The sequence below is a fragment of the Janthinobacterium sp. LM6 genome (assembly GCF_002002885.1).
Classification (GTDB): Bacteria; Pseudomonadota; Gammaproteobacteria; order Burkholderiales; family Burkholderiaceae_D; genus Janthinobacterium; species Janthinobacterium kumbetense.
Genome location: NZ_CP019510.1, coordinates 2,231,660 through 2,289,330, shown reverse-complemented (window position 1 = coordinate 2,289,330; position 57,671 = coordinate 2,231,660). Strand labels below are relative to the sequence as shown.

Annotated in this window: 49 protein-coding genes and 2 tRNA genes (2 of these 51 running past the window's edge); 10 read left to right on the top strand and 41 right to left on the bottom strand. The window is 62.7% G+C overall.

What is annotated here, in order from left to right:
- From BZG29_RS10210 to BZG29_RS10195, 4 genes are all read right to left on the bottom strand, one after another.
- Positions 1-52: the 5' end (the start) of a methyl-accepting chemotaxis protein gene (locus BZG29_RS10210; protein ID WP_077401928.1), read on the bottom strand. Its footprint begins 1,592 nt before the window's first position; only the first 52 of its 1,644 coding nucleotides appear in the window; its start codon is at positions 50-52; its stop codon lies off the left edge, out of view.
- 145 nt (positions 53-197) lie between these two features.
- A complete protein-coding gene (locus tag BZG29_RS10205) occupies positions 198-1,424 on the bottom strand; it encodes an HD-GYP domain-containing protein (RefSeq protein ID WP_077401924.1) in 1,227 nt (408 codons plus the stop codon).
- Positions 1,425-1,804: 380 nt separating this feature from the next.
- On the bottom strand, positions 1,805-2,401 hold the full coding sequence (locus BZG29_RS10200) for a hypothetical protein (RefSeq protein ID WP_077401921.1): 597 nt from the start codon (positions 2,399-2,401) through the stop codon (positions 1,805-1,807).
- Between the two features lie 61 nt (positions 2,402-2,462).
- Positions 2,463-2,828 carry a helix-turn-helix domain-containing protein gene (locus tag BZG29_RS10195; RefSeq protein WP_077401918.1) on the bottom strand — a complete coding sequence of 122 codons (366 nt, stop codon included), beginning with the start codon at positions 2,826-2,828 and terminating at the stop codon, positions 2,463-2,465.
- A gap of 114 nt (positions 2,829-2,942) precedes the next feature.
- Between BZG29_RS10195 and BZG29_RS10190 the strand changes: the two genes are divergently transcribed.
- On the top strand, positions 2,943-3,650 hold the full coding sequence (locus BZG29_RS10190; protein ID WP_077401914.1) for a glutathione S-transferase family protein: 708 nt from the start codon (positions 2,943-2,945) through the stop codon (positions 3,648-3,650).
- A gap of 117 nt (positions 3,651-3,767) precedes the next feature.
- Positions 3,768-5,858, top strand: a complete 2,091-nt coding sequence (locus BZG29_RS10185; RefSeq protein WP_077401911.1) for a S9 family peptidase — start codon at positions 3,768-3,770, stop codon at positions 5,856-5,858.
- Positions 5,859-5,961: 103 nt separating this feature from the next.
- Here the strand turns inward: BZG29_RS10185 and BZG29_RS10180 are convergent, their stop codons facing one another.
- From BZG29_RS10180 to BZG29_RS10145, 8 genes are all read right to left on the bottom strand, one after another.
- Entirely contained in the window at positions 5,962-8,016 is a 2,055-nt protein-coding gene (locus BZG29_RS10180; protein WP_077401908.1) for an esterase-like activity of phytase family protein, read from the bottom strand.
- Between the two features lie 71 nt (positions 8,017-8,087).
- Entirely contained in the window at positions 8,088-9,014 is a 927-nt protein-coding gene (locus BZG29_RS10175) for an AraC family transcriptional regulator (protein WP_077401905.1), read from the bottom strand.
- A gap of 55 nt (positions 9,015-9,069) precedes the next feature.
- Positions 9,070-9,987 carry an AraC family transcriptional regulator gene (locus BZG29_RS10170; RefSeq protein WP_077401902.1) on the bottom strand — a complete coding sequence of 306 codons (918 nt, stop codon included), beginning with the start codon at positions 9,985-9,987 and terminating at the stop codon, positions 9,070-9,072.
- Between the two features lie 16 nt (positions 9,988-10,003).
- Positions 10,004-11,479, bottom strand: a complete 1,476-nt coding sequence (locus BZG29_RS10165) for a mannitol dehydrogenase family protein (RefSeq protein ID WP_077401899.1) — start codon at positions 11,477-11,479, stop codon at positions 10,004-10,006.
- Positions 11,479-12,528: an ABC transporter ATP-binding protein gene (locus BZG29_RS10160; protein WP_077409046.1), complete on the bottom strand. Its 1,050-nt coding sequence runs from the start codon at positions 12,526-12,528 to the stop codon at positions 11,479-11,481. Before BZG29_RS10160 ends, BZG29_RS10165 begins: the two co-directional genes overlap by 1 nt.
- An 18-nt stretch (positions 12,529-12,546) precedes the next feature.
- The gene (locus BZG29_RS10155) at positions 12,547-13,365 is read right to left on the bottom strand and encodes a carbohydrate ABC transporter permease (RefSeq protein ID WP_070219870.1); all 819 of its coding nucleotides are present in this window, start codon (positions 13,363-13,365) and stop codon (positions 12,547-12,549) included.
- Positions 13,366-13,375: 10 nt separating this feature from the next.
- A complete protein-coding gene (locus BZG29_RS10150; RefSeq protein ID WP_077401895.1) occupies positions 13,376-14,236 on the bottom strand; it encodes a carbohydrate ABC transporter permease in 861 nt (286 codons plus the stop codon).
- 195 nt (positions 14,237-14,431) lie between these two features.
- Positions 14,432-15,742, bottom strand: a complete 1,311-nt coding sequence (locus BZG29_RS10145; protein ID WP_077401892.1) for a sugar ABC transporter substrate-binding protein — start codon at positions 15,740-15,742, stop codon at positions 14,432-14,434.
- 310 nt (positions 15,743-16,052) lie between these two features.
- Between BZG29_RS10145 and BZG29_RS10140 the strand changes: the two genes are divergently transcribed.
- On the top strand, positions 16,053-17,321 hold the full coding sequence (locus BZG29_RS10140) for a carbohydrate porin (protein WP_077401889.1): 1,269 nt from the start codon (positions 16,053-16,055) through the stop codon (positions 17,319-17,321).
- 72 nt (positions 17,322-17,393) lie between these two features.
- On the opposite strand, the gene BZG29_RS10135 is transcribed toward BZG29_RS10140, so the two are convergent.
- From BZG29_RS10135 to xsc (BZG29_RS10085), 11 genes are all read right to left on the bottom strand, one after another.
- Positions 17,394-19,796, bottom strand: a complete 2,403-nt coding sequence (locus tag BZG29_RS10135; RefSeq protein WP_077401885.1) for a glycosyl hydrolase family 18 protein — start codon at positions 19,794-19,796, stop codon at positions 17,394-17,396.
- Between the two features lie 112 nt (positions 19,797-19,908).
- The gene (locus tag BZG29_RS10130; RefSeq protein WP_253192847.1) at positions 19,909-21,366 is read right to left on the bottom strand and encodes a glycoside hydrolase family 19 protein; all 1,458 of its coding nucleotides are present in this window, start codon (positions 21,364-21,366) and stop codon (positions 19,909-19,911) included.
- 299 nt (positions 21,367-21,665) lie between these two features.
- On the bottom strand, positions 21,666-22,280 hold the full coding sequence (locus tag BZG29_RS10125; protein WP_253192846.1) for a c-type cytochrome: 615 nt from the start codon (positions 22,278-22,280) through the stop codon (positions 21,666-21,668).
- A gap of 10 nt (positions 22,281-22,290) precedes the next feature.
- Positions 22,291-23,514, bottom strand: a complete 1,224-nt coding sequence (locus BZG29_RS10120) for a molybdopterin-dependent oxidoreductase (protein ID WP_077401876.1) — start codon at positions 23,512-23,514, stop codon at positions 22,291-22,293.
- Positions 23,507-24,940, bottom strand: coding sequence for an amino acid permease (locus BZG29_RS10115; protein WP_077401873.1), 1,434 nt, complete (start codon positions 24,938-24,940; stop codon positions 23,507-23,509). Before BZG29_RS10115 ends, BZG29_RS10120 begins: the two co-directional genes overlap by 8 nt.
- Before the next feature lie 280 nt (positions 24,941-25,220).
- Positions 25,221-26,015 carry an ABC transporter permease subunit gene (locus BZG29_RS10110; RefSeq protein ID WP_058049276.1) on the bottom strand — a complete coding sequence of 265 codons (795 nt, stop codon included), beginning with the start codon at positions 26,013-26,015 and terminating at the stop codon, positions 25,221-25,223.
- A 79-nt stretch (positions 26,016-26,094) separates the two neighbouring features.
- A complete protein-coding gene (locus BZG29_RS10105) occupies positions 26,095-26,910 on the bottom strand; it encodes a taurine ABC transporter ATP-binding protein (RefSeq protein WP_070219220.1) in 816 nt (271 codons plus the stop codon).
- 71 nt (positions 26,911-26,981) lie between these two features.
- The gene (gene tauA, locus BZG29_RS10100; RefSeq protein ID WP_150131103.1) at positions 26,982-27,995 is read right to left on the bottom strand and encodes a taurine ABC transporter substrate-binding protein; all 1,014 of its coding nucleotides are present in this window, start codon (positions 27,993-27,995) and stop codon (positions 26,982-26,984) included.
- A gap of 160 nt (positions 27,996-28,155) precedes the next feature.
- Complete coding sequence (locus tag BZG29_RS10095) at positions 28,156-29,595, bottom strand: FAD-dependent oxidoreductase (protein ID WP_077409045.1); 1,440 nt, start codon at positions 29,593-29,595, stop codon at positions 28,156-28,158.
- 25 nt (positions 29,596-29,620) lie between these two features.
- Complete coding sequence (locus tag BZG29_RS10090; protein WP_070290384.1) at positions 29,621-30,028, bottom strand: nuclear transport factor 2 family protein; 408 nt, start codon at positions 30,026-30,028, stop codon at positions 29,621-29,623.
- A gap of 280 nt (positions 30,029-30,308) precedes the next feature.
- Positions 30,309-32,117, bottom strand: coding sequence for a sulfoacetaldehyde acetyltransferase (gene xsc / locus BZG29_RS10085; RefSeq protein WP_077409044.1), 1,809 nt, complete (start codon positions 32,115-32,117; stop codon positions 30,309-30,311).
- A gap of 216 nt (positions 32,118-32,333) precedes the next feature.
- Between xsc (BZG29_RS10085) and BZG29_RS10080 the strand changes: the two genes are divergently transcribed.
- From BZG29_RS10080 to BZG29_RS10070, 3 genes are read left to right on the top strand one after another with little or no spacing between them, the layout of a single operon-like run.
- A complete protein-coding gene (locus BZG29_RS10080) occupies positions 32,334-33,188 on the top strand; it encodes an IclR family transcriptional regulator (protein WP_077401863.1) in 855 nt (284 codons plus the stop codon).
- Between the two features lie 40 nt (positions 33,189-33,228).
- The gene (locus tag BZG29_RS10075; RefSeq protein ID WP_077401861.1) at positions 33,229-34,203 is read left to right on the top strand and encodes an AAA family ATPase; all 975 of its coding nucleotides are present in this window, start codon (positions 33,229-33,231) and stop codon (positions 34,201-34,203) included.
- Positions 34,200-35,930 carry a cobalt chelatase gene (locus BZG29_RS10070; protein ID WP_077401858.1) on the top strand — a complete coding sequence of 577 codons (1,731 nt, stop codon included), beginning with the start codon at positions 34,200-34,202 and terminating at the stop codon, positions 35,928-35,930. Before BZG29_RS10075 ends, BZG29_RS10070 begins: the two co-directional genes overlap by 4 nt.
- Positions 35,931-35,934: 4 nt before the next feature.
- Here BZG29_RS10070 and BZG29_RS10065 read toward each other — a convergent pair whose 3' ends face one another.
- Positions 35,935-37,074: an AAA family ATPase gene (locus BZG29_RS10065; protein WP_077401855.1), complete on the bottom strand. Its 1,140-nt coding sequence runs from the start codon at positions 37,072-37,074 to the stop codon at positions 35,935-35,937.
- Positions 37,071-37,958 carry an RNA ligase family protein gene (locus tag BZG29_RS10060; protein WP_077401852.1) on the bottom strand — a complete coding sequence of 296 codons (888 nt, stop codon included), beginning with the start codon at positions 37,956-37,958 and terminating at the stop codon, positions 37,071-37,073. The genes BZG29_RS10065 and BZG29_RS10060 overlap by 4 nt, the downstream gene beginning before the upstream one ends.
- A 419-nt stretch (positions 37,959-38,377) precedes the next feature.
- Here BZG29_RS10060 and BZG29_RS10055 point away from each other — a divergent pair, with 419 nt between their 5' ends.
- On the top strand, positions 38,378-39,775 hold the full coding sequence (locus tag BZG29_RS10055; protein WP_171984970.1) for an RtcB family protein: 1,398 nt from the start codon (positions 38,378-38,380) through the stop codon (positions 39,773-39,775).
- Here BZG29_RS10055 and BZG29_RS10050 read toward each other — a convergent pair.
- The 10 genes from BZG29_RS10050 to hisC all read right to left on the bottom strand — a co-directional run bounded on the left by BZG29_RS10050 (position 39,772) and on the right by hisC (position 50,769).
- A complete protein-coding gene (locus BZG29_RS10050) occupies positions 39,772-40,533 on the bottom strand; it encodes a sulfite exporter TauE/SafE family protein (protein WP_253192845.1) in 762 nt (253 codons plus the stop codon). The two genes, BZG29_RS10055 and BZG29_RS10050, sit on opposite strands and share 4 nt — an antisense overlap.
- Before the next feature lies 1 nt (position 40,534).
- Positions 40,535-41,536, bottom strand: a complete 1,002-nt coding sequence (pta, locus tag BZG29_RS10045; RefSeq protein ID WP_077401843.1) for a phosphate acetyltransferase — start codon at positions 41,534-41,536, stop codon at positions 40,535-40,537.
- Between the two features lie 191 nt (positions 41,537-41,727).
- Positions 41,728-43,542 carry a sulfoacetaldehyde acetyltransferase gene (gene xsc / locus BZG29_RS10040; protein ID WP_171984969.1) on the bottom strand — a complete coding sequence of 605 codons (1,815 nt, stop codon included), beginning with the start codon at positions 43,540-43,542 and terminating at the stop codon, positions 41,728-41,730.
- 225 nt (positions 43,543-43,767) lie between these two features.
- Positions 43,768-44,778, bottom strand: coding sequence for a porin (locus BZG29_RS10035; protein WP_077401840.1), 1,011 nt, complete (start codon positions 44,776-44,778; stop codon positions 43,768-43,770).
- 82 nt (positions 44,779-44,860) lie between these two features.
- Complete coding sequence (locus BZG29_RS10030; RefSeq protein ID WP_077401837.1) at positions 44,861-45,676, bottom strand: thiazole synthase; 816 nt, start codon at positions 45,674-45,676, stop codon at positions 44,861-44,863.
- Between the two features lie 29 nt (positions 45,677-45,705).
- Positions 45,706-47,055: a D-amino acid dehydrogenase gene (locus BZG29_RS10025; protein ID WP_077401833.1), complete on the bottom strand. Its 1,350-nt coding sequence runs from the start codon at positions 47,053-47,055 to the stop codon at positions 45,706-45,708.
- A 16-nt stretch (positions 47,056-47,071) separates the two neighbouring features.
- Positions 47,072-48,136, bottom strand: a complete 1,065-nt coding sequence (locus BZG29_RS10020; protein ID WP_077401830.1) for a YeiH family protein — start codon at positions 48,134-48,136, stop codon at positions 47,072-47,074.
- Positions 48,137-48,338: 202 nt separating this feature from the next.
- On the bottom strand, positions 48,339-49,208 hold the full coding sequence (locus tag BZG29_RS10015; RefSeq protein ID WP_077401827.1) for an NAD(P)-dependent oxidoreductase: 870 nt from the start codon (positions 49,206-49,208) through the stop codon (positions 48,339-48,341).
- 63 nt (positions 49,209-49,271) lie between these two features.
- The gene (locus tag BZG29_RS10010; protein WP_077401824.1) at positions 49,272-49,709 is read right to left on the bottom strand and encodes a GNAT family N-acetyltransferase; all 438 of its coding nucleotides are present in this window, start codon (positions 49,707-49,709) and stop codon (positions 49,272-49,274) included.
- Between the two features lie 4 nt (positions 49,710-49,713).
- A complete protein-coding gene (hisC, locus tag BZG29_RS10005) occupies positions 49,714-50,769 on the bottom strand; it encodes a histidinol-phosphate transaminase (protein WP_077401821.1) in 1,056 nt (351 codons plus the stop codon).
- A 130-nt stretch (positions 50,770-50,899) separates the two neighbouring features.
- On the opposite strand from hisC, the gene BZG29_RS10000 reads away from it, so the two are divergent.
- Positions 50,900-51,625: a hypothetical protein gene (locus tag BZG29_RS10000; protein WP_150130848.1), complete on the top strand. Its 726-nt coding sequence runs from the start codon at positions 50,900-50,902 to the stop codon at positions 51,623-51,625.
- 164 nt (positions 51,626-51,789) lie between these two features.
- Here BZG29_RS10000 and BZG29_RS09995 read toward each other — a convergent pair.
- The 5 genes from BZG29_RS09995 to BZG29_RS09975 form a co-directional block, all read right to left on the bottom strand.
- Positions 51,790-51,879, bottom strand: a tRNA-Ser gene (locus tag BZG29_RS09995).
- Positions 51,880-52,231: 352 nt separating this feature from the next.
- Positions 52,232-52,321, bottom strand: a tRNA-Ser gene (locus BZG29_RS09990).
- A 110-nt stretch (positions 52,322-52,431) separates the two neighbouring features.
- Positions 52,432-53,721: a serine--tRNA ligase gene (gene serS, locus BZG29_RS09985; RefSeq protein WP_077401815.1), complete on the bottom strand. Its 1,290-nt coding sequence runs from the start codon at positions 53,719-53,721 to the stop codon at positions 52,432-52,434.
- 146 nt (positions 53,722-53,867) lie between these two features.
- Positions 53,868-54,071 (bottom strand): hypothetical protein, encoded by a 204-nt coding sequence (locus BZG29_RS09980; RefSeq protein ID WP_077401812.1) that lies wholly within the window; start codon positions 54,069-54,071, stop codon positions 53,868-53,870.
- Between the two features lie 149 nt (positions 54,072-54,220).
- Positions 54,221-55,642, bottom strand: coding sequence for a PLP-dependent aminotransferase family protein (locus BZG29_RS09975; RefSeq protein WP_077409042.1), 1,422 nt, complete (start codon positions 55,640-55,642; stop codon positions 54,221-54,223).
- A 180-nt stretch (positions 55,643-55,822) separates the two neighbouring features.
- Between BZG29_RS09975 and BZG29_RS28090 the strand changes: the two genes are divergently transcribed.
- Entirely contained in the window at positions 55,823-56,113 is a 291-nt protein-coding gene (locus BZG29_RS28090) for a DUF2917 domain-containing protein (RefSeq protein ID WP_077401809.1), read from the top strand.
- Positions 56,110-56,850 (top strand): NAD(P)-dependent oxidoreductase, encoded by a 741-nt coding sequence (locus BZG29_RS09965; protein ID WP_077401806.1) that lies wholly within the window; start codon positions 56,110-56,112, stop codon positions 56,848-56,850. The genes BZG29_RS28090 and BZG29_RS09965 overlap by 4 nt, the downstream gene beginning before the upstream one ends.
- 2 nt (positions 56,851-56,852) lie before the next feature.
- Here BZG29_RS09965 and BZG29_RS09960 read toward each other — a convergent pair whose 3' ends face one another.
- A protein-coding gene (locus BZG29_RS09960) for a replication-associated recombination protein A (protein WP_034758659.1) crosses the window boundary here: on the bottom strand, positions 56,853-57,671 show its 3' portion. The gene runs 501 nt beyond the window's last position; the window shows 819 of its 1,320 coding nt (coding positions 502-1,320); its start codon lies beyond the right edge, outside the window; its stop codon occupies positions 56,853-56,855.

Genomic DNA, 57,671 nt, shown 5'->3' with positions numbered 1-57,671 from the left:
CGGTATCGCTCAGGTTGATTTCGGTATCGCTGACGGGAAGGTTGAGTCGCATGGTCACATCCTCAGAGGTAGCCCGTACGGTGACGGGTATGCGGACAAGGAACGGGCGCCAGCCAGGAAAGCGGACACGGCACTGGCACCCTTATTTTAATATTTTATTATTAACAAAATGCACTTTATTACAGCCGTGCCAGCCGTCATGCCATGGCGGCTTCGCCGGCCCAGTAACGGTCGACGTCCTGCAAACGCCACTGGCTAGCGCTTTCCGTGGAAACAATCCGCTCCTGGCAACCCGGCGCGGCCAGGTCGATGACGGCCGGGGCGATGCAGGTGCCGGCGCGGATGGAAAAGAAGACGCGCACGGTGGGCGCGGTCAGCGGCTTGCCCGGCGTCTGTCCCACCACCACGGCCAGGCGTTCCGATTGCAGCCGCACCAGGGTGCCCAGCGGATAGATGCCCAGGCATTTGACGAAGGCGGCGAACAGCTGCGCGTCCAGGTGTCCGCCGCGCCAGCCGGCCATGCGGCGCAGCGAATCGGCCGGGCACCAGCCCTGCTTGTATGGCCGGTTCGAAGTGATCGCGTCGTACACGTCGCAAATGGCGCCCATGCGCGCAAACAGGCTGATTTCCTCGCCACACAAACCATTGGGGTAACCGCTGCCATCGAGTTTTTCATGGTGGTGCAGGCACACGTCGAGCGCCACCGGATCGATCTCGCCCACCTCCTGCAGCATGCGGTGGCCGGCGGCCGGGTGGGCGCGCACGGAGGAAAATTCCGCCTCGCTCAGGCTGCCCGGCTTGTTGAGGATGGCGGACGGCACGGCCATCTTGCCGATATCGTGCAGCAAGCCCGCCAGGCCGGCCGAGCGCACCTGCTCGGGCACCAGGCCCAGCTCCCTGGCCAGCGCCGTCATCAGCGCGCACACGGCCACCGAATGCATATACGTGTAGTTGTCGGCGGTTTTCAGGCGCGCCAGGCCCAGCAGCACATTGCCGCCGCGCAGGACCGAAGCGGCAATATCGTCGACCAGCTCATAGGCTTGCGCCGCAGACAAGGCCTTGCCCATGCGCACCTCGTCGAACATCGTCTGCACGGCCTGGCGCGAACGTTCGATCAGGCGCCGGGCGTGCGCCAGTTCGTCGTCGCGCGACATGGGCGGCGCCGCACTCCGGACGAGGCCGCCATCGGCTGCCGGCGCGGCTACGACAGGCGGCACGGTAACGGGAACGGCCACTGCCGGCGCCCGCCCGCGCGCCACGTCGATCCACACTTCGCTCAAGCGCGCCGCGCGGATACGCTCCAGGTCGGCCGGCGACTCGAGCAGGAAGGAGCGCGTCCAGAAAGGGGTATCGAGCCAGGAACGGCCCAGGCGCTCGACATACATTCCCAGCACCAGTTCACTACTCGTTATTTTTTTCAGCACGACGGTTCTCCAGACATTCGGATCGCGGCACATTTACTTGCGCATTATCAATATCATACGCCAAAAAAATAACGATTAAACCGAATATTTACTTAATATGCCAAAATCGCAATAAATACAACAATAATCACCAATTCTATCTCATTCATTATTAAGTAATGATTAATAAACAAATATATCGATTAAACCATATCAAATTTGAGGAATGGCATGCATCCTGCCGAGGATGGCGGCGCAGGCCTGCCAGCGGCGTCATGCGCTGCCATACGGCAATGGGGTACGGGAGGGAAGTGTGCCGGCGCCAGGCATCCCGAAGAGATGCTGGCGCCATGGCAGGAGAAATATCAGGCGGATGCGCGAACAGCGTGCCGGCCGGCGGCTTAGCGCGGTACGTAGCGCCAGTTGGCGTTTTCCAGCATGAAGGTCAGTTCCGTCTTGATGCCTTCCGGACGGCTCGGCACGCTCAATTCCGTATCGCAGACCAGATAGCCCGTCTTGCGCTTGACGTCGCACTCGTTGACGGCCTTGACCTGCATGGTGCTCTGCGCTTCCTGCATCTGCACATCCTTGGCCGCTTCCGGATTGCGCGCCACTTCTTCCTTGGCCCAGGCGCGTATCATCGCTTGCGCCTCGGCCGGCGACGGTCCCGCGAACTTGGCGTCCTTGCGCTCGACGCCCACCCAGGTACCGTTCTCGTTACGCAGCGGCAGCACCATGAAAGCATCGCGCATGCCCGCGCTCATGGCGACCAGGCACACCACTTCGCCCGGCACTTCCTGCGAATCCTGGCAGCCGGTCAAGCTGGTGACCTTGACGGCGATCGGTACCGTCACAGTCGATTGCATTTTGGCCCGGGTCTTGGCCACGCCCACCTGCACGGCGGCGTGGATTTGTTCGAGCGTCGGCATGGTGGCAGCCTGGGCCGGCAAGGCGGCAAACAGGGCGACGGCGGTCAGGGCGAGGGAAGTCAGGCGCATGGGTGTCGAGAGTAGTGATGAAAGGCCCGCAGTCTAGCACTTTGCATAAAGACAGTTGTTTCTATTGAGAATGATCGTCGGCATCGGGCGCGAGAAAGGCGCCGCCCGCGTCCGCCTGTCCGCGCAGGCGCAAGCCGATGGCGCGCAGCATCTCGACCAGCTCGCGCAAGCGCAAGCCCTCGTCCGTCAGCCGGTATTCCACTTTGACGGGCACTTCCGCATAGACCGTACGCGTCAGCAAGCCCGCCTCTTCCAGCGCGCGCAAGTCCAGGGTCAGCATGCGCTGCGAGATATTCGGCACGGCGCGGCGGATTTCGCTGAAGCGCTTCGGCCCTGCCATCAGATAGCTGAGCAGCACGATGCGCCAGCGCCCGCCCAGCAATCGCATGGCCTCTTCCACGGCGCAGCCGGAGACATTGTCTTTCATGGTTGGCTTCCCACTTAGTATAAAAAATGTACCTATACCACATTATTCTGCCTTCTTCCAAATAGTAACCATCACGATTAGACTGCCCTTCTTTCCTCTTACCGGAGCTCCAGCATGGAAACCACCCTGATCTACAGCGTGCCGTTCGGCTGCTCGTTCGCCGCCATCGCCGCCCTCGAATGGAGCGGCCTGCCGTACCAACTTGCCCGAGTGGAAGCGCGCGACCCGGCCAGCAAGCAGCATCCCGCCTTTCTCGCCATCAATCCGCTAAGCCAGACGCCGGCCCTGCTCACGCACGCGGGTACGCCGCTGCTGGAAAGCATGGCGATCCTGCTGCATATCGCAGCGCGCGCGCCCAATAGCGGCCTGGGCTTTGCGCAGGGCACGCCGCAGTACGACCGCCTGAACAGCGTGCTCTCGTTTTTGCACACGACCTTCCACGCGGCCTTCATGCCCGCCTTCCAGGCATCGCGCGCGCCGGAAACCGACGCGCGCGCGGCCGTCTGGCGCGAGATGGCCGTCGAGAAGGTGAATAAAAGCCTGGCGCACCTGGAACGCCTGCTCGCCGGCCGCGCCTGGCTGGCTTCCGATGCCGCCCCCACCACCGCCGACGCTTACCTGGCCGCCACGGCGCGCTGGGCCGAACCGCTGCAGCTGGCGCGCCTGGCAGACTATCCGGACACGGCGCGCGTGCTGGCCGCGCTGGAACAGGACCCCGGCATCCGCTTTGCCCATGCCATCGAGGACGGCTTGCCGGCCACCAGCCACGGCGGCTTCCTGGGCCACGTGGCGCTCGACCAACTGGCACTGCCGGCCGGCTAACCGGCGGTCAACTCCCGCAGCAGGCGCGTCTTTATTGCTATGATGTCGGGCGCCGGCGGTACAGCCGGCCACATCAATACCATATCGATAACGTCGTCATAAGAATCGGGAGTTTGAATGAGTTTACGTCTGCTGCTCTTGGGAGCATTCAGTGCCGCCATGGCCACCACCGCCGTTGCTGCAGAACCGGCGCTGGCCGCGCCGCGCGGTTTCACCGTGGAAGACATGGTTGCCATGGAGCGCGTGGGTAGCCCCGTGCTGTCGCCGGATGCCACGCGCGTCGTCTACACGGTGCGCACCACCAACCTGGACAAGAACCGCGGCAACACGCAGCTGTGGCTGATCGACCTGCGCGCGCCGAACGCGGCGCCGCGCCAGCTCACGCGCGGCGAAGCGAGCGCCAGTGACCCGCAATGGTCGCCGAACGGCGACGCCATCTACTTCCTCTCAAGCCGTTCCGGCTCCTCGCAAGTGTGGCAGCTGCCCCTGAACGGCGGCGAAGCGGCCAAGGTCACCGACCTGCCGCTGGACGTCGACACCTACCGTTTGTCGCCGCAGGGCGACCGCCTGGCCTTCAGCATGGGCGTCTTCCTCGATTGCGCGGACCTCGCCTGCACGAAAAAACGCCTCGATGAAAAAGCGAAAAACAAGGCCAGCGGCATGGTCTACGACCAGATGTTCGTGCGCCACTGGGATACCTGGGCCGACGGCCGCCGCAACGCGCTGTACTCGGCGCCGATCGACGCCACGGGCAAGGTCAGCGCCGCGCCCGTGAGCCTGAGCGGCACCCTCGATGGCGACGCGCCCTCGAAACCGTTCGGCGACAATGGCGAATACCACTTCAGCCCGGACGGCAAGACGGTGGCCTTCTCCGTGCGCGTGGCCGGCCGCACGGAATCGTGGTCGACCAACTTCGATGTCTACACGATTCCTGCCGCCGGCGGCCAGGCGCCGCGCAACCTCACAGCCGACAATCCGGCCTGGGATGCGAAAGCCACCTGGTCGCCCGATGGCCGCACCCTGGCCTACGTCGCCATGACCAAGCCTGGCTTCGAAGCGGACCGTTTTCATCTGGTGCTGATGGATGTCGCCACCGGCAAGAAACGCACCCTGGCCGACGACTGGGACCGTTCCGTGGCCGACTTCCGCTGGACGCCGGACAGCAAGGCTTTCCTCGTCGCCGCCGATGACGTGGGCCAGCACCGCTTGTTCCACATCGACGCGGCCAGCGGCAAGGTCAACGCACTGACGGGCAAGGGCGCCGTGGGCGACTTCGACGTGCGCGGCAATACCATCGTGCTGGCGCAGGCCAACCTGGCTTCGGGCGCGCAGCTGTACACGCGCAAGCTCGATGCGAAGTCGGAAAACGCGCCGATGGTGCAGCTGACGAAGCAGAATGCGGCGGCACTGGCCGACGTGCGTTTCGGCGAATACGAACAGTTCTCGTTCGCGGGCGCGGATGGCGAAACCGTCTACGGCCACGTCATGAAGCCGTGGAATGCCAAGGCCGGCGAAAAGTATCCCATCGCCTTTTTGGTGCACGGCGGCCCGCAAGGCAGCTTCGGCAACAGCTGGAGCTACCGCTGGAACCCGCAAGTGTATGCGGGCGCCGGCTACGCCACCGTCTTCATCGACTTCCACGGCTCCACCGGCTATGGCCAGAAATTCACGGATTCCATCAGCGGCGACTGGGGCGGCAAGCCGCTGATCGACCTGCAGAAGGGCCTGGAAGCGGCCACCAAGAAGTTCCCGTGGCTGGACCGCGAGCGCAGCTGCGCGCTGGGCGCGTCGTACGGCGGCTACATGATGAACTGGATCGCCGGTAACTGGCCGGACGGCTTCAAGTGCCTGGTCAACCACGACGGCGTGTTCGACAACCGCGGCATGGCTTACGCGACGGAAGAACTGTGGTTCACCGAGTGGGAAAACGGCGGCCCGTACTACGACGCGCCGGCCAGGCACGAGCAGTTCAACCCCGTCAACTTCGTGAAGAACTGGAAGACGCCGATGCTGGTGGTCCAGGGCGACCTGGACTTCCGCATCCCCACGGCGCAAGGGCTGGGCACCTTCACGGCGCTGCAGCGCCGCGGCATCCCGAGCAAGCTGCTGGTCTTCCCGGATGAAAACCACTGGGTGCTGAAGCCGGCCAATTCGCTGCTATGGCATCACACGGTGCTGGACTGGTTGAATACGTATACAAAAGAGTAAACCAAAAAAGCAAAATCTGGGGTCAGACCCGTCGGGTCTGACCCCAGCTCCACGCTAGCCGCACAGCTCACGCCTGCGGCTTTTTTACGTCTGTCAAACTACATCAATACGTATTGAGCGCCTTGGCGAACTTCACGATCCACAAGCGGCTAGGACGCTCGCGGTCGTCGCCGCGCGCCACGCGGATGGTGTTGGCCGCGTTGCAGCCGGCCGCGCTGCTTGTGACGATGGTGCCGTTGGCGTCGACCGTGCACTTCGTGACGTCGGCGCCATCGACTTCCACGCCGTTCGCGTCAAAGATCTTCGTCTTCAGGCCGAAGTCATTGTCGTTGGCCAGCGCGATGGTGGAGTCGTCGATCAGGGTCAGGCCTTCGGCCTTTTCCGCCGCCCAGCCGATGGCGTTCAAGTCCAGCAGCAGGGTTTTCTTCAGCGGCGTGACGGCCGCCCAGTCGGCGCCATTGACGGGGGCGCCGCCCATGCTGCTTTTCTCCAGGTCGGACGTCGTCGCGTTGAAGGCGGCGGCCGCAATGTCCGTGGCGCCTTTCAGTTCGACCAGCATCAGTTTATTGAATACCTTGCCCGACGGCGCGGCGCCCTGCTCGATGACGAGGAACTTGCCGCCGCCCAGCGCCACCATGTCGCCCAGCTTGGCGTTGCCCGTGCGGCCATCCTGGTAGTCGGCGGCATTGAGCGGATACGCATACATCTTGCCGTTGGTGCCCGTCACCGGGTCGAATTCGATCCAGCGCGTGAAGCGGGCGAAGCGCTCCACCTGCTCCGCCTTCTTCGTCACCGAATACATGGCCGTGCCATCGCTCAAGGGGCTTTGCAGGAAGGCGTACAGCTTGTCGTTGCTCGCATCGAGGGTCATGCCTTCCATGCCGCGGTTCGCGCGGCGCTTGGCAAACAGCGCCGGCAAGCCCTTGCCCGGCTCGTACTTGGCCTGGATCACGCCCGTGGCGGCATCGATCTTGACGATGAAGGGGCCGTATTCGTCCGATACCCACAGCGCGTTGCGCTTGGCATCGACGACGATGGCTTCCGAATCGAGACCGCCCGCGTTGAAGACAGCCTTGCTGGCGGCATCGAACTTCATCGCATCCATGACGGGAATCTCGGCCGAATTGCCGACCGCGCCCACGGGCACGGGCAAGCCCGAGCTGTTGACGGTGGCCGACACCTTGATCGGCGTGCTCGATGCCAGCACGGCGCCGTTCTTGCCCACCGTGATCACGCCAAACGACGGGGTAAAACTGGGCGACGGGAAGATCTTGCTGCCGATGGTGCCCTTGCCCGACGGGTCGGGCACCAGCGGGCCGTCGCCGTTCGGGCCGCGGTCCGTCAAGCCATAGAATTCCAGGTCGCCGGCCGCATTCTTGCCCTTGTAGGCCAGGCCCGAGCCGTACGACGGCAGGAAGCCGTTCGGGAATTCGCCCTTGATCTTGGCGTTTGCGCCCTCGTACGGCACGTAGAATTTATCGGCCGCCTGGATCTGGTAGCGCGTCACCGTCACTTTCACCTCACCGACCGGATTGGCCTGCGTCAGCGCCTCGTTGACGGGCGCGCCCGCTTTCGAAGCCAGGGTGTCTTCGAAATGCTCGCGCACGAGGGCGCGGCGCTCCGCATCGACCGTGCGGCCGGCGAATTTTGCGCCCACCGTTGCCAGATGCGCGGCCAGGGCCGTGTTGAAGGCTGCCGGGGCGGCGGCGAAGTCCAGGGTCTTGCCGGCCAGCGCCGCCTTCACTTCGGCCGTCAGCCTGATGCCGTTCGACGGATCGCTGTCGTCGTCGAGCAGTTGCAGCGCCAGCAGGCGGTTGACGACCTTGTCGTCCGCCACATTCGTGCTGGCCGCCAGCGCCAGCGGCGTGACGACGGCGCCGCACGGCGCCGAACCGAGGGCCAGGCCGCCCACGCTGAAGGCCACCGTCTCGCCCGGATTACACATGAATTCGCCCTTGGCATTGGTGCTGGCCTTGGCCGCGCTGCCGGCCACGTAATCGAGCCCTTCCACCGCGCCGTCGAGGAACACGCCCGTCTGCGCCACGGGCTTGGAAGGTTCCGCCGGCGGATTGTCGCTGCCGCCGCACGCGGCCAGGGTCAGGCCGGCGGCGATGGCCAGCAGGGTCAGTTTCGGGATCGACGTTACAGCAGTGTTCATGCATTCCTCGGCTAGGGTGGGATTGAAGCCGTGGAGAGTAACTGTTCAAAGTGACAAGGCAATGACAGCGGCTAGGCCTGTGGCATATCCGCCACGGGCCCGCCGATGCCGCCGAAGCGGCCATCGGCCTGGCGCCGGAACTCCTTCGGCGTGACGCCCTTCACCTGCAGGAAGCGGCGGTTGAAGTTGGCCACGTTCTGGAAGCCCACGTCGTAGCAGACGTTCGACACGTATTGGTCGGTATCCATCAGCAGCTGGCACGCCTTGTTGATGCGCAAACGGCTGATGAAATCCGTAAAACTGTTGCCCGTCGCCTTGCGGAAGAAGCGCGAGAATTTACTCAGCGACATGCCCACCTGCTCGGCCAGCATTTCCGCCGAAATCGGCTCGCGGTAATTCTCCGTGATGTAATTGAGGACGGAATTGACCTTGGCCAGGGTGGCATCGTCGTCGTACGAGCGCAGGGAGGCGCTCGACAGCAAGCGGTAGTTGGCCGTGCGCGCCAGTTTGCTCATCAGTTGCACGAATTCGGCGAAACGCTCGGCGCCATGCGTGGCGCGGATGCGCGCCAGGTGCCGCTCCGCTTCCGCGCCCATGTCGAAAAACTCCACGCCATAGCTGGAGCGTTCGAGCAGCGGCAACAGTTCGCGCAGTTCGGGGATGACGCGCGCGGCACCGGCCAGCGGCGCGTGGGCGAATTGCACGATCATGTCGCGCAAGGCCACGCCGCCTTCCGGCATCACGTTGGAAATCCAGTTGTGCGGCAGGCGCGGACCCGTCAGCACCAGGTGGCCGGGCGAGAACTCGCCGATATAGTCGCCCACGAACAAGCGCCCGCTGGTGGCAACGATCAGGTGCAGTTCATATTCCTCGTGACAGTGCCAGCGCACGCGCGAGCTGGGATAGCCATGTTCCAGGTAATTGATAATGCCGTCGTAGCTTTCGCGTTCCAGCTCGGGCGCCTTGCGCTCGCTGTCCTTGTGCCACAGGTGTTCCATGCTCGTCTCTCTCAGGCTGTCCCCGCCCGTGCCATCGAATGTACATCAAAAAGCTTCACTCGCCAAAACGGCCCAGCGCCTGCTGGCGAAACTCCTTCGGCGTCATGCCCTTCAATTCCAGGAAGCGCCGGTTGAAGTTGGCCACATTATTAAAACCCGCCTCGTAGCAGATGTTGCTGACGTAGCGCTCCGTCTCCATCAGCAGCTGGCACGCCTTGTTGATGCGCAGGCGGTTGACGAAGTCCGTGAAGCTGTTGCCCGTGGCGTGGCGAAAGAAGCGCGAAAACGTCCGCTCGGGCATGTCCACCTGCTCGGCCAGCTGTTTCAGCGAGAACTGGCTGCTGTAATTGTGCACGATGAAGTTGATGGCCGAACTGATGCGCGCCAAGGCCACGTCATCGTCGCTCGATTGCATGGGCACCGTCGACAGCAGCTGGTAGTCGCTGGTCTGCGCCAGTTCGCCCAGCAGGCTCAAAAATTCGATCAGGCGCGGCAAGCCGCTGCTGTCGCGGATGCGCCGGAAGCGCCGCAGCGACTGTTCGCTGACGCCAAAGAATTCCACGCCGTGCAGGGCGCGCTGCAGCAGCGGGAAAATATCCTTCAGTTCGGGCATGGCGGCCGCCATCGACGCCAGCGGCGCATGCGAAAACTGGATCACCATGTCGCGCAGGGCCACGCCTTCGGGCGGCGTGCCGAGCGAGACCCAGTTATGCGGCACGCGCGGCCCCGTCAGCACCAGGTGGCCGGGCGCGAACTGGCCGATATAGTCGCCGACAAAGACCTTGCCGCTCGTCGCCACGATCAGGTGCAGCTCGTACTCGTCGTGGTAATGCCAGCGCACCAGCGCATTCGGAAAGCCGTGCTCCAGGTAGCGGATGAAGCCGAAACTGCCTTTCGGCTCGAAGCCGGGCGTGGCGTCGCGCTGCTGTTCCACCTCCATCTGCGGTTGCGGATACTCGGCCTTGCGTTGCATGGCGCGCCCTCCCCCGTCAGGCGACGATCTGTTCCAGCGCCGCGCGCGCGCCCAGCCCATACAGGCTGGCCAGCGACTGCCCCACCGCCTGCGTGAAGGCGGGTGTGTCGGAAAGGTCGCCGAACAACTCGCGCAAGGACAGCAGCGCCGCGGCGTCCGCCCCGCCCTGCAGCGCCAGCGCGCGCAGGCGCGCCGCATACGGATCGCTCAAAGGCATTTCGCGCCCCTGCTCGTCGTGGCCTTCCAGGTAGCGGAACCAGCACGCCACGGTAAACGCCAGTAACTTGATGGCGCCGCCCCGGGCCAGCGCTTCGCGCACGGACGGCAGCACGAATTTCGGGATGCGCGCCGAACCTTCCGTGCCGATGCGCGCCAGCTGGTCGCGCACGGCCGGATTCGAGAAGCGCTCGATCAGGGTGTCTTTGTAGCTGTCCAGGTGTATGCCTTCCACTTCGTCCAGCAAGGGCGTGACCTCGTCATCCATCATGCGGCGCACGAGCGCGCGGATGCCAGGATCACCCATCGCTTCATGCGCAAACGTGTAACCGAGCTGCATGCCAATGTAGCACAGGGCCTGGTGGCTGGCATTGAGCAAGCGCAGCTTCATCTTTTCATACGGCAGCACGTCGTGCGTCATCTGCGCGCCCACCTGTTCCCAGGCCGGCCGGCCCTGCGGGAATTCGTCTTCGATGACCCACTGGCGGAACGGCTCGCACACGACGGGCCAGGCGTCGACGATGCCGAATGTCTCGCGCACGAGCGCCCGGTGTTCATCCGTGGTGGCCGGCGTGATGCGGTCGACCATGCTGTTGGGGAAGCTGCCATGCGTGGCCAGCCAGCGCGCCAGATCCACGTCGCGCAGGGCGACAAAGGCCAGCAGCATCTTGCGCGTCACGTCGCCATTGTTTTGCAGGTTATCGCAGGACATGATGGTAAACGGCGCCAGGCCCCGCTGGCGGCGCAGGGCCAGCGCCGCGGCCAGGTAGCCGAACGAGCAGCGCGGCGCCCCGGGGTGCGCCAGTTCGTACGCAATGTCGGCATGAGCGGCGTCAAACTCGCCCGTGCCCTGGTTCACGTAATAGCCGCCTTCCGTGATGGTCAGCGCGACGATGCGCGTGCCGGGGTCGGCCAGCTTATCCAGCACGGCTTGCGGCTCGTCGGGCGCATACAGGTATTCGCCGATGCAGCCGATGATGCGCGCGGCATCGCCGGCCGCGCTGCGTTCGACCACCGTGTACAGCCCGTCCTGCGCCCGCATGGCGTCGCGCATGGCCGCATCAGACGCCAGCAAGCCCACGCCGCAATATCCCCATTCTGCGTTGCCGGGCAAGGCCAGCAAGTCATCGAGGTACACGGCCTGGTGAGCGCGAAAAAAACCGCCCACGCCGATGTGCACGATGCCGGGCACCAGCGTCTCGCGCGCATACGCGGGCACGGCGACGTTCGCCGGCAGCTTGGCCAGGTTCGATTGCTTCAATGCGATGGCGTCCATTACAGCGCTCCTTTCGCCGCCGCGTAGGTCTTGCCGGCGCGGTCGAAATAGTGGACGAAGCCCGGCTCGAACGTCAAATGCGTCTGCTGGCCCGGCTGCAGGCTGCTGCGCTCCGCGCCGCGCGAGACCAGCTGCACATTGTTCGGCAGGCGCACATAGGTCAGGGTTTCCACGCCCAGGGACTCCACCAGGTCGACGGTGACGGGCACGCTGCCCGGCTGCGCCGCGCCCAGGTGCACGTGTTCGGGGCGGATGCCGACAAAACCGTCCGCCTGCGCCGCGCTGCCCGCCTGCGCCAGCAGCTGCGGCGCCGCATCGGCGGGCACCACGTTCATGCTGGGCGTGCCGATGAATTGCGCCACAAAACGGTTGGCGGGGCGGTCATACAATTCCAGTGGCGAGCCATGCTGCTCGATCTGCCCGTCGCGCAGCACCACCACGCGGTCGGCCAGGGTCATCGCCTCGACCTGGTCGTGCGTGACGTAGATGGTGGTGGCGCCCAGCTCGCGGTGCAGCTTGGCGATCTCGATGCGCGTCTGCACGCGCAGGGCCGCATCGAGGTTCGACAGCGGTTCGTCGAACAGGAACACTTTCGGGTCGCGCACGATGGCGCGGCCGATGGCCACGCGCTGGCGCTGCCCGCCCGACAATTCTTTGGGCGTGCGTTCCAGGTACTTCCCCAGGTCGAGGATGGCGGCCGCCTTGTCGACCTTTTCGCGGATGACGGCCGGATCGACGCCGGCCAGCTTCAGCGCGAACGACATGTTCTGGAACACTGTCATGTGCGGGTACAGCGCATACGACTGGAACACCATCGCCAGGTCGCGCTTCGATGACGGCAGATTCGTGATGTCGCGCCCGTCGAGCGACAGCTTGCCGCCGTCGATCGGTTCCAGGCCCGCGATCAGGCGCAGCAGGGTTGATTTACCGCAACCTGACGGACCCACGAAGACGACGAACTCGCCCTGCCGGATCTCCAGGTCGATGCCCTTGATGGCGCGGTGTTCGCCAAAGAATTTTTCAATATTGCTCAGTTGAAGATAAGCCATGATGTCATCCAATAGTGTTTACTTAACAGCGCCGAAGGTCATACCCTGGACCAGTTGTTTTTGGCAGAACCAGCCCAGCGCCATGATGGGCGCGATGGCCATCAGGGAAGCGGCCGACAATTTGGCCCAGAACAAGCCTTCCGGGCTCGAATACGAGGCGATGAGCCAGGCCAGAGTGCCCGCGTTGGACGCGCCCAGGTTCAGCGACCAGAACGATTCATTCCACGACCACACCATGCACACGAGGGCCGTGGAAGCGATGCCGCCCACGGACAGGGGCAGCACGACGTGGCGGAATTCGTCCCACACGGTGGCGCCATCCATGCGCGACGCTTCCAGGATTTCGCGCGGCAGCTCCTTCATGCTCGTGTACAGCAGCCAGATCATGATGGGCAGGTTCATCAGCATGAACATGATGGTCAGGCCGATGCGCGTGTCGAGCAGGCCGAAGTACTGGTAGCAGATATAGATCGGCATCAGGGCGCCCACGCCGGGCATGTAGCGCGAGCTGAGCATGAATTTCAGCAAGCCGATGGTGCCGCCCGTGGGAAAGAAAGCCATGGAATACGCGGCCGGGATGGCGATCAACAGGCCGATGGCCGTCGACACCACGCTGGTAAACAGCGAGTTCCACGCGTAGCCGAAGTAATTGTCGCGCGCCAGCACTTCGCGGAAGCTGTCCAGGGTCGGCGTGAAAAACAGCAGCGGCGGCGTGGAAATGGCTTGCCCTTCCGTCTTGAAGGCCATCAGGCCCAGCCAGAAGATGGGAAAGAACAGCAGCAGCGCGCACAGCCAGGCGGCGGCCGTGCGGCCATACAGATTGAGTTTGCTATGCATCAAGGTCTCCTTATTTCGACAGATTCTTGCCGATGACGCGCATCAGGAAGAAGGCGGCGATGTTGGCGATGAGCACGGCGAACAGGGCGCCGGCCGAGGCCGCTCCCACGTCATACGACAGCAGTGCCTGCTGATAGATCATGAAGGTGATGGTGGTCGTGTCGAAGCCGGGACCGCCGCCCGTGGTGGTAAAGATTTCCGCAAAGATCGACAGCAAGAAGATCATTTCGATCATCAGCACCACCGAGACGGCGCGTCCCAGGTGGGGAATGTAGAGGTAGCGCAACTGCTGCAGATACGTGGCGCCATCCATGCGCGCCGCTTCCAGCTGTTCCCGGTCCATCGATTGCAGCGCCGTCATGAAGATCAGGCAGGCAAACGGCAGCCATTGCCACGAAACCATCATGATGATGGAAAACAAGGGGTGGGCCGACAGCCAGTCGACGGGCGTGGCGCCAAAGAACAGGCTGATCTGCGCGAACAGGCCGTAGATCGGGTTGAGCAGCATGTTCTTCCACATCAGGGCATTGACGGCCGGCATGACGAGAAACGGCGAAATCAAGAGCACGCGCACGACGGCGCGCCCAGGGAATGCTTCATTGATCAGCAGCCCCAGTGCCGTGCCCAGCACCACGGTGATCAGCATGACGGAAAACAGCAGGGTAAACGTGTTCTGCAGGGCCGGCAGGAACGAGGCATCCGTAAAGAAAAAGTGGAAATTGGCCAGGCCATGGAAAGGATGGCCGCTGGGATCGAGCATCGAATAACGCACGAACGCGTAATACAGGGTGATCAATAAGGGGATCACGGAAATGACGGAGACGGCAAGCACGGCCGGCGTCAGCAAAGTCCGGGGAATAATGCGTTTCATAGGGTTCTCTTGAGACGTGAGGTATCTTTTAAACCCGCAAGGCCAAGATACCGGGGTCGGCCCCTGAGGGGGAATGCGGCCCAATGGGACGCATTCCGATCCGAGGGTCCGACCCCAGCTTTCGCCTTTCGGGTTACAACAGCATCACCTGTTTGCATACTACAAACCGCGCAGCAGGTTTGGCAGGCTATCCTCTTACTTGTAATAGCCGCCCTTGCGCATCTCACGTTCCGCCGTCTGCTGCGACAATTCCAGCGCCTGGTCCACCGTCACCTTGCCCAGCAACGCCGCCGCCATCTGCTGGCCGGCCGCCACGCCGATCACCTGGAATTCGGGAATCGACGCAAATTGCACGCCCACGTACGGCGATGGCGGCAAGGTGCTTTGCACGGCGCGCGTGGTGGCCAGAGCCTTGCCTTCGGCGGCGGCAAATTTCGCCGCTTTCTGGAACTCGGGGCTCGCATACGTCGACTTGCGCGTGCCGGTCGGCACGTTGGCCCAGCTCGTTTCCTTGGCAACCAGTTTCACGTAGTCAGGCGAGGTGGCCCAGTTGATGAAGCGCTGCGCCTCGTTCGGGTGCTTGGAACTCGATGGAATGGCCAGCGACCAGATCCACAGCCAGTTGGCGCCCCGCTCCGTCACGCCCACGGGCGACTGGGCGAACGCCACCTTGTCGGCCACCTTGCTTTGCTTGGGGTCGGTGATGAAGGAAGCGGCGATCGTCGCATCGATCCAGATGCCGCACTTGCCCTGGTTGAACAGCGCCAGGTTTTCATTGAAGCTGTTGGCAGCAGCGCCCGGCGGGCCATATTTCTTCATCAGGTCGACATACATGTTGACCGCGTCTTTCCACGGCTTGCTGGTAAATTGCGGCTTCCATTTCATGTCGAACAACTGGCCGCCATAGGAATTGGCCATGGTGGTGATCAGGGCCATGTTGTCGCCCCAGCCCGGCTTGCCGCGCAGGCAGATGCCGTACACGCCGTTGGCCGGATCGTGCAGCTTGGCCGCCACGTCGCGCAACTGGTTCCAGGAAGGACGGTCTTCGATCGCCACGCCGGCTTTTTTCACCAGGTCGCTGCGGTACATGATCATCGAGCTTTCGCCATAGAACGGCGACGCGTACAGCTTGCCGTCGCCGGAGAGGCCTTCGCGGATGGCCGGCAGCAAGTCGTCGATATCGTATTTGGCGTCCGGCTTGATGGGGATCAGCCAGTTTTTCTTGCCCCAGATGGGCGTTTCATACAGGCCGATGGTCATCACGTCGAACTGGCCGCCCTTGGTGGCGATATCCGTGGTCATGCGCTGGCGCAAGACCCCCTCTTCCAGGGTCACCCATTTGAGCTTGATGTCGGGATTGGCTTGCTCGAAGAACTTGCTGAGCTTTTGCATTTCGATCATGTGGCCGTTGTTGACGGTGGCGATGACGAGGTCGGTTGCGGCCGAGGCGGACGAGCTGAGGCAGAGCGCGCCGGCGAACAGCGCGGCAATGGCGGAACGTTTCATTGTGTGTCTCCAGTGTTTTTTGTCGTTGGCAATGCTCAGGTACTTAGCACCACGACCACAATGTAGCACCAGACTTTGATACTTTCTGATACTCCAAAACCGCAATTCGATACTCCTTTGCATGCCCACTATGCGCAAGAGTATCGACATTGGATAAAAACAACACTTTGAAAGAAAGTATCGTCACTTGTTCGTTTTGTATCAGGGTGGTTAAAAAAGCGCTGCTAGACTTGGTTTTCGGCATTAGACCGTGTGCGGTGAGAGCCTTCCGGGGCACCACCGCTACCACCTACATTTTTCTGGAGACCGCATGAACCGCACTGCATTGAAAACCTTGCCTGCCCTGCTCCTCGCCATCGCCAGCGCTTCCGCCATGGCCGACCCCATGTACCCATCCGACTCCGAAGGCTTCCACGGCTACCTGCGCGCCGGCGCCGGCAGCAATACGTCGGGCGACGGCGGCTCGCAAGGCTGCTTCGGCCTGGGCGGCAACACCATGAAATACCGTCTGGGCAATGAGTGCGACGCCTACACGGAATTCGGCTACACCAAGTCCGTCGCCAAGTCCGGCGGCGTGAACTACCTGGCCACGATCTGGGTCAACGCTTACGCGCCAAACTCGGATTTCGGCGACAACAAGCTGGGCATCGTCAAGGCCTACGTCGAAGCGCAGGGACTCGATTTCCTGAACGGCGGCACGGCCTGGATCGGTAAACGCTTCTACTACCGTCCTGACATCCACATGCTGGACTTGCAATATATCAACATGAACGGCACGGGCGCGGGCCTGGACCGCATTCCCGCTGGCCCCGGTAAATTCTCGTATGCCTTCTTCAAGGACAACGACGTCAAGGTCGCGTTGCCGAACGGCGGCGTCAACACCAAATCGGCCGTGCGCCAGAACTTCATCTTTGGCGAGATTCCCGTGAATGAAAACGGCACGCTGGACCTGGCCGCGACCTACATCATCGGCGAAGGCAAGGATGACGTCGACACTGGCAAGCGCAATAATGGCTGGCAGCTGTCGGCATTCCACCGTCAAGGTAAAGTGTTTGGCGGCGGCAATACCTTCGGCGTGCAGTACGGCGTCGGTCCCGGCACCGGCAAGGGCGCGCAGTTCGGCGCTTCGGGCGACACCAATTTCGGTTCGGACGTGAAACGCACGCGCATCTTCAATGACATGGCGATCCAGCCGATGGCCAACTTCGGCATGGAATTCGTCGCCCTGTGGCAAAAAGACGAGTCGAACGCCAACGGTTCCTCGACCTGGACCTCGGTCGGCGTGCGCCCTGTGTACGCATTCACCGACAACTTCAAGCTGGTGGGCGAACTGGGCACGGACCGCGTGACGCAAGCGGGCGGCCTGCCGGCCAAGCGGCTGACCAAGCTGACCATCGCGCCGACGATCTCGGCCGGTCCTGGCCTGTGGTCGCGTCCTGAACTGCGCGCTTTCGTGACCTACGGCAAATGGAACGATGCGGCCACCGCCTCGGTCAATGCGTCGAACAACGGCGGCCCGATCTACAACAACAATACCAGCGGCACCTCGTATGGTTTCCAGGTGGAAACCTGGTTCTAATACCTGGCTGCGGTAGAAACTAAAAAGGGCGGAACCGAGGTTCCGCCTTTTTACTTTACGGCATCAACAACTTTACGGCAGCGCCACCGGCAATTCCGGATACTCCTGCGTCAACGCATACTTGGTGCCGCCCACGGTGACCGTGTAGTTGGCCGGTCCCGAGATCGGCAAGCGGTAATTCAAGGTCAGCGCCACGGAGCCGCCCGGCGCCAGCGATTGCCAGGCGGGAATCGCAAAGCGGGCCCGGTTGTAGTTCTTCGTGAAGCCGCCGATATTGTTCGGCCCCGTGTAGCCGGCATTGATCACCGTCAAGCCGAAGCCGGACTGGTCGCTCATGTCCGAGGGCGCCGAGACGGGATAGTCAAACTCCACCACGGTGCCGCCCGGCAAGGTCGATGCCGTGTTGTTCTTCACCGTCATCACCGGATTGATGGGGAAGTTGTTGTCGCCCAGCTTCCAGCCGCCCAAGGTGATGCTGACATTGGCCGCCGTGCCCGGCATGGCGATTTCGGCGCGCTTGTTGCCATACACGCCAGCCGTGCGGAAAGCCTGGTACAGCACGTCCGTCAGGGTGGTGCCCATGAAATACTCGCCCTTGCCGCCGTTGCGCGTGGCATCCCATGCATAGTCGCCCGCCATTTCCCAGATCATTACGCCGCCGATATTGTTGTTGACGATGTACTGGGCCTTGGCCGCGATCGACTGCGTGGTTTCCGTGGAAATGAACACTTTCTTGGTCGCATTCCACAGCCACGGCGCCACCATGGTGCTGCTGTAATACGGCACATACGTGCCCACCAGCGCCTTGTCCGTAACTTTATAGGCGTCGAGGTAGCTTGGAACGATACCGTTCTGCAAGTTCAACGCATGCCAGATGGGGTTACCGCCGCCCGGCGTCGGTTTGCCCTGCGAATCGAGGTCGTACCACACGTTGTCGATGCCGGTGGCGCCCGTGCCGCACGTCTTGGTGCCGGCGCAGGTGACCGTGGAACTGATCAACGGCGTCGTGCCCCATAAGCCATTCGTGCCGCCCGTCACATCCTTCCAGCCCCGCGTGTAGAACGGCACGCCGATATTGATGCGCCCCGCCTGCATGGCACCCCGGTAGTAGCGATAGGCCCAGTCCGTGTTCAGGTAGCCGATGTTCTGGTACTGGTAGGCATTGCCGGCACGCAATTCGCCATCGTTGCCGTCGTCAAACAGCGCCGCGTTCGGTCCCACATACTGGTTCCACGCGCCGTGCAAGTCATACGACATCAGGCTGGCGTAATCGAGATATTTCAATCCCGACATGTTTTCCTCGCCCCGCAAGACCCAGCCCGAGGCGGAGCCGGCGATGGTCAGCAGATAGTATTTATTGTCCTGCACGGCCGCTTCATCGAGCTTCTGGCGCAGCACCTTCAGCAGCACGTTGTAGCTCGTCATCAGGCCCGCCAGGCGCGGTTTCGAGACGGCGAAGTCGTTCGGATTGCCCGCTTCATTGTTGGTGGTCGGATGTTCGTAATCGACATCGACGCCATCGAAGAAGTTGTACTGGCGCACGAAGGCCACCATGGAATCGGCCAGGGTATTGATGCCGGCCGTGTTCACGCTGCCGTCCGCGTTCGTCGTGGCCGTATAGAAGCCGCCGCTGCCGGCCCAGCCGCCCACGGAAATCATCAGTTTGACGCCCGGATACTTCTTCTTGTATTGCGCCAGCAAGTTGAAATGGCCCTTGTACGGCAAGGACGGGTCCATGGCGGCGGCAGGCACATTCGGCCACGTGAGGCCCGTATCGGGATTGGCCGCGCCGCTGCCGATGGCGATTTTTGAGGTCGCCGGATCGACGGAGGCAAACGCATAGTTCAAGTGGGTGATCTTGTCCCACGGCAAATTGTTCACCAGGTAAGTCGGGCTGCCATCGGCGCCCGTGCGCCAGCTGGCGAAATAGCCGACGATGCGCCGGTTCAAGCCATTGCCCAGCACTTCGCGGCCATTTGCGTCGTACACCTTGCAATAAGGCACATTCGGCACGGCCGAGATCAAGCCGTCCGGACGGCATGCCGTGGGGGTGGGGGTGGGCGTGGGCGTGGGCGTTGGCGTCGGCGTTGGCGTTGGCGTTGGCGTCGGCGTTGGCGTTGGCGTCGGCGTCGGGGTCGGGGTCGGGGTCGGGGTCGGGGTCGGGGTCGGGGTCGGGGTCGGGGTCGGCGTCGGCGTCGGAGTTGGCGTCGGTGTCGGCGTGTCCGTCACGGCCCATGGGCCCCAGGTGTCGGTGGCGCTGGGGACATTGCCCTGCGTCCACCACTTGGCCTTGTAGGTGACGCCCTGGTACAGCACGCACTGGCCGCCCGTGTAGACGGTGGCGGCATCCCAGACGGCGCACGCTTCCGCGGCGGCCAGCAAGGTGTTGGGCGTGGCGGTCGTGCCTTCCTGGCCGCCGCCGCAAGCGACGAGCACGCCGCTGAGCAGGGCCATCAATAATGCATTCGATTTCATGTTGTATTGGTCTCCGTTATGGTTGTACAGGTTGTACGTTGTGAGCTGTTGCAGGCCCCTGAAGGGGCTCTTGTCAACTGTTATCCCTGGCCGGCTATTCCTGCATTTACTGCTACTGCAACTTCACATTCCAGTTGGCTTCCACGCATTTCACGTAGTTTCCGGCCAGCAAGGCGCTGTACGGGGTTTGGTAACTGACCAGCTGGCATTGGTTCTCGCCACCCGCGCTCCAGTTCTTTTCCCAATAGATGTTGTAGGCAGCGGAACTGGCCGGGGTGAAGCGCTGCATGTTGGCGCAAGACAATTGTTCGCCGGAATAATCCCAGCCCATGTCGGCGGCAAATTGCTTGTAGTAATCGATACGGTTTTGCGCGGCCTGCTTTTCCGTGCCCTGCCCGCATTCGGCATTGATGATCATGATGGTGGTGGCAAAGTTATTGCCCGCGCCAGCCGTCGTATCGGCCGCGTTCGGCACCCACGTACCGTCGAGCACGTGCAGCATCGACGGTTTCGGCGGTTGCGGATAGACAAAGAAGAACGTGGCCGACGCCAGGTTCAGCCACGTCGAGGCCACCAGGTCCGGATTTTTCAGCAGCACGGATTGATCGCCGTCATGCATGGCTTGCGAAAACGGCCCATAGTTGTAGTTGTACGACAGCTGCTTGGCGCCGCGTCCAAAGTACTTCTTGAAGCTGCCGTCGGCATTCTTGCCGCAGGTCCACACCTTGTTGAAGACGGGATCGGCGCACTCGATGTTGTAGCCGCAGCCGGCGCCCGTTTCGTCGCAGCCCAGCTCGCGCAAATATTTCAAGCCCTGGCGCCATTGCGGCAGCGGGCTGCTGGCGTTGTGGTCGCCCGTTTCCTGCCCGAAGTGGGCAAACATGGTCGCCAGGCTGTGGCGGCAGATGGCGTCCGCATTGCGCCCGTCGCTGTAGTCGTCGCACACGGCGGGGAACTTGGCCACGGCTTGCAGGAAACGTTGATACGTGTAGCTGGCGTCGCGCGCGGCAAAATAGTAATCCCACTTCGCCGCCGGCAGCAGGCGCTCGACGCGCTTGACGTTGAGCGGATTGCCGGCCAGGCCAGGCTGCACGGCTTCGACGGCCGCATTGCCCAGGGTACGGATCGAGGCCTTGACCTTGCGGAAGAAATCGTTGTTCGTCAGCGCCGCCTCGTTCGCTTCGGCCTGGGCCTTGGTGGGAATGCCGGGCGTAGGTGTCGGTGTCGGTGTTGGCGTCGGGGTCGGGGTCGGTGTCGGGGTTGGCGTCGGGGTCGGTGTCGGGGTTGGCGTGGTGCTATCGAGGCTCCACGGTCCCCACTGGTCGTTGTTCGGCGCCGTGCCCTGCACCCACCATTTGGCCCGGTACACCTTGCCGTCGTAGACGGCGCACTGGCCCGCCGTGTAGACGGCAGCGGCGCTCCAGGCCGCGCAACTGTCGCTGGCGGCCGTGGCGGCCAGCAGGGTCGATGGGGGTTCGGTGGTGGAATTGCCGCCGCAAGCGAGCAGCGCGCTGCCCAGCAGGCCAGCCATCAAAGGCGAGGCCAGCCGGCTAATTTGCCGTGTCTTCACAATGTCTCCTGAACGTTATACGAAAACTATCGAAGTAGCTTTTTATGTTGTACGTAAAGAAAGCACAGCGAAGCGTCGGCTTTCTGCACAGAGAATGCGACGCTAAAAATTGGTAGTCAAGTGGTTTTATATAACGGTGTTTTTTACAATACCAGTGATGGCGATCGCTGCGCTGGCAAGCGATGCAATGGCGAATGGCGGAAGTAAAAAAAAGCCCGCTGCATGATGGCAGCGGGCAATACCGCGCAGGACGGGTGGCGGCAAGTGGTATTAAGGGTTGCCGCGCGTCTCGGACGAACTTATCTGTTCAGCACGTACTTCGCCAGGGTCGCCGCATCGGCTGCACTGAGCTGGCTGAACGGCGGCATGGGCACGGGGCCCCATTTGCCGGCGCCGCCACTGCGAATGTTGGCAGCCACGGCGGCGATGCCGTCCTTGCCCTTGTACCTGGCCGCCACTTCCGCAAAGCCGGGGCCGACCACTTTCTGGTCGAGGGCGTGGCAAGCCATGCAGCCGTTCGCCGCCAGCAAGCTTTTGACATCCTTGCCGCCGGCGGCCGGGACGGCGGCTGCCACGGGTTTGGCGATGGCCGCGCCCGCAGCTGCGGCGCCCCGCTCCGCTCCATAGGTTTTCACCAGGTAATCGACCATGGCCGGCATGTCCGCATCGTCAAACTGGGCGCCGAACGGCTTTTTCATCTTCTTGACGGTCGCTTCCCAGTAGGCGCGCGGCGAGGCGGGCGGCTGGGTCGATGCGTACTGGGCCGCATGGCACGTCATGCAATTGCGCTGCACCAACTGGTAGCCAGGCAACTCACTGGGTTTATAGGTCGCCGTTTCCGGCGGCAAGTGAATGTCCAGCGCGCACGCGCCGCCCGCCGCCGACAGTGCCAGCGCGGCAAGTAATATCTTCATATGGTTCTCCTCAGACTGCCTGGATGCGCGTGGTTTCCACCACATTGCGCATGTAACCCATGGGATTCCACAGGGCTTTCATGGGCTGGCTCTGGCCGATGCGGTTGACGGCGCGCACCATCAGCACATGCTTTCCCTTGCGCGGCGCCTTCATGACCATCGTCCACTCGCGGAAGGAAAAGCGTCCCAGGTCCTTGCCCAGCCTGGCTTCCTGCCAGGTCTGGCCGCCGTCCACCGACACGGTCACCTCGCTGATGCCCTGGCCGCCATCGAAGGCGATGCCGCGCAGGGCCAGGTCGCGTCCCGCCTTCACTTGCACGCCATCTTGCACGCTGGTAATGAAGGAGCGCACGTTGAGGCGGCTGATCGGCGTCGTCTTGCCCACGGGCGTGCCCGGCTCGATGAAGCCGGAACCATTGTCGGGAATGCGGTAGCCCGTGCTCATCCAGAAGCCGTCGAACGGTTTGTCCAGCACGGTGATGTCGCTCAAGTGCTTGACCCAGTAGGTGCCGTAATAGCCGGGTACGATCAGGCGCAGCGGATAGCCGTTCAGGAAAGGAATGTCCTCGCCATTCATGGCCCAGGCCAGCAGCACGTCGCCGGCCATGATGTGCTCGACGGACAAGGCTTTCTGGAAGTCGGGGCCGTCGCCCACGGGCGGCGTTTCCAGGCCATTGAAGGCCACTTGCACGGCATTGGCCGCGATGCCGGCCTTTTCCAGCACGGTTTTCAGGGGGACGCCCGTCCAGCGGGCATTGCCCATGGCGCCATTGCCCAGCTGTCCGCCATTCGCACGCGGAGCAAAGAAGCCGCGGCTGTTGCCCGAACATTGCGTCACGGCCACCACGTCGACGGGCTCGGCCAGCTGTTTCAGTTCCGCCAGCGACAGTTCCAAGGGCGTCTTGACGAGGCCGGCGATGCGCAGCCGGTAGCTGCCGCCGTCTATGCTGGTGGGCAAGCCGCTCCAGTGGTAGCGCACGAAGAACGCGTCGTTGGGCGTGATGGCCCCCTCGTTGAACACGCCGAACGGCGTTTCCAGCTGGGGCGGGCGGCTGGTCAGCAGGATCAGCGGGCGCTTTTGCGGAAAGGCCACCAGTTCGCGCTCGCCGTTTTCAAACGGCAAGGTGACAGAGGCAGCCAGGGCTGCCCCAGGCCCCGCCACGGCGGCGCCCAGGGCGGCCGTCGTGCGCAGGAAGCGGCGCCGGCTGGCGGGCAACAAGATCGTGTCAGACATGTTTGAGCTCCACTTTGGTGTCGGCCGCTTCGCCGCCGTTGCGGTCGTCGTTGACGAGCTTCTTGATGTAGTACATGACGCTCAGGATGACCACGCTCAACAGGCCGAACCAGAACGACACGCGCTGCTCCGTATCGGACGACACGCTCATGGCCCCCAGGATCACCAGCATGGCGATGATGGTGAAATACGTAAGATAGGGGAAAAGCCACATGCGCACCTTGATGCGTTCCGGGCATTCGCGTTCCAGGCGGCGGCGCAGGCGCAATTGAGATATCGCAATGAGCAGGTACACGAACAGGATCAGAATGCCGTAGGAGTTGACGATGAAGGGGAACACGAGGTCGGCCGACACATACGAGACGGCAATGGCGAAGTAGGCGAACAAGGTGCTGAACAAAATGGCGCGGATCGGCACGCCGTTCTTGCTCAGCTTGACCAGGCCCGTGGGGGCATCGCCGCGGCGCGTCAGCGCAAAGATCATGCGCGACGAGGCGTACAGGCTGGAATTGAGGGCCGACAGCACGGCCGTCAAAATGATGGCGTTCATGATGTGGGCCGCGTACGGGATGTTCATGACGGTCAGTGCGCTGACGAAAGGCGTGGCGATGGCCGGCGAATCCCAGGGCACGATGCAGACGACGACAAACATGGAGCCCACATAAAACATCAGCACGCGCGTGATGACGGAATTGGTGGCGCGGGCGATGGCCTTGGCCGGATCCGACGTTTCGGCGGCGGCGATGGTGACGATTTCGGCGCCCGAATAAAAGGCCGTGGCGGCGACGGCGCCGCTCAGTACGGGGCCCCAGCCATGCGGCATGAAGCCGCCGTTGCTGGTCAAAAAGCCCAGGCTTGGGATGCTGTTAGGCAAGCTGCCCGTGAGGAACAAGGCGCCGACGAACAGGAAGACGATGATGGCGACCACCTTGATCGAAGCGAACCAGAACTCGAATTCGCCGAACGCCTTCACGGAGAACAGGTTCAGGATGGTCATCGACACGAGCAGCACCAGGCTGATCGACCACGACGGCACGTCGGGCAGCCAGAAGTTGACCAATTTCGCACCGGCGATGGCTTCCAGGGCCACGACGACGACCCAGAAATACCAATACATCCAGCCGCTCATGAAGCCGAGGAATTTCGACACTTTCGGCTTGTCGTCGAAGGCCAGGCGCGCATATTCGTAAAAGGAGCCGACCACGGGCAGGGATGAGGCCAGCTCGCCCAGCATGCGCATGATCAGGACGACGAGGCCGCCCGTGAGCAGGAAGGAAAGGATGGCGGCCGGGCCGGCGGCCTTGGCGATGACGCCGCTGCCGACAAAGAGGCCGGCGCCGATCACGCCGCCGATGGCGATCATGCTCATGTGGCGTTGCTTGAGCGAGTGCTGCAAGCCGGTACTGTTATGCGATTCGCTAATCATGTTTTGTCTCCTGAAAATCTCTGAAGCTCGGTGCGCCCTGCCTGCTGCGGCTTGCTCTTGCCGCGCGGCTTTGTTTTATTTAGGCAACACCGTCAAGCAGCATCGATACATCGTGTGAATCAGTCTGGTTGGCCGCATTCCATAAGTCAATCTGGAAATGCAGCGGCCCGGCGCGGCGCCCAAGGGGCAAGCGCGCTGGAGGGTAAGTACGGCTTATTGCGGATTAAAAAAAGGGAGCGGCGGCAACACTTGTGGCGTGCGCGCCACTCCCGGGAACGTCTTACACCTTGCCCTTCCATGGCACGAGGGTACGTTCGAGGTAGCGCATCATCAAATCAAACAGGAAAGCGAAGAAGCCGATCACGATAATGCCCATGATCACCACGTCGCTGGCCAGGAACTCGGAAGCGCTGAGCACCATGTAGCCGAGGCCGCGCGTGGCCGCCACCATCTCGCCCGCCACCAGGGTGGTCCAGCCCACGCCGATGCCGATGCGCATGCCGGTGAGGATTTCCGGAATCGCTGCGCGCAAAATCACGTGCACGATGACCTGGAAACGGGTAGCGCCCATCGAGTAGGCCGCGTGGATTTGCTCCAATGAAACAGAGCTGACGCCGGCGCGGGCCGCGATGGCCATCGGCGCGAAGATGGCCAGGAAGATCAGGTAGACCTTCGAGAATTCGCCGATGCCGAACCAGATGATGACCAGTGGCAAGTACGCGAGGGGCGGCAGCGGACGGTAGAACTCGATCAAGGGGTCGAAGATGCCCCGTGCCACGCGGTTGACGCCCATCATCACGCCGACGGGAATGGCAAACAGGCAAGCCAGGCCGAAGGCGCCGAACACGCGCACCAGGCTGGCGACCGTGTGTTCCCACAGGGTGGCGCCGCCGAAGCCGGTCGTGGCCGCCATGATGAATTTTTCATACACGGCTTGCGGCGAAGGTAAAAACAAGGGTTTTACCATGCCGCTGGCCGTCACGCCAAACCACAGCAAGAGCACGGCGATGACGGTGACGGTGGCGATGCGGCTGGAATTGCCCTGCCCCGGCGCGCCGAACGCTTCGCCGGGCATGGCGCAACGGGGAGCGAACAGGCGGCCAAAGAAGCCGGCGCGCTTGGCGTTGGTGGGAGGAAATCCCACGGCGGATGGGCTATGCATGGGACACCTCCAGCTCTTTGTTGACTGCGCGCTCGTCGCCATAAATGATGTTAAGCACTGTTTCGCGCATCTTGATGAAGTCCGGGCTCGATTTCACGGCGCGCGCATCGCGGCATTCTAGGAAGCGCTTGTTGAAATCGAGTTCATACGTGTGCGTGATGCGGCCCGGACGGGGCGACATGACGATCAGCCGGTTCGCCAGGAACAGCGCCTCGTCGACGCTGTGGGTAATGAAGAAGAACATGGTGCTGGACTTGGCCCAGATATCGAGCAGCAATTCCTGGATGGTTTCGCGCGTCAGCGCGTCGAGCGCCGCCATCGGTTCATCCATCAGCAGCATGGCGGGATTGCTGGTCAGGGCGCGGGCGATGCCCACCCTTTGCTGCATGCCGCCCGACAACTGGTAGATCATATTGTCGTGAAAGTCCTTCAAGCCGACGAGCGCCAGGTTTTTCGCCGCCTGTTCGCGCCGCACGGCTTTCGGCACGCCTTGCAGCTTGAGGCCGAATTCCACGTTTTCCATCACGTTCAGCCATGGCAGCAAGGCATGTTTCTGGAACACGACGCCACGGTCGGCACCCGGCCCTTCCACTTTATTGTCCCCGAGCATGATTTCACCCTTGGACGGGGCGATAAAGCCTGCCATCAGGCTCAGCAAGGTAGTCTTGCCGCAGCCCGAGGCGCCCAGCGCGACGACAAAGTCGCCGCTATTGATGGTGAGATTGATATTATTTAAGGCATGTACGCGTTCACCGGCCGTCTTGCCCGGATAAATCACGCTGACATCCTTGACGTACAGATTTTCCATCGTGTCCCCACAGTTCTGTTCAACGCATTCTGTTCAGTCGACGCGCCCACAGGCGCGCCATCGCACAACGTTTACTTCAGCAGGCCGGCGGCCTGTGCATACCTGGGTGTCACATATTTGGCGTAGTCGCTTGCCAGGGTGTCGATCTTGCCTTCGCCCTTCAAAAATTGCGCCGTAGCCAGCAAGGCTTGCGCCACGCCACCCTTCGCGCCGCCACCGAGCCAGGCCGGCGACGCCTGTTCCTGCAAGGATGGATAGGCGTACAGGGCCACGGAAGCGGCCACGTCCTTGGCAGCCGCGCCCGAATGCTTGACGTTGGCTTTCACTTGCGGCGAATCAATGGTCCACGCCTTCGGATTGGCGCGGTAGTCGGCGTCGGCAGCGGCCATCACCTTGACGAACTTGGCCATGAAGTCCGCATTCGCCTCGCCCCAGGCGCGTTCGACGGCCATGCCGTCAAACGTGGCCTTGCCCTTCTTGCTCAGTTCTCCGGAAGTGACGAGCACCTTGCCGTTTTGCTTGAGTTTGCTCAAGGCCGGGTCCCACACGAAGGCCGCGTCGATGTCGCCCCGCTCCCAGGCGGCGGCGATCTGGTTCGGCTGCATGTTCAGCAATTTCACTTCCGTGGGCTTGATGCCCCACGTTTCCAGCGCAAACATGGTGTGGAAGTGCGTGGTGGAAACGAATGGCACGGCAATCTTCTTGCCGCGCAAGTCCGTGGGCTTGGTGATGCCGGCGCCATTGCGGGCCACCATCGCTTCGGCTTCGTTGATGTCGTCGATGATCCAGAACAGCTGCAGGTCGACGCCGCGGCTGACGGCCGCCGTCAGGGGGCTCGAACCGATGACGCCGATCTGCACGTCGCCGGACGCCATGCCGGTAGCCACCTTGGCGCCCGAATCGAATTTGCGCCAGTTGATTTTATAGCCGGTGGTCTTTTCCACTTCGCCGCTGGCAATCGCCACCAGGAAGGGACCGTTGATTTCCTGGTAGGCAATCGTCACTTCCTTGCCTTGCGCGAAGGCCGTGCCGCTGGAAGCGGCTACGACACCCAGCACCAGGGTGCCGAGGACGGCGCGGCGCATCGTTGAAAATACCGTGTTTTTGCTCGTGTATGTGTTCATGTCTCACTCCAAGTTATTGTTATGTGTGAACGTGCGGGCAATCTCATCCCTTGCGGGAGGCGCCGCTGGTTGCTCTATGTCAACTCATGCGGCGGCTTAGTACGGCTACTGCGATTACTATTTAAAAAACTTCATCCTTCAAGTGATACCAGCGGTACAGGAAGCGCTGGCCCAGGCGGCGGAATGGGGCAAACGCTTGCGATTCGACCAGTTCCATCATGTTGGGATACGGCAATTTCGAATTGAAGATCGGCAAGCCCGTGTCGCTGGCCTTGCCGGCGATGCGTTCGGCCATGCGCCGGCCCGCCTGCGCCGAATACATGACGCCGTTGCCGCCGTAACCGAGCGAATAGAAAATCGATTGCTTGGGGTCCGGTTGCACGATGCGCGGCATCATGTCGTGGCTGACGTCGACCCAGCCCCACCACGAGTAATCGATGGGAATACCGGTCAGCGCGGGGAACTTGCGGTGCAGGTCATTGATCAAAAACTGTTTGTACTTGTCGTCCGGCGCGTCGGCGCCCGTGATGGCGCTGCGGCTGCCGATCTGCACGCGGTTGTCCGGCATCAAACGGTAATAATGGCGCAGGATGCGCGTATCCGTGATCACCTGGTGGGTGCGGAAGTTGCACGCCGCGATTTCCGCCGGGGTCAACGGGCGCGTGACGAGCGAGTTCGACAGAATCGGCAGCAAGCGGTTCTTCACTTGCGGATGCAGGTGCGGCGAGGTGTAGCCGCCCGTGGCCACGGCCACGGAACGGGCACGCACCACGCCGCCCGGCGTTTGCAGATAATGCACGCCATTGCGCGTTTCCCAGCCCATCACGGGGCTGGACGGATGCACCCTGGCGCCCAGCGCGCGCGCCTTGCGCAGGTAGCCGAAGGCCAGCTTGCCCGCGTGAATGCCGATGCCTTCCGGCTCGTGCAGGGCGCCCGCCGCTTCCTTGTCGTCGACGAATTCGCGCTTGACGGTGTCGGCGTCGAGGATGCGCGCGTCGTACTTGAAGATCTCGCGCATGACCTTGGCTTCTTTTTCCAGCGCGGGCATGGCTTTCGCCTTGTGGGCGATATACAGGTGGCCGCCCGGCTGCGGGTCGCAATCGATGTCGGCCGTAATCTTCTTGAACGTTTCCATCGCGTCGCACACTTCCGCGTGCAGTTTCAGGGCCGTGTCCATGCCGTAACGGGCGATCCACTGCGAGCGCTTCAGGCGGCCCGTCGTGCATTGCGCCTGGCCGCCGTTGCGCGTGCTGCAGCCCCAGCTGACCCGGTTCGCTTCCAGCACGGTGGCCTTGATGCCGTGTTCCTGGGCAAGAAAGATGGCGCAGGAGAGACCGGTAAAACCCGAGCCGATGATGGCCACGTCGACGTCGATGTCATGCGTGATGGGGCCGTCGTCGGCGGGCGGTTCGCCGGCCGTGCCGATCCAGTAGGTGGGCGCGTAGGCATTGCCGTGGCCGGGGCGCTGGGCCACCAGCGGATCGAAGGCGGGATCGTAGGGCGTGCGGGCGGCGGTGCTGTTGCCCAGTACGTCAGATGGGGTGTCGACAGGTTTGTTCATGATCATTCCCGGTGAACGTACTGGCTCAAGCTTTGACGACGGGTGGGCGATCCTTACGGAAGGCGTTCTTCACGGCAATCTTGCCGTCGCGGAAGGTGAAGATATCGACCATGCGCGCTTCGATGCGCGTGCCGTCCGCCTTGGTGCCGGCAAAGGTCGACTCCGTCACGCCGCGCTGGCCGCTGACGAAATGTTCCGGGTTGAGCCAGGCGGCATCGGGAAAGGTTTGCCAGGCCAGCTCGAAACCGGCGCGCACGGCGTCGCGGCCGACAAAACTCTTGCCCAGCAAGTCAGGGCCGGCGACGGCGTGGAATTCGCAGTCGTCGGCCATGGCGGCCATCAGGGCCTCGATATCGTGGCGGTTCCAGGCATCGCCGAACGCTTGCAGGAAGTCGATGGTGACGGCGTCGGTGTGCGGTACAGGGTGGTTCATGGTGGTCTCCGTAAATCGTTTTTGATACGCTACGTTCCGTTTTTTGTCTTTTATTGAATTTAAGCCTTAAGCATGGCCTTGTCAAATCAAATAATCCAAAAAACGGGACGCCTTGTATTCTTTAATGAAATTATGATGTTTCCGTGACAATCTGTGAGAATTTGGTCACAACACCAAAGTCGCAAATTCCGGGGTCAGTCCCTTCGGGATCGGCATATGCCCCACTGAGGCATATGCCCCCGGCGGGTCTGACCCCAGCTTTTTGCCGCTGGCTCAGCAATCAGACGTAGTCTTTATACTTATCCAGATGACGGATCGGTTTGCTCAGCGCATCGCGGCGGAACGGGTCGCCCAGCTCGCGCGTGCACATGATCTCGATGATGGTCGTCTTGCCTTCATTCATTTGCATGTCGATCGCCTTTTTCAAGGCCGGACCCACGTCTTCCAGCTTGTCGACCGTGATGCCTTCGGCGCCCATGGCCCGCGCAATCTCGGCAAAGCTCTGGTTGTCGAGCTCGCCGGCGACGAAGCGGCGGTTGTAGAAATCCACCTGGTTTTTCTTTTCCGCGCCCCACTGGCGGTTGTGGAACACCACGGCCGTCACGGGAATGTTATGGCGCACGCAAGTCATCGTTTCCATCAGGCTCATGCCCCAGGCGCCGTCGCCCGCGTACGACACGGCCGGACGGTGCGGCGCGGCAACTTTCGCGCCGATAATCGTCGGAAACGCGTAGCCGCAGTTGCCAAAGCTCATTGCCGCAAAGAAGCTGCGCGGCTTCTCGAAGCGCAAATAACTGTTCGCCACCGAGTTGATGTTGCCGATGTCGGTCGACACCATCACGTCTTCCGGCATGGCTTTTTCCAGCTCGCGCAGCACCTGGCGCGGGTGCAGGTAGTTGCCCGGCTCTTTCTTTTGCTCTTCGATCATGTCCAGGCTGTACGCATCTTTTTCATGGGTCCAGTTCGTCAACTCCTCTTCCCACGCGGCCTTCTCGGCCTGCACGGTGGCATAGCGTGCGTCGCGCGTGGCGTCGCAATCGAGCTTCTTGCCGTCCAGGCGGGACAGGATGGCTTTGGCGGCCGCCTTGGCGTCGCCGCAGATGCCGACTGAAATCTTTTTCACCAGCCCCAGCATCTTGTTGTCCGCGTCGATCTGGATGATCTTCGCGTTCTTCGGCCAGTAATCCATGCCGTGCTGCGGCAGGGTGCCGAACGGGCCCAGGCGCGAGCCGAGGGCCACGACGACGTCGGCCTGGGCGATCAGTTTCATCGCCGCTTTCGAGCCTTGATAGCCGAGCGGGCCGCACCACAGCGGGTGGCTGGCAGGGAACGAGTCGTTATGCAGGTAGCTGTTCACCACCGGCGCGCCCAGGCGCTCGGCCAGGGCCTTGCACTCGTCAATCGCTTCGCCCATGACGACGCCGCCTCCCGAGATAATCACGGGGAACTTGGCCTTGGCCAGCAATTCGGCCGCATCGTTGAGGCTTTGTTCGCCGCCCGCGCCACGGTCCAGGCGGTTCGGTTTCGGGATTTCCGCCTTGATTTCGCCATAGAAATAGTCGCGCGGGATGTTCAATTGCGTCGGCCCCATTTCCGACATGGCGCGGTCAAAACAACGGCCCGTGAATTCCGCCATGCGGGCCGGATTCGTCACATGGCCTTGATATTTCGTAAATTCCTCGAACATCGGCAACTGGTTCGCTTCCTGGAAGCCGCCCAGGCCCATGCTCATCGTGCCCGTTTCCGGCGTGATGATGACGACCGGGGTATGCGCCCAGTAGGCGGCGGCAATGGCCGTGACGCAATTGCTGATGCCGGGGCCGTTCTGGCCGATGACCACGCCATGGCGGCCCGAGACGCGGGCATAGCCGTCGGCCATGTGGCCGGCGCCCTGCTCGTGCACGACGGGAATCAAACGGATGCCGGCGGGGGCGAAGATATCCATCGGGTCCATGAAGGCCGAGCCCATGATGCCGAACATGTCGGTCACGCCGTTGGCGGCCAGGGTTTCCACGAACGCTTCGGAAGGCGTCATCTTTTGCGGGCCGGTGGGGATGGCCGCTGCGGCGGCGGCTTTTTGCTCGGTCATGTCATTCATGGGTGTCTCCTGGTCTGTGGTGATGAAGTGCAGTAAATTATCAATTAATTTATCAAAAATCGGTATATTTTGTTCCGAAATTTGATATACAATTCAATTTAAGCGCTCGGCAATCAAAAGTCAAACAGAATTTCAAGGAAACGGTACAATTTGAGTTCGAAAATGAAATAAGCTGATGTAACACTCAGATACCCAACCGAGGCCACCATGGACATGATTTCATCCCCAAAACTTGAGCCGGAAAAACTGGAAGGCGACACGCCCACAATGCGTTTGTTTGCCTTGCTGGAAGTGATTGCCGAAAAAGACCAGTTGCTGTCGCTGCAAGCGCTGGTGGAAGAAACGGGCTTGCCGAAGCCCACCCTGCACCGCATGCTGCAACAGCTGGAAAGCGTGGGCGTGCTGCAGCGCGAAAGCGATGGCCGCCACTACAGCACGGGCGTGCGCCTGCGCCGGCTGGCGTCTAACCTATTGATTAACAACACTTTCCATGGCGCCCGCCGCATGGTCTTGCGCCAGCTGGTCGAGGAAGTGGGCGAAAGCTGCAACCTGACGGCTTTCAGCGGCAGCGAAGTGGTGTACCTGGACCGGGTGGAAACGGCGGCGCCGCTGCGCTTCTACCTGCATCCCGGTTCGCGGGTGCCGGCCCACTGCTCGTCCAGCGGCAAGCTGTTCCTGGCGCAAATGACGCCCGTGCAACGGCGCCGCCTGCTGGGCCACATGGAATTGACGCGCTTTACGGACAAGACGGAAACGGACCCCGCCAAGCTCGAGCGCGAACTGGAACTGGTGCGCCGCAACGGCTACGCGCTGGACGACGAGGAATTCCTGCCCGGCCTGCTGTGCGTGGCCGTGCTGGTGCCAAACCCGAACGGCCGCTCGAACCTGGCCGTGGCGATCCAGGCGCCCATCATCCGTTTGACGCACGACAAGGCTTTACATTTCTTGCCAGCATTGCAACGCGCCGCGCAAGCCCTGGCCGCCATCGAATCGGAAACCATGCCGACGACGGGCGGGGACGACGACGCATTGCAAACCGGTAATTCCGCAACTCACACATAACTGCCGTAGCACCCCCGCTGCGGCTTCACAGGAGAACAAGGTGCCAGATTCACGCCAACATCCCCCCGCCGCCGCAGCGCAAACCTTGCAGTCCGTGCGCAGCCTGTTCAACATCGACAGCGACCTGCTCGTGCCCGTCTTCACGGAACGCGACCCGCACGTGCCCGACATCGATCCCGCCTACCGCTTCAACAAGGACGTCACCCTGGCGATACTCGCCGGCTTCACGCACAACCGCCGCGTAATGGTGCAAGGCTTGCACGGCACGGGCAAGTCCACGCACATCGAGCAAGTGGCGGCGCGCCTGAACTGGCCCTGCGTGCGCGTCAACCTCGACGGCCACATCAGCCGCCTGGACCTGGTGGGCAAGGACGCCATCGTGCTGCGCGAACAGCAGCAGGTGACGGAATTCCAGGAAGGCATCGTGCCCTGGTCCTTGCAACGCCCCGTGGCCCTGATCTTCGATGAATACGACGCGGGCCGCCCCGACGTGATGTTCGTCATCCAGCGCATCCTCGAGCGCGACGGCAAGTTCACCCTGCTCGACCAGAACCGGGTCATCACGCCCCACCCCCACTTCCGTTTGTTCGCCACGTCGAACACGGTGGGCCTGGGCAACCTGAACGGCATGTACCACGGCACCCAAGTGCTCAATCACGCGCAGATCGACCGCTGGAACATTGTTGCCACCCTGAACTATTTGCCGCAGGCGGAAGAAGCCGAGATTGTGCTGGCCAGGGTCCCCGCCATGAACGACGAAGCGGGCCGCCGGCTGGCCAGCAGCATGGTGGCCGTGGCCAGCCTCACGCGCCACGGTTATGCGGCAGGCGACCTGGCGTGCCTGATGTCGCCGCGCACGGTGATTACCTGGGCGGAGAATTGCCAGATCTTCCGCGACCCGGCCCTCGCCTTCCGCCTGTCCTTCCTCAACAAATGCGACGAGGCCGAGCGGCCCATGGTGGCCGAGTACTACCAGCGCTGTTTCAATGAGGAATTGCTGGCGAGCCAGGCATGAGCGCCGAAGTCACTGCTCCCGCCGCCTACACGCGCGAACAGCAGGAAACGGATGAGCTGTGCGCGGGCGCCATCCGCGCGCTCAGCGGCTCCCCCTCGATACGCTACCGCGGACGGCGCCTGCACGACGGCCACCGCCCCCTGCCCATCCACGCGGCCCATCTGCAGCCCGATGCCGCGCTGCAGGATTTGCCGTCGCTGCGCGGGGCGGCCGACAGCGTGGCCCTGCGTTTGCTGCACACGGATGCGGCCCTGCACAAGTCATTGTGTCCGGTGGAGCCCGTGGCGCGCCTCGTCTTCGAACTGCTGGAACAGCTCAGGGTGGAAACGCTTGCGCCAGATCAACATGCGGGCGTGGCGCATAACCTGCGCCACCGTTTCACGGCCTGGTCGCACGCGTTTTACGATTCCGGCCTGGCCGAAGGCGCGTCGGGCTTGCTCTTGTATACAGTGTTCCAGATGTGCTGGTCGCGCCTGACGGCCCGGCCCGTGCTGGAAAAGACGGAAGATTTTATTGAAGCCACGCGCTGGTACGTGTCCTCGCAACTGAGCGGCGACCTGGCGGGCTTGCGCCGCCACCGCGCCGATCAGGCCGCCTTTGCGCGCCACGCGCTGGCCATCGCCCACGCCGTCGATGCCATGCTGCAAGAGGCGCAAGCGGCGCGCGACGGCAGCCAGGACGAGGCCGGCGACGCGAAAGCGCAGGCGGCGTTCAAGCTGCTGCTCGATTTCGACAGCGATAACGACAATATTCCAGACGCCGCGCCGCTGGGCGAGAGCCGCGCCTTCAGCGATGGCAAGGGCGCCTACAAGGCGTACTCCACGGCATATGACCGCGAAGACAAGGCAGGCGAGCTCGTGCGCCGCGCCCTGCTGCTCGAATACCGCGAACGCATGGATGCGTGCATCGCCAGCCTCGGCATCAACACGGCCCGCCTGGCGCGGCGCTTCACGCAATTGCTGGCCGTACCCGAGCGCGACGGCTGGTCGTTCGGCGAGGAAGAGGGTTATATCGACGGCCGCCGCCTGGCGCAGCTGATCAGCTCACCTTCCGAACGCAGGCTGTTTCGCAAGGAACAATTCCTGCCGCAAGCCGATTGCCTGGTCACCTTCCTCGTCGATTGCTCCGGCTCCATGAAGACGCATGCGGAATCCGTGGCCGTGCTGCTGGACATTCTGCTGCGCGCGCTGGACCAGGCCGGCATCGCCACGGAGTTGCTGGGCTTTACGACGGGCGCGTGGAACGGGGGCCGCGTCAAACGCGACTGGATGCGCGCCCGCTCGCCCGCCCATCCGGGCCGCTTGAACGAACTCGTGCACATGGTCTTCAAGGATGGCGGCACGAGCTGGCGCCGCGCGCGGCCCGACATCGCGGCCCTGCTGAAAGCGGACCTGTACCGCGAAGGCGTCGATGGCGAAGCCGTGGACTGGGCGTGTACGCGCATGCTGGCGCGGCCCGAGCGGCGGCGCATCCTGCTCGTCGTGTCAGATGGTTGCCCGATGGATACGGCCACGAATCTGGCCAACGACGAATTTTATCTGGCGCAACATTTAAAGCAAGTGATGGCGCGCCGCGAAGCACAGGGCGCCGTGGAAATTTGCGGGCTGGGCCTGGGCCTGGACCTGGGCGCCTACTACAGCCGCAGCCTGGCCACCACCCTGCCCGCCTCGCTGAACAATGAACTGTTCAGCGAGATCGCGCAGTTGCTGGGTGGCTTGAGGCGATAGGGCTTCAGGCCACTTCGTAGCGCACCGTGTGCGCCTCCATCGGCAGCGGGATTTCCCAGTTCCACAGCATCGCTTGCAGCTTCTTGTTGCTGAGCGAGGTGTCGCGCTGGCCGTTGCGCCTGAGTAATTCCTTGCGCGGCTGCTCCAGGTACACGAGCTCCACCTGCGCATGGTATTTATACAGCAGGTTGAGCGTCTTTTCACGCATCAGTTTGGACAGATGCGTGGCGTTCCACACGAACGGTTCGCCCTTGCGCAACAGCTCGCGCGCCCGCTCTTCCGCATAATCGCCCACCTGCCCCTCGTTCTTGCCGTGCTTCAAGCCCAAGGCCGTCCGCGCATCGTCAAACGACACGACGGGCAGGCGCGGATGGTGCTTGTCCACCCACGTATTCTTGCCCGACGCGGGCAAGCCCGACATCACGATCACGCGCGAACCCGGCTCCTGGAACAGCGAGTAATCGGGATGCGCCTCGGCGCCGCGAAAATATTTGACGCGCGTGTGATCGTCGACGAAGACCCTGCGCTGGCCATAGCAGCCTTCTTCGCGCGCCAGTTCGCGGAACAGCTCGATGGCGTCGAGGATACGCTGCGGGTCGGGGCAGATGCGGCCGCGGATATCGGCCTCGGCCAGCATGGCCAGCAGGCGGATATCGACTTGCCACGACAGTTCGCGCACGGTAAATTCCGGCGTCACGCCGCGCCGCGATTGTTCCAGCGCAAAGAACGGCACTTGATGCACGTTAATCAGGCGGCAGATTTCCTCGCGCACGGCAAACGGCACGTCATAGTCCCACAGGGCGATGCGCGCATCGAGCGCGCCCTTGCGCGAGTGGCCCGGTTGGCCGATGGCGCCCGTCACCGGGTCGATCACCGTGGTGCTGCACTTGGCCACGTCGTGCAGCAAGGCGGCCAGGAACACGATTTCCTGTTCCGCCCGCGTGGCTTGCTGATACTCAGGCATGGCCAGCAGGGACTCCACCACCATCATGGTATGCGTCCACACGTCGCCTTCCGCGTGGTAGACGGGGTTTTGCGGCGTCGTCTTGGCCAGTTCCAGCTGCGGAAAAGCCGCCAGGCAGGCGTTGATGTCGGGCGACCGGCCCGCTGGCGGCACCAGTTGTTGTAACTGTTTCCAGTTCATCTTGTACTCCTTGAAAATATTGCCAGTTCGTCCAGCGAATGGCAGGTGTGCAAGCCCAGGCTCTCCCACGTGACGAGCGGCTGCGGCGCGTACAGGTCGACGCCCTCGGCCAGCAGATTCGGGATCATGGGCCGCGTGCTGTGGTGCGAGCCGCTGTCGAGGATGGTTTGCGTAAAGTCATGCCGCACCAGCTTGTAGCGGGCCAGCACTTGCTCGTCGTCTTCCACTTTCAGGTACAAGCCTTCCGCGTGGTCGGACTTGTCCGTCTGCTTCCAGCACAGGTCCAGCGGCAGGCGCTCGCGCGCCACCACGCCTTCGAAAGCGTCGCGCCACAGGCGGGACTTGGCCAGCGAATGACGCAGCAGCTGCCACAGCTGCTTGGGCGAAGTCGGCATCAATCCTGCATACAGCACAGGGACGGACAGCACGGGCGAGCCGGCCAGCATGGCGTGGCGGCGCGCCGTCGACAAAAACATCTGCGTGCGGCGGCAATATACGTCGAACTCGTTGAAATAATGGGGCAAGCGGTCGTAAAACACGGAATGCTTGCTGTAAGACCATTCGCCAAACAGCACAAATTGGTCTTCCAGCAGGTGCAGCAAGGCGTGTTCATGCGCATGGGCCCACGGCTTCAACAGGTTGAACTGGCGTTCGCTGCCGCCGCCCGCCAGGTAGTGGCCGCGCGACTGCAGCAGCACCTCGCCCGCATCGCTGAACGACACGGCGGAGTTGGCGCCATCGATTTTTTCCTCGATGACGACGTACTGGCCGGCCAGCTTTTTCAGGGGCATCTGGTCGGAACCGTCGTCGCCATCCTGCAGGCGCGAGCCTTCCAGGTGCGGCGTGCGCGGGTATTTGAATAAGGGTAAAGATTGTAAAAACATAGCGTCCCACGCCGCGTTCACCGGGGCGTGTCCATACAGGGTCAGGGGTGCTGACGACGTGTTCGGGCGTGGACGATCAGGACGGTGGTCCTGGATACGTATGCGGAAAGAGCAGTGCCGCAGCAATCGGGGGCGTCAACGCGCCGAACGATGCTGCAAAGAGCATTTCGTCAGCGTTAGCAGGTGATGGCGAAGAAGCAAGGCACTTTTGGCTCCAATAAGGAAGAGGTTCGAGAAAGAACCGCGAATATAAAGGCTGTTTGATTATTTTGCAAGTGGCTCTTCCTATCGTGCGCATCCCTGGCTTTGCAAGCTGCGTAAAATTTGCTAAGCTGGCGGCACTTCCTGTCGCTGCTGCGTGGAAAACAAACATGGCCCTTGCAAAAGGGCCGTGCATTCGTTATTTCCGGAGCAGAATCGTGTTTCCCCTATCCAGATTACAAAAAGCCCTGCGCCGCCAGGGCATCGCCGTCGCCTATGCCGACGGCATTTATACACTCAGCAATCCGCACGCCCAGGCGTCCGTGCTGCTGCCCCACAACTTTCCCCTCGAGGAAAAAGCCGTGCGCCAGCTGATGGAGTTTGCCGCCGTCGCCGTGCCGGGCCAGGATGGCCATGTGTGCAAGGCGTGCGCCACGCCCGACTTCCATCCGGGCAGCATCGCGCCCGTCGGCAGCATCGTCGCCACCAGCCCCGACATGGTGATCCCCGCCATCCCCGGCACGGACATCGCCTGCGGCATGCGCCTGATCACGACGGGCTTGACCCTGGCCCAGTTCGAGGCGCGCAAGCCGCAACTGTTGAGCAAGCTCAAACACGTGTTGCTGGAAGACGGCCGCAACGTGCCGCTGCGCTCGAAGGCGTTTGCCGCCCTGTTCGACGTGGGACCGGAAGCGTTCATCGACAGCCTGCATGACGATGGCTTGTGGCCCCGCGTCGACAAGCAGCGTTTGCTGCGCGAGCTCGACGCTTGCATCGCCCTGCGCGAACTGGGCGGCGGCTTGCGCCATGCGCCCGAAGCGCTGGTCGGCACGCGCGAAGTGATACGCGACCCCAGCCTGGGCACGACGGGATCAGGCAACCATTTCGTGGAAATCCAGCTGGTCGATGCCGTCATGGACCGCCACGCCGCGTACCGGCACGGGCTGGTGCCCGGCGAAGTGGTCGTCATGATCCACAGCGGCAGCCGCGACGTGGGTTTTTTTGTCGGCAGCCGCTGGATGGACCGCGCCAGGGAGGCGTGGCCGAAAGGCGTGCGCCACCCGCAGTCGGGCCTGTACGGCTTGACGGGCGAACTGGCCGGCGAATACATGGACGCCATGGGCGTGGCCTCGCGCTACGCCTGGGTCAACCGCATGGTATTGGCCGAGCTGGTGCGCGACAGCCTGGCGCAGGTGTTTGCGCAGGATCAATCGCGGCTGGTGGTGGACGTGCCGCACAACGTCATCCTGCGCGAGCATGGCATGAACATCCACCGCAAGGGCGCCACGCCCGCGCGCGAGGGCGACCTGGCGCTGATCCCCGGCTCCATGGGCGACTATTCCTACGTGGCAACGGGGATGGGCAATCCCGACTGGCTATGGTCGTGCTCGCATGGCGCGGGGCGCAGCATCCGCAGGCAAGCCATGCGCGCCATCCGGCCCACGGTGGGCGGCGACGAGATGACCTTCCAGTGCGTGACGCTGCGCGAGGAACGCCGCGTCGAGGAAGCGCCGATGGCGTATAAAAAGATCGGCCCCGTCATCGCCGCGCAGGAGGAAGCGGGCTTGCTGCAGTCGGTGGCGCGCTTGAAACCTGTATTGACGTTCAAGGCCTAGCGCAGCAGTTGCGGCACGGCCGCCGCCATCAGCGACAGGCCGATGGCGGTCAGCACGGCAAACGCGATGCGGCGCATGCCGCGCTGGGCGATCGGCGGCGGGTAGCGCTTGCCTGCCATGGTGGCCAGCACGCCGACGGGCAGGGCCAGCATGCATAAAAGTAACACTTTCGCATCGAGTTGGCCCTGGCTGCCCGCCATCAGCGAACGCCCACCCGCGCTGATGGCGAACAAAAAGATCAGGCTGTAGCGGATGGTCTTTAAACTCATTTCCTGGCGGTAAAACTGATACACGAGCGGCGGTCCCGCCAGCGAAAACAGGCCCGAGAACAGGCCGCCGCACACGCCGCTGATGAAAAAGCTGCGTTTATCGGCCGCGCCCGGTCCCGGCGGCGCCTGCAGCAGGATGCTGACGCCGCCATACACGATGGCCGCGCCCAGCAACAGTTTCAGCATGGGCGCATACGCCTGGTCCAGATATCCCAATAACAACACGCCGGCCGCCATGGCCGGCAGCAAGCCGATGCTGGCCGCGCGGATGGCGCGCCAGTCCAGATGGTGCAGGGCGCCCGGCAAGGCCACGAGACAATTGGCCAGGGACAACAAACTGACGAGAGCCGCCAGCGCGGGCACGGGCGCCAAGCCGAGGCCGCTGGCCACGCCCATGACGATCATGCCCAGCCCGAAACCCGTGACGGTCTGGAAATACGTGCCCGCCGCCACTACGCCCAGCAGCGCCAGCACGGGCAGGCTGAACAACTCAGCGCCCACCCTGGGCCTGCACGGCCGTCACGGCAATCACGTTATACACGTCGTCGGCACAGCAGCCGCGCGACAAGTCGTTGGCGGGCTTGTTCAAGCCTTGCAGCAAAGGACCGATGGCGACGGCGCCGCCCATGCGCTCGGCCAGCTTGTAGCCGATATTGCCCGCATCGAGGTTCGGGAACACCAGCACATTCGCGCGGCCGTTGACGACGGAATCCTTGACTTTTCTCTGCGAAATCTCGGCCACGATGGCCGCGTCGAGCTGCACGTCGCCATCGATGGCCAGCAGCGGACGCTGGGCCTTGACCCGGTCCGTGGCCGCATGCACCTTGTCGACGGCCGCGTGGTGGGCGCTGCCGCTGGTGGAAAACGACAGCATGGCGACCCTCGGTTCTTCCATCAGCAAGGCTTGCGCGCTGTCGGCGGCGGCCATGGCGATGTCGGCCAGCTCCTCGGCCTTCGGGTCCACCACCAGGGCGCAGTCGGAAAAGATGAAACCGCCCTTCAGGCTGTGAAACGGTTCGCACAGCATCATCAGGAAAAAGCTCGACACCAGCTTGAAGGCAGGGTCGACGCCGATGATCTGGATGGCGCTGCGCACCACGTCGGCCGTCGTGTGCACGGCTCCCGCCACGCAGCCGTCGGCGTCGCCCAGGCGCACCATCAGGTTGGCGTAGCACAACGGGTCTTGCACGGCGATGCGCGCCTGCTCCACCGTCATGCCCTTGGCTTGACGCAGCACAAACAATTGCTGGGCATAGTGTTCCGACTCGTCGGACGTTGCCGGGTCGACCAAGCGCACGGCATCGAGATCCAGCCCGTGTTCATGCGCCAGGGCCAGGATGGCGGCCGGCTTGCCGACGAGGGTGATGTGCGCCAGGCCTTCGCTTGCCGCCCGCGCGGCCGCCTGCAGCACGCGCACGTCGTCGCCCTCGCACAAGACGATGTTTTTCGGCACGGTGCGGGCTTGCTCGATGATGCGGTGCAGGGCTTTCATGGCGACTCCAATTCGGTAAAAAAAAGTGCCGGAACCACGCAAGCATGAAGATGGTTCCGGCACATAAAACCCGGCGAGCCGGGGTCATACAAGGATCGGTCAGGGTGGTGTCGGATGCCGCCGGACTGGCGCCAAGTTCCGGGGTCAGACCCGGCGGGTCTGACCCCAGCTTTTTGCCGCTGGCTCAGCAATCAGACGTAGTCTTTATACTTATCCAGATGACGAATTGGTTTGCTCAGCGCATCGCGGCGGAACGGGTCGCCCAACTCGCGCGTGCACATGATTTCGATGATGGTGGTCTTGCCTTCATTCATCTGCATGTCGATCGCCTTTTTCAGGGCCGGGCCCACGTCTTCCAGCTTGTCGACCGTGATGCCTTCGGCGCCCATGGCCCGCGCAATCTCGGCAAAGCTCTGGTTGTCGAGCTCGCCGGCGACGAAGCGGCGGTTGTAGAAATCCACCTGGTTCTTCTTTTCCGCGCCCCACTGGCGGTTGTGGAACACCACGGCCGTCACGGGAATGTTGTGGCGCACGCAGGTCATCGTTTCCATCAGGCTCATGCCCCAGGCGCCGTCGCCCGCATACGACACGGCCGGACGGTGCGGCGCGGCAACTTTCGCGCCGATAATCGTCGGAAACGCGTAGCCGCAGTTGCCAAAGCTCATTGCCGCAAAGAAGCTGCGCGGCTTTTCGAAGCGCAAATAACTGTTCGCCACCGAGTTGATGTTGCCGATGTCGGTCGACACCATCACGTCTTCCGGCATGGCTTTTTCCAGCTCACGCAGCACCTGGCGCGGGTGCAGATAGTTGCCCGGCTCTTTCTTTTGCTCTTCGATCATGTCCAGGCTGTACGCATCCTTTTCGTGCGTCCAGTTGGTCAATTCCTCTTCCCACGCGGCCTTCTCGGCCTGCACGGTGGCATAGCGCGCGTCGCGCGTGGCGTCGCAATCGAGCGTCTTGCCATCCAGGCGGGACAGGATGGCTTTGGCGGCCGCCTTGGCGTCGCCGCAGATGCCCACCGAAATCTTTTTCACCAGGCCCAGCATCTTGTTGTCCGCGTCGATCTGGATGATCTTGGCGTTTTTCGGCCAGTAATCCATGCCGTGCTGCGGCAGGGTGCCGAACGGTCCCAGGCGCGAACCGAGGGCGACGACGACGTCGGCCTGGGCGATCAGTTTCATCGCCGCCTTGGAACCCTGGTAGCCGAGCGGACCGCACCACAGCGGGTGGCTGGCGGGGAACGAGTCGTTATGCAGATAGCTGTTGACGACGGGCGCGCCGAGGCGCTCGGCCAGGGCCTTGCATTCCTCGATCGCTTCGCCCATGACGACGCCGCCGCCCGAGATGATGACGGGGAACTTGGCCTTGGCCAGCAATTCGGCCGCATCGTTCAGGCTTTGTTCGCCGCCGGCGCCGCGGTCCAGGCGGTTCGGTTTCGGGATCTCGGCCTTGATTTCGCCATAGAAATAATCGCGCGGGATGTTCAATTGCGTCGGGCCCATTTCCGACATGGCGCGGTCGAAGCAGCGGCCCGTGAATTCCGCCATGCGAGCGGGATTGGTGACGTGACCTTGATATTTCGTAAATTCCTCGAACATGGGCAACTGGTTCGCTTCCTGGAAGCCGCCCAGGCCCATGCTCATCGTGCCCGTTTCCGGCGTGATGATGACGACCGGGGTGTGGGCCCAGTAGGCGGCGGCGATGGCCGTGACGCAATTGCTGATGCCGGGGCCGTTCTGGCCGATGACCACGCCATGGCGGCCCGAGACGCGGGCATAGCCGTCGGCCATGTGGCCGGCGCCCTGTTCGTGCACGACGGGAATCAAACGGATGCCGGCGGGCGCGAAGATATCCATCGGGTCCATGAAGGCCGAGCCCATGATGCCGAACATGTCGGTCACGCCGTTGGCGGCCAGGGTTTCCACGAACGCTTCGGAAGGCGTCATCTTTTGCGGGCCTACTGGAATGGCAGCGGCGGCGGCTTTTTGGTCGGACAAATCGGTCATGGCTCAGTCTCCTTACGGTTTTATGAAAAATCGGTATATTTTGTTCCGATATTTGAAATACGTATTCAATTTAACGGTTGCGAAATGCGCTGTCAATGAAATTTCATGAAAAATCGGACTGTTTCATTCCTGAATCCGGAATCCGTGACTTTGCCCCACTCCTGAAACAACAATGGCGGCTTATCCGCAACAGACAAGCCGCCATCCCTCGCTGCGCCGTCGTGCTTAGAACTTCAGGCGCATGCCGGCCGTGAAGGCGCTCGAGTTATGCCCAGGCAAGGGCACGCTGCCGCCGCTCGATGCATCGCCGACGAAGTTGGTGCCAGCGCCATCGTTGCTGATGCGGCCGTACGAGGTGTACAGATTCGTGCGCTTGGACAAGGCATACGTGTAGCCGATGGCCAGCTGGCGCCCGCCGCGGCGCGCATTCGTGCGGTCATCCTTGCGGATGTACGAAGCCATCACGCTGCCGGCCGCGCCCACGGGGGCCGAGGCGCCCAGCATGACGTTGCGGAAATCCGTGCCCGCATCATCCTTGTCCGTCTCATACGCGGCGTGCAGCTTGGCGGGACCGAAGTCGTAGGTGCCGCCCAGCAAGGTGACTTTCGCCGTGTTCAGCGGCGTGTCCTTGCGGTTGTCGTGGGCCAGGGTCAGCACGAGCGGGCCGTTGGCGTAATCGATGGAAAAGTCGATGGTGCGGCCCAGGGTGTTGCTGTCCGGCTTTTCGCCCAAACCATACATGATGGCGGCCGACAAACCGTTCACCTTCGGCGTCTCGTACATGATGGAATTTTTCGTGCGCAGGCTGGCCACGCTCATCAGGTTGATCGAGGCGCCCGTCATGCCCGTCTCGAAGGGGTCGATATTGTCCAGCGCGGTGAACAGCGGATTGTGCTGCAAGCCCAGGTTCACGGCGCCGAAGCCGCCCGACAGGCCCACGTAAGCCTTGCGCCCGAACAAGGCGCCCTGGCGGTTGGCGCCCGTATCCACGTCGAGGCCATTTTCCAGCAGGAAATTGGCTTTCAGATTGTTGCCCAGGTCTTCCGTGCCCTTGAAGCCGATGCGGCTGCCCGACTGCACGCCGGTGGCCAGCTTGGTGACGGAACCGTCCGCGCCGCCGTGTTCGGAGGTCAGGCCCGCGTCGAGCAAGCCGTACACGGTGACGGACGATTGGGCGCTGGCGTTGCCGGCGAAGAAGGAGGCCAGGATGGCTGCCGCTACGAGTGTGTGTTTCATGTCATCTCCAGGTATTGTGGTTTTTATAAACGCTTGAAACGATATCAACTACGGTGCTGCAAACTGCGGTCAATGCGGCCACTCAGGCGATCAGCCCGGCCATGGGTGACGAGGGCGAAGCGCTCATGACGCCCGCTCTCCGGGGCATGCGTCCGGCCAGATAGGCCTCGCGTCCGCCCTGCACTGCCAGTTTCATGGCGCGCGCCATGCGGATCGGCTCGCGCGCCGCCGCGATGGCGGTATTCATCAAAATGCCGTCGCAACCGAGTTCCATGGCGATGGCCGCGTCCGACGCCGTGCCCACGCCGGCGTCGACCAGCACGGGCACCTTGGCTTGCTCGATGATCAGCGACAGATTCCAAGGATTCAAAATGCCCATGCCCGAGCCGATCAGTGACGCCAGCGGCATGACGGCGATGCAGCCGATGTCTTCCAGCATGCGCGCCTGGATGGGGTCATCGCTGCAATACACCATCACCTGGAAGCCATCCTTCACCAGCTGCTCCGCCGCCTTCAAGGTTTCCGGCATGTTCGGGAACAGGGTCTTTTCGTCGCCCAGCACTTCCAGCTTGCACAACTGGTGGCCGCCCAGCAGCTCGCGCGCCAGTTGCAGGGTGTAGACGGCGTCGCGCGCGTTGTAGCAGCCGCCCGTGTTGGGCAAAATCGTGTATTTCGACGGCGGGATGAAGTCGAGCAAGTTCGGCTCGCCCTTTTCCTGGCCGATATTCACCCTGCGGATGGTCACGGTGACGATTTCGGCGCCGCTCTCCTCGATGGCCAGGCGCGTTTCCTCGAAATCCTTGTATTTACCGGTGCCCACCAGCAGGCGCGACCGGTACGTGGTGCCGGCCAGGGTCAGGCCGCCGGGGGTATGGCTGGGGGTGGCGTCGTCTCTCATCGTGGTGCTCTCCTAAGTTAAAGCTGGGGTCAGTCCTTCCGGGATCGGAATGTGCCCCATTGGGGCATATTCCCCCGGCGGGTCTGACCCCGGAACTCCTCTGCCGCAGACTGCGGTGCCAAGCGTTGCCCGCAAAACGCAAAATCGACGTCGGGCCGCCGTCCCGACACGAGGTCGGCGATCGCCCTGCCCGCGCCGCAGCCCATGGTCCAGCCCAGGGTGCCGTGGCCCGTATTGAGGAACAGCTGGCGGTAGCGCGTGGCGCCGATATACGGCACGTTCGACGGCGTCAGGGGGCGCAAGCCGGCCCAATAGAAGGGGGCGCCGTAATCGCAGGCGTGGGGAAACAGGGCCTGCACGCGGCGCGTGATGGCGGCGCAGCGCACGGGATTGAGTTCGCGCGTGTAGCCGTTCAGCTCGCACGTGCCCGCCACGCGCAGGCGCTCGCCCAGGCGCGAAAACACCAGCTTGTGGCCGTCGTCCGTCAGCGATACGCTCGGTGCACTGACGGGGTCGATGATCGGATACGTGGCGGAATAACCTTTGCCCGGATACAACATCAGGCGGATGCCCAGCGGCTGCAGCAGGGGTGCGGAAAAGCTGCCCATGGCCACCACCACGGCGTCCGCGTATTCCAGGCGGTGGCGGCCCTGCGCATCGATGCATTCCACGCCCGTGATGTGCTCGCCGTCCGCCAGCAGCCGCGTCACCGTGGTGCCGTACTGGAAATCCACGCCGGCAGCGGCGGCGCGGGCGGCCAGCGCCGTGGTAAACAAGTGCACGTCGCCAGACTCGTCGCTGGCCGTGAAGTCGCCGCCGACGATCTGCCGGCGGGCATGGGCCAGGGCCGGCTCCAGCCGTATCACTTCATCGGCGCTGACGGTGTTGCGCGGGCAGCCCAGTGCGCGCAGGAGCGCGGCGCCCGCTTGCGATTTGTCAAACTCCTGCTGGTCCGTATAAAAATGCAGAATGCCCCGCTCGAGGTGATCATAGGCAATGCCCGTCTCGCGCCGCAAGGCTTGCAGGCTCTGGCGGCTGTACTCGGCCAGGGCGACGATCTGGCGCATATTGCGCGCCACCCGCGATGGCAGGCATTCGCGCAGGTAATGCAGTGCCCACTGCCATTGCAGCGGATCGAGGCGGGGACGGAACAGCAGCGGCGCGTCGTCCTTGCCCAGCCAGCTCAGGACCTTGCGCAGGGTGGCGGGATTGGCCCACGGTTCCGCATGCGAGACGGAAATCTGTCCGCCGTTGGCAAAACTGGTTTCCTGCGCCGCGCCCGCCTGGCGCTCGAGCACGCGCACGTCGTGGCCCGCCTGGCGCAAGTACCAGGCCGATGCCGTGCCGACCACGCCGGCGCCGAGGACGAGGATTTTCATGGCGGGCCCCGTTCGCTCAGCGCGTCAGCAGGACGGCGATGGCAACGAAGGCGGCGATCCACACCGTTTCCATCACCAGCATGATCACGGGACGCCAGCCCAGCGAGGCCAGCGACTGGAACGAGGTTTTCACGCCCAGCGCGGCAATGGCGATGACGAGGCAGGCGCGCGAGGCATTGTTGATCCAGCCATTCACTTCCTGCGGGATCAGGCCCAGGCTGTTGGTAATGACGAGCCAGACAAAGCCGATCAGGAAGAAGGGCACGAGCGGCGGCGCATCGACTTCGCTCTTGCCGTCCTTGCGCTTGAACATGATCGACAGGCCCAGCACGACGGGCACGAGGCACGCCACGCGCGTCAGTTTCACGAAGGTGGCGACGTCGCCCGTATGGTTGCTGACCAGATAGCCGGCGCCCACCACTTGCGCCACGTCATGAATCGTGCCGCCGATGAACACACCCGCTTCCGTCGGGTCAAAGCCCAGCAGCTTGACCAGCAGCGGGTAGACGATCATGGCCAGGGTCGACAGCGACGTCACGCCCACCACCGTCAGCAAGGTGAACTTTTCGTTTTCCTTGGTTTGCGGCAACACGGCCGAGATGGCCAGCGCGGCCGAGGCGCCGCAGATGGCCACGGAGCCGCCCGACAGAATGCCTTCCGTGATCGGGCGTTTCAGCCATTTGGCCAGCAGGTAGCCAAAGCCCAAAGTCGCCACCAGGCCGCCGACGACGATCAGCAGGGGCGTCACGCCCACGGAAGCGATCTGGTTGAAGGTGATGCGCGCACCCAGCAGGGCCACGCCCGTGCGCAATAAAATCTTGCTGCAAAACTCGATGCCGGGCTTGCAGGTGGGGTCGGACGCGAGGAAGTGGAAGGCCAGGCCGAAGAACAGCGCGTACAGCAACTGGGGGCCGCCGTAATTGCTGGAAATAAAGGTGGCCGACAGGGCGATCACCAGCGCGATGGCCACGCCGGGCCAGCTGCGCAGCACGGCGCGGGGGCGCCAGATGGCGACGGCGGAAGACAGGTAGGGGATGTTCTTGTCGACAACGCGTGTTATCGCTGAGGAGTTGGTTTTCATGCGGGTCCGCTCATAATGTTTTAAAAATTGGGACATTTCATCTCGTTTTTTAATAATACACGATGAGCTAGCGAAGTCCATGCTTTTCCATGAAAATCGAAACCATATGTTCCGGAAACTGACGTTTTTTACTTCCCCCCCGTAAACGACGAGCGGCGCGGCCCTTCGCAGGGACGCGCCGCCGTTGCTGGTGCTTGAAAGATTACTTTTTGTTCAGGCGGGTGATCAGGCTGGACGTGTCGTAACGGTTGCCGCCCGCCTGCTGCACTTCGCCATAAAACTGGTCCGTCAAGGTCGTCACGGGCAAGTCGCTGCCGTTGCGTTTCGCTTCGGCCAGGCAGATGCCCAGGTCCTTGCGCATCAGGTCGACGGCGAAACCGAAGTCGAACTTGCGCTCGATCATGGTCTTGCCCCGGTTTTCCAGCTGCCACGACTGCGCCGCACCCTTGGAAATCACGTCGACGACGAGGGCCGCATCGAGGCCCGCGTTTTCCGCAAAGGCGATGCCTTCGCTCAAGGCTTGCACGAGGCCCGCGATGCAGATCTGGTTGACCATTTTCGTGAGCTGGCCGGAACCGGAAGCGCCCATATAGGTGACGGCGCGCGAGAACAGCGCGATGACGGGCTCGGCCCGTGCATACGCCTGCGCGTCGCCGCCCGCCATCACGGTCAGCTTGCCGTTTTCCGCACCGGCCTGGCCGCCGGACACGGGCGCGTCGAGGAAGAACACGCCCTGCTCTTGCGCCGCCGCATGGATGGTGCGCGCCGCTTCGGCCGAGGCCGTCGTATGGTCGATCAGGATGCTGCCCGGCGCCATGGCGGACAGCAAGCCGCCCTCTTCGAGGATGACTTGATACAGATCATTATCGTTGCCAATGCACGTAAACACGAACTCGGCGCCGGCAGCGGCGGCGGCCGGCGAGGCGGCGCTGCTGCCCTTGTGCTGCTCCAGCCAGGCGGCCGCGCGGGCCGGATTGCGGTTGTACACGGTGACGTCGTGCCCGCCCGCCGCCAGGTGACCTGCCATGGGGAAACCCATGACGCCCAAACCGATGAATGCCACTTTTGCCATTTTGTCCGTCCTGTCGATGTGTGAATCCGATTATTGTTGCACAAACAGTCGCCGCCGGCAGCATCAAGGCGCGGGAGCGCGCCGGTAATACAGGTCGAACTCTTCCTCGCCATCCGCCACGAAGCCATGACGCACATAGAAGCGGTTCGCCTCGCTGCCGCGCAAGGCGCCCACGCGCACGCTCTTGCGGGCCGCATCGGCCTCGGCAAACACGCGCGCCAGCACGGCCGCGCCCATGCCTTGCCGCTGGCATTCCGGCGCCAGGTAGAGGTGGTCGAGCAGCAAATAATCCGCTTGCGGGCGCAACACGTAGAAGCCGGCCAGCGCGCCGCCATGGCGCAACTGCCAGGTGCAATCGGGGTCATAGGTGGCAAGGAAACGCTGGCGCGCGCGCTGCGGATCATAGCGGCCGATGCGCTCCAGGCTTTCGCGCATGGCGGCCACGCGCAGGCTGGCCAGCGCCTCGCCATCGGCGATGCTGGCAGGCAAGAAGGTCAGCATGGCGTCACAGCACTGCGCGCAGCGCCGCCATCAGGGCTGCGCATTCGGCCGGGTTGCCGATGCTGATGCGCAAATACTGGCTGATGCGCGGCGCATTGAAATGGCGCACGATCACGGAGCGGACGCGCAAGCCGGCGGCCAGTTGCGCCGCGTCATGCTGCGGGTGGCGGGCAAAGACGAAGTTGGCCACGGACGGCAGCACCTCGAAGCCCAGCGTCGCCAGGTCCGCCGTCAACTGTTCGCGGCTGGCGATCACGGCCTGGCGCGTCTGCTGGAAATACGCTTCGTCGTGCAGCGACGCGACGGCGCCGGCCAGCGCCAGGCGGTCCAGCGGATACGAATTGAAACTGTTCTTCACCCGTTCCAGCGCCTCGATCAGGTCCGCATGCCCGAAGGCGCAACCGACGCGCAAGCCGGCCAGCGAGCGCGACTTCGAAAACGTCTGTACCACCAGCAAGTTCGGATAGCGGCCGACCAGGGCCGCGGCGCTCTCGCCGCCGAAATCCACGTACGCTTCATCGACCACCACCACGGCATCGGGATGGTCGCGCAGCATGGTTTCCACGCCGGCCAGTGGCAAGTCGACGCCTGTCGGCGCGTTGGGATTAGGGAAGATGATGGCGCCGCACGCCCCCTGGTAGTCTTCCGGGCGGATGCGCATGGACTCGTCGAGCGCTACCGTGCGGTAATCGATGCCGTACAGCTTGCAATACACGGGGTAGAAGCTGTAGCTGATGTCCGGGAACAGCAACGGCGCATCGTGCTTGAGCAAGGCCATGAAGGCCAGCGCCAGCACTTCGTCGGAACCGTTGCCGACGAACACTTGCGCGCTGCTCAAGCCGTGGTAGTCGGCCAGGGTTTGCTTCAGTTCGCTGGCGGACGGGTCAGGATACAGGCGCAGGCTGTCGTCGGCCGCTTCGCGCAGCGCGGCCAGCACCTGGGGCGACGGGCCGTAGGGGTTTTCGTTGGTGTTGAGTTTGACCAGGCCGGGCAGTTTCGGCTGCTCGCCGGGGATGTAGGGGGTCAGCTCGCTGACGATGTTGCTCCAGAATCGGCTCATTGCTTTTATTGGTGGGGTCGGGATGGGAGGGGGTAGATTAACATAGGCTGAGCGGGGTCAAGGTGGGGTGCATCGGCAAGGGGTAGCGTAGACAGCAGCGGCATCGGCCCCAGACTGTAGAGGACGTGGCATGAACAGCATGCACAAGCTGAGCGATACGCGGGTGCGGCATGACGCGCTCACGCAACAGGCGCGCCAGCGCAAGATCGATGCGTGGCTGCAGGTCGCAGCCAGTCTCAGCGAGCAGATCACCGTCGAATTGCAGACTGCCACGGAGCAGCTACAGGGCGAAGGAATGGCCGACTTGCAGCGCGTGACGGCACTGGCACAACGCCTGGTAAACAATAGCAAAGCCATGCGCGATACCCTCGGGACACTGTTTGACAGCGGTGAAAAAAGCGAGGAGCATGCAGTGACAAGCACGGAGGATTGCGCCATGGACGAGCAAGTCAACACACTGGGAAAAGACATGGCCGGTGTGAAACTGGACGTTGCTGATTTGAAGGTTGATGTGGCTGGCATCAAGGTGGATGTGGCTGGTCTGAAAACGGATGTGGCGGACCTGAAAACGGATGTGGCTGGCCTCAAAGTGGATGTGGCAGACCTGAAAACGGATGTCGCTGGTCTCAAGGTGGATGTGACAGACCTTAAAGTGGATGTCGCCGGCCTGAAAACGGATGTCACTGTCCTCAAGACGGATGTCAGTAGCTTGAAACTGGACTTGGCGGTGGTGCGCTCCAATTACGCGACCAGGTCCGATGTGGCTGAGGCGAAGTCGACTGTCATCCTGTCTTGCGTGGGGACGATGATTGCGCTGTCGAGTGTGGCGTTTGCGGTGGCGCGGCTGGTGCACTAGCTTGTGTTACGTTAGTGGGGCGCTGGCTTTCAAGGCCTGAATGGAGGAAAAAACGCCTTGCGCTGCGCGCTTTGGGCGTTTTTTCTACCTGCGTTGATGTGTCGCAAGCTTTTTGGCGTTCCCAATAAAAAAAGCCCCCTTGCGGGAGCTTCTCTTATGTATTCTGGCGGAGAGGGTGGGATTCGAACCCACGGTACGATTTAACGTACGCTTGATTTCGAGTCAAGTACATTCGACCACTCTGCCACCTCTCCGTTTACTGCGGTCTATTCGTTCAAACTGGCATGCCTGTTTGAATGAGGCGCTATTTTAGCATGGGTGTTGTTGGGTTGGGTAGGGGTTTTATTGGCGATTTGCAACTGCGGGCTGGCAAACCAAAACCTGTATGGGCGATTCGGGGAGCCCCGCGCGAATACGCGCTCGTCTTCGAACCTGCCGCCTTGGCGCACGCGTAAAACCAATTTGGCACCAATTTGGCGATTCGGAGAGCCCCGCGCAAGTATGCGCGGGGCTTCGAATCCCACGCGTACGCCCCGCAGGGGGCGTACTCCTTTCCGCCGCCACAAATAAAAAAAGCTCCCTTGCGGGAGCTTTCTCTATTTGTTCTGGCGGAGAGGGTGGGATTCGAACCCACGGTACGATTTAACGTACGCTTGATTTCGAGTCAAGTACATTCGACCACTCTGCCACCTCTCCATTCGCTGCGGTCTTTCCCCGCATTGCTGCGAGAAGGCAAGATTATAGCAGCCGCTTGAAAAAATGGAAGGACTATTTTGCGCCTTCCATTCACCGGCTCTCTGAATCCTTTAGGCTTTCAGATGCGTCAAGCCGCCCATGTACGGGCGCAGCACTGGCGGGATCTCGACGCTGCCGTCCGCTTGCTGGTAGTTTTCCAGCACGGCGACCAGGGTGCGGCCCACTGCCAGGCCGGAGCCGTTCAGGGTGTGCGCCAGTTCCGGCTTGCCGGCCGCGTTGCGGAAACGCGCCTGCATGCGGCGAGCCTGGAAGGCTTCGCAGTTCGACAGGGACGAAATCTCGCGGTAGGTGTTTTGCGCCGGCAGCCATACTTCCAGGTCGAAGGTCTTGGTGGCGCCGAAACCCATGTCGCCCGTGCACAGCGACATCACGCGGTATGGCAGGCCCAGGCGTTGCAAAATGCTTTCCGCATGGCCGACCATTTCATCGAGCACCTGGTACGAGGTGTCCGGGTGCACCACTTGCACCATTTCCACCTTGTCGAACTGGTGCTGGCGGATCATGCCGCGCGTGTCGCGGCCGTAGCTGCCCGCTTCCGAGCGGAAGCATGGCGTGTGGGCCGTCATTTTCAGGGGCAGTTGATCAAGCGCAAGGATTTCATCGCGGGCGATGTTGGTCAGCGACACTTCCGACGTCGGTATCAGGTAGAAGGTCTCGCCCTCGCCTTCCGCGCCGCCTTTTTTCACCGAGAACAGATCGGCTTCGAATTTCGGCAGCTGGCCCGTGCCGCGCAGGGAATCGGCGTTGACCATGTACGGGGTATAGCATTCCGTGTAGCCGTGCTCGTCCACGTGCGTATTCAGCATGAATTGCGCCAGCGCGCGGTGCAGGCGGGCGATGCCGCCCTTCATGACGGAGAAGCGCGAACCGGTCAGCTTGGTGGCCACTTCGAAATCGAGGCCCAGCGGGCCGCCCACGTCGACGTGATCCTTGACCTCGAAATCGAAGGTGCGTGGCGTGCCGACCTTGCGCACTTCCACGTTGCCCGACTCGTCCGTGCCCAGGGGCGACGATTCATGCGGCAAGTTCGGCACGGCCATGATGAAATCGCTCAGCTTGGCTTGCACCAGGGTCAGGGCCGCTTCATCGGCTTTCAGCTCATCGCCCAGGCCGGCCACTTGCGCCATCACGGCCGAGGTGTCTTCCCCCTTGCCTTTCAACATGCCGATTTGCTTGGACAGCGCATTGCGCTTGCCCTGCAGTTCCTCGGTGCGCGTCTGGATCGCCTTGCGTTCGGCTTCGAGGGCGGTAAAGCCTGCCACGTCGAGCTGGAATTTGCGCGTCGCCAGGCGTTCTGCGACGGTGGCGATGTCTTTACGGAGAAGTTGGATATCTATCATGGGTGGATGGCGGTGCCGATGTATCGAAAGCACTCATTGTACCAAGACCCAGTTCACTTCGATGAGTTTTGCGCAAGGTCAACCATCGTCATGGCAGCCTGGCCGGGCACTCGCGCCCGCTTTACATTTTCTGCTTAGCTTATTGCTTAAATGAACGCGGCTTTTTCGGCAGCCGTCAGGCGGCGGGCGCTGACGGTAACGACAGGCATCGTGCTGTCGGCAGCCTGGGCGATCACGCTGCTGCTGGCGCTCACTTCCACGGTGTTTGCGCCGGCGGTGGCGAAGCTGGCGCCGATGGCGATGATGGCGGCGGCGACAAAGGTGATTTCCATGTTTTTCAGTGCGTGCATGATGTGACTCCTGGCTGGTTTGTTTCGTTGACTGCTGCTGGTATGGTGGTACTTTAGCCAACGGCCGCAAACAACGCCACCGGCTTGCGACCAGCGGCGAAAAACAGGGAGCGAACGGTGAAAAACAGGGACTGAAGCGCAGAGAATAGTTACAAAGCGTCCTTGACGAGACGCCCCAGGCGGCCGATAGCCTGCTCGATGCGCGGCGTCCACGCATTGCCGCAATTGAGGCGCAGATAATTGCCGAACTTGCCCGAGGCCGAGAACAGCTGGCCCGGCATATACGCCACGCCGTCCGCGATGGCCTGGCCATGCAGGGCCAGCGCATCGACTTGCGGCGGCATCTGCACCCACAGCACGAAACCGCCCTGCGGCTCGGACAGCATGCAGTCCGCCGGAAAGCTGGCCGCCACGGCGTCGGACATGCGGGCGATGCGCTGCACCAGGGTGCGCCGCATCTTGCGCAGCTGCTGGTCGTAGCTGCTGCCCTCCAGAAAATCGGCCAGCACGGCCTGGAAGAAATGGCTGGTGGCGCCGCTCGACACGGTTTTCAGCAGGGCCACTTCCTGCGCGAAACGCCCGGCCAGCACGTAACCGACGCGCGACGCGGGCGTGATGGCCTTGGAAAACGAAGAGCACAACAGCACATTGCCGCTCGTGTCGTAAGCCTTCACGGGCCACGGGCGCTGCGGCGCAAAGCACAGGTCGCCATATACGTCGTCTTCCACCAACGGAATATTGAATTCCGACAGCAGCCCTGCCAGCCGCTTCTTGTTTGCTTCCGGCATGACGCAACCCAAAGGATTATTCGCGTTCGGCACGAACAGGCACGCTTGCACGAGGCCGGCGCGCAAGGCCAGTTCCAGCGCGTCGAGCGACGGCCCCGTCTTCGGGTCGGTGGGAATTTCCAGCGCCTTCATGCCCAGGCTTTCGATCATTTGCAGCAGCACGAAATACGTGGCCGACTCGATGGCGATGGTGTCGCCCGGCCTGGCGACGGCGCGCAGGCACAGGCTGATCGCTTCCGTGCAGGAATTCGTCACGACGATCTCGTGCGGGTCCAGCTTGCCCCAATCCAGCGCGCGGCGCGTGACCTGGCGCAGGAAGTTGCCTTCGCTGACGTCGTAGCAGCTGACCTTGCTCAATAAAGCGGGTTCGCGCCGCGCCACCGCGCTGATGGTGCGCTGCATGCGCTTGATGGGCAAAATCTCGTCGGGCGGCCAGGCCGTGCCCAGCTGCACGATATTCGCCGTTTCGTTGTCCTTCAGCACGCGCATCAACAGATTGTTGATGCCGACAAAGGCCGGCTCCTTCAAGTGCTGGGCGTCGGCACTGCAGGGCCGGCGCGGCGCCCGGTGGCGCACGAAATAGCCGGACTGGGGCCGCGCATCGACTTGCCCCCGGTCTTCCATCAGGCGCAAGGCTTGCATCACGGTACTGATGGAAATGCGCTTTTGCTGTGCCAGGTGGCGGATCGACGGCAGGCGGTCGCCGGGCGCGAACACGCGCGCGTCGATCAGCGCGCCCAGCTCGTTGGCCAGGTGCTCGTACAGATTCAAATGCGCGCTCATGTTCATCCCTTCAGTATGCGGCGGCCGCGCGGGGCCGGCACAGATACAGTTGCCCGCTTTTTTGATAAGCACAGTCTACGGCGAAGTGTACTGTATTCATCACAATTTCGATTTCCTGCATCTGTCATGGTTCACGGCAAGCGCCTAAGCTGTTCCTGTCAGCACAACAGGAGCGACGCCATGCATACCGACCACGAATTACGCAGCGAACGGCCCTTGCGCCTGGAAAAAGGGCGCGCCAAGGTCATCGAATGCCTGTCCGGCACGGCGTGGATCACGGCCTACGCCCAGTTCGAGGATTGCGTGCTGCGCAGCGGCGAACGCTACACGATACCGAATGACGGCCTGGTGCTGGTCGAAGCCGTGGGCAGCGGACACATCCGCGTGCATGGCACTGCCGCACCGCGCACCGCCCTGCTGCGCTGGCTGAACCTGGCACTGCCTCACACCTTGAATATTAGGAATACATGACTCAAGCACCACCACTGCGCGTCCTCGTCACGGGCGCCGCCGGCGTTATCGGCACCGTTTTCTGGAAGAGCCGGCACGGGGAATTCTCCCTGCGCCTGGCCGACCTGCACACAGGCAAGCTGGCCGAAGCCCCCTGCCCGTCCATGCAGCTCGACGTCAGCGACTACGCCGCCTGCCTGGCCGCCTGCACCGATATCGACGTGGTGCTGCACCTGGCCGGCGTGCCGCACGCCAGCGCCGATTTCGATGCGCAATTGCTGCAACCGAATATCGTCGGCACGCACAACATCTTCCGCGCGGCACAGGCGCAGGGAGTGAAAAGAGTGGTCTTCGCCAGCAGCGCGCAAGCCATCGAAGGCTATCCGCTCGATGTACAGGTGCATGAGCACATGCCGGCGCGGCCGGCGAACATGTATGGCGCCAGCAAGGCCTTCGGCGAAGGCGTGGCCTCCGCATTCGCCCACCAGCATGGCATGACGGCGATCGCCGTGCGCATCGCCAACGTGGCGCAGTTTGAGAAAGGTCAACAACACAGCGCGCGCGACATCGCCGCCTTCATCAGCGAGCGCGACGTGGTGCAATTGCTGGCCCGCTGCATCGCCGCCGACGTGCCGCCCGGCTACCACGTCGTGCATGGGGTGTCGGACAACCGCTACAAACGGCTGTCCATTGCGGCGACGCGCCAGCTGGTGGGCTACGCGCCGCAGGATGACGGTTTTAGCTTGCTGGGCTTGTAGCGTCAGCCCTTGCCGGCTGGCTTGCCCGCTTTTCTGTCCAGTTCGCGCAGCCACGCCAGTTTATCGGCTATTTTACTTTCCAGGCCGCGCGGCACGGGCTGGTACCAGCCCGGTTCCGCCATGCCGTCCGGAAAATACGTTTCACCGGCCGCATACGCATCGGGTTCATCGTGCGCGTAGCGGTAGGCGTGGCCGTAACCCAATTCCTTCATCAATTTCGTCGGCGCATTGCGCAAATGCACGGGCACTTCCTTGGACTTGTCCTTCTTCACAAACGCCATGGCCGTGTTGAACGCGTTGTAGCCGGCGTTGCTTTTCGCGGCAATCGCCAGGTAAATGACGGCCTGGCCCAGCGCCAGCTCGCCTTCGGGCGAACCGAGCCGTTCATACGTTTCCGCCGCATCATTGACCATGGTCAAGGCACGGGGGTCGGCCAGGCCGATGTCTTCCCAGGCCATGCGCACGATGCGCCGCGACAGGTAGCGCGGGTCCGCGCCGCCGTCGATCATGCGGCAAAACCAGTACAGGGCCGCGTCCGGGTTCGAGCCGCGCACGGACTTGTGCAGGGCGGAAATCTGATCATAGAAATTGTCGCCACCCTTGTCGAAGCGGCGTGAATTGAGGGTCAGCGCATTATCGACGAAGGCTGCGTCGATCTTCGTCGTGCCCGTCGAGCTGGCGGCTGTCTCGGCCTGTTCCAGCAAATTCAGGAAGCGGCGCGCATCGCCATCCGCATAGCCGATCAGGGTGTCGGCCGCCGCTTCGTCGAAGGTCAGGTGCGTCAGCGCCGTGCTTTGCGCCTTGGCCAGCAACTGCTTCAT

Excerpts from the sequence above, each read along its gene's own strand:
- BZG29_RS10110 (WP_058049276.1), bottom strand. The coding sequence starts at position 26,015 with ATGCCCGGCGAAGCGTTCGGCGCGCCGGGGCAGGGCAATTCCAGCCGC.
- BZG29_RS10195 (WP_077401918.1), bottom strand. The coding sequence starts at position 2,828 with ATGAAAGACAATGTCTCCGGCTGCGCCGTGGAAGAGGCCATGCGATTG.
- BZG29_RS10175 (WP_077401905.1), bottom strand. The coding sequence starts at position 9,014 with ATGGAACACCTGTGGCACAAGGACAGCGAGCGCAAGGCGCCCGAGCTG.
- BZG29_RS10120 (WP_077401876.1), bottom strand. The coding sequence starts at position 23,514 with ATGTCTGACACGATCTTGTTGCCCGCCAGCCGGCGCCGCTTCCTGCGC.
- BZG29_RS10150 (WP_077401895.1), bottom strand. The coding sequence starts at position 14,236 with ATGAAACGCATTATTCCCCGGACTTTGCTGACGCCGGCCGTGCTTGCC.
- BZG29_RS09980 (WP_077401812.1), bottom strand. The coding sequence starts at position 54,071 with ATGCACGCACTGAAAAACATGGAAATCACCTTTGTCGCCGCCGCCATC.
- BZG29_RS09965 (WP_077401806.1), top strand. The coding sequence starts at position 56,110 with ATGACTCAAGCACCACCACTGCGCGTCCTCGTCACGGGCGCCGCCGGC.
- BZG29_RS10015 (WP_077401827.1), bottom strand. The coding sequence starts at position 49,208 with ATGGCAAAAGTGGCATTCATCGGTTTGGGCGTCATGGGTTTCCCCATG.
- BZG29_RS10010 (WP_077401824.1), bottom strand. The coding sequence starts at position 49,709 with ATGCTGACCTTCTTGCCTGCCAGCATCGCCGATGGCGAGGCGCTGGCC.
- BZG29_RS10025 (WP_077401833.1), bottom strand. The coding sequence starts at position 47,055 with ATGAAAATCCTCGTCCTCGGCGCCGGCGTGGTCGGCACGGCATCGGCC.
- BZG29_RS10030 (WP_077401837.1), bottom strand. The coding sequence starts at position 45,676 with ATGAGAGACGACGCCACCCCCAGCCATACCCCCGGCGGCCTGACCCTG.
- BZG29_RS10170 (WP_077401902.1), bottom strand. The coding sequence starts at position 9,987 with ATGCAACGCAAGGCCGAGTATCCGCAACCGCAGATGGAGGTGGAACAG.
- pta (WP_077401843.1), bottom strand. The coding sequence starts at position 41,536 with ATGAAAGCCCTGCACCGCATCATCGAGCAAGCCCGCACCGTGCCGAAA.
- BZG29_RS10180 (WP_077401908.1), bottom strand. The coding sequence starts at position 8,016 with ATGAACACTGCTGTAACGTCGATCCCGAAACTGACCCTGCTGGCCATC.
- BZG29_RS10160 (WP_077409046.1), bottom strand. The coding sequence starts at position 12,528 with ATGGCTTATCTTCAACTGAGCAATATTGAAAAATTCTTTGGCGAACAC.
- BZG29_RS10115 (WP_077401873.1), bottom strand. The coding sequence starts at position 24,940 with ATGATTAGCGAATCGCATAACAGTACCGGCTTGCAGCACTCGCTCAAG.
- BZG29_RS10145 (WP_077401892.1), bottom strand. The coding sequence starts at position 15,742 with ATGAAACGTTCCGCCATTGCCGCGCTGTTCGCCGGCGCGCTCTGCCTC.
- tauA (WP_150131103.1), bottom strand. The coding sequence starts at position 27,995 with ATGCGCCGCGCCGTCCTCGGCACCCTGGTGCTGGGTGTCGTAGCCGCT.
- BZG29_RS10165 (WP_077401899.1), bottom strand. The coding sequence starts at position 11,479 with ATGGACGCCATCGCATTGAAGCAATCGAACCTGGCCAAGCTGCCGGCG.
- hisC (WP_077401821.1), bottom strand. The coding sequence starts at position 50,769 with ATGAGCCGATTCTGGAGCAACATCGTCAGCGAGCTGACCCCCTACATC.
- BZG29_RS10095 (WP_077409045.1), bottom strand. The coding sequence starts at position 29,595 with ATGAACAAACCTGTCGACACCCCATCTGACGTACTGGGCAACAGCACC.
- BZG29_RS10070 (WP_077401858.1), top strand. The coding sequence starts at position 34,200 with ATGAGCGCCGAAGTCACTGCTCCCGCCGCCTACACGCGCGAACAGCAG.
- BZG29_RS10065 (WP_077401855.1), bottom strand. The coding sequence starts at position 37,074 with ATGAACTGGAAACAGTTACAACAACTGGTGCCGCCAGCGGGCCGGTCG.
- BZG29_RS10035 (WP_077401840.1), bottom strand. The coding sequence starts at position 44,778 with ATGAAACACACACTCGTAGCGGCAGCCATCCTGGCCTCCTTCTTCGCC.
- BZG29_RS10155 (WP_070219870.1), bottom strand. The coding sequence starts at position 13,365 with ATGCATAGCAAACTCAATCTGTATGGCCGCACGGCCGCCGCCTGGCTG.
- BZG29_RS10000 (WP_150130848.1), top strand. The coding sequence starts at position 50,900 with ATGAACAGCATGCACAAGCTGAGCGATACGCGGGTGCGGCATGACGCG.
- xsc (WP_171984969.1), bottom strand. The coding sequence starts at position 43,542 with ATGACCGATTTGTCCGACCAAAAAGCCGCCGCCGCTGCCATTCCAGTA.
- BZG29_RS10190 (WP_077401914.1), top strand. The coding sequence starts at position 2,943 with ATGGAAACCACCCTGATCTACAGCGTGCCGTTCGGCTGCTCGTTCGCC.
- BZG29_RS10200 (WP_077401921.1), bottom strand. The coding sequence starts at position 2,401 with ATGCGCCTGACTTCCCTCGCCCTGACCGCCGTCGCCCTGTTTGCCGCC.
- BZG29_RS10185 (WP_077401911.1), top strand. The coding sequence starts at position 3,768 with ATGAGTTTACGTCTGCTGCTCTTGGGAGCATTCAGTGCCGCCATGGCC.
- BZG29_RS09975 (WP_077409042.1), bottom strand. The coding sequence starts at position 55,642 with ATGAGCGCGCATTTGAATCTGTACGAGCACCTGGCCAACGAGCTGGGC.
- BZG29_RS10060 (WP_077401852.1), bottom strand. The coding sequence starts at position 37,958 with ATGTTTTTACAATCTTTACCCTTATTCAAATACCCGCGCACGCCGCAC.
- serS (WP_077401815.1), bottom strand. The coding sequence starts at position 53,721 with ATGATAGATATCCAACTTCTCCGTAAAGACATCGCCACCGTCGCAGAA.
- BZG29_RS10105 (WP_070219220.1), bottom strand. The coding sequence starts at position 26,910 with ATGGAAAATCTGTACGTCAAGGATGTCAGCGTGATTTATCCGGGCAAG.
- BZG29_RS10125 (WP_253192846.1), bottom strand. The coding sequence starts at position 22,280 with ATGAAGATATTACTTGCCGCGCTGGCACTGTCGGCGGCGGGCGGCGCG.
- BZG29_RS10080 (WP_077401863.1), top strand. The coding sequence starts at position 32,334 with ATGGACATGATTTCATCCCCAAAACTTGAGCCGGAAAAACTGGAAGGC.
- xsc (WP_077409044.1), bottom strand. The coding sequence starts at position 32,117 with ATGACCGAGCAAAAAGCCGCCGCCGCAGCGGCCATCCCCACCGGCCCG.
- BZG29_RS10135 (WP_077401885.1), bottom strand. The coding sequence starts at position 19,796 with ATGAAATCGAATGCATTATTGATGGCCCTGCTCAGCGGCGTGCTCGTC.
- BZG29_RS10140 (WP_077401889.1), top strand. The coding sequence starts at position 16,053 with ATGAACCGCACTGCATTGAAAACCTTGCCTGCCCTGCTCCTCGCCATC.
- BZG29_RS10090 (WP_070290384.1), bottom strand. The coding sequence starts at position 30,028 with ATGAACCACCCTGTACCGCACACCGACGCCGTCACCATCGACTTCCTG.
- BZG29_RS10020 (WP_077401830.1), bottom strand. The coding sequence starts at position 48,136 with ATGAAAACCAACTCCTCAGCGATAACACGCGTTGTCGACAAGAACATC.
- BZG29_RS28090 (WP_077401809.1), top strand. The coding sequence starts at position 55,823 with ATGCATACCGACCACGAATTACGCAGCGAACGGCCCTTGCGCCTGGAA.